The organism is Rhodopseudomonas palustris, from assembly GCF_003591005.1.
Taxonomy (GTDB): domain Bacteria; phylum Pseudomonadota; class Alphaproteobacteria; order Rhizobiales; family Xanthobacteraceae; genus Rhodopseudomonas; species Rhodopseudomonas palustris_K.
Genome location: NZ_QYYD01000031.1, coordinates 1 through 57,408 on the forward strand (window position 1 = coordinate 1; position 57,408 = coordinate 57,408).

Here is a 57,408-nt window from a genome sequence, read left to right on the forward strand (position 1 = left end):
ACTTGCCCCCCCAACCAAAAAAAAACAAACCCCCCCGCCCCGGGCCCCCCCCCTTCGTTGGGGTGCCCCCCCCCAAACCCATCCGGGGGGCTGGGGGGGGCGGGGGGGGGTTCCGCGGCCCAAAACCCACGCTACAAGGCAACGCTGAATTTACGCGCTGCGCGCCAGCGCGCCGTCGATCATCGCCACCGCATTCGATAGGCCATACACCGCCACGAACGAGCCGAAGCGCGGGCCTTTCTCCTGGCCGAGCAGCACCTGGTACAACATGTTGAACCAGTCGAGCGAGACGCCCGGCTTGCCGTCCTTGGCGGCCTTCTTGTGGTCGAGGAACGGCTCGCGGCGGCCGATCTCGTAAACGACGTCCTGGATCGCCTCGGCGGTCGCGTCCGTCGGCAATTGCGACAGCGCATCGCGCAGGTCCTGCAGCGCCGCGCGCTCCTGCTCGGTCGGCTCGCGGAAGACTTTGGTCGGCGCCACGAAGTCGCGATAGTAATTGATCGCGTAGCCGACCATGGCGTCGAGCTTCGGATGGCTCTGCGGCGTCACGCCCGGCCGGTAGCGGCCGATGAAGCCCCACAGCGTCTCGGCATTCTCGGCGTTCGACGACGACACCAGCGTCAGCAGCAGCTGGAACGTCACCGGCATGTCGGCCTTCGGCGGCTTGCCGGCGTGGATGTGCCACACCGGGTTGGCGAGCTGCTGCTTGGCGTCCTGGCGGGTGAAGCCGTCGAGGAACTGCTGGTAATCGTCGACGTTGCGCGGGATGACGTCGAAATACAGCCGCTTCGCCGCCTTCGGCTCGCGATACATGAACAGCGACAGCGATTCCGGCGAGGCGTAGCGCAGCCACTCGTCGATGGTCAGGCCGTTGCCCTTCGACTTGGAAATCTTCTGGCCCTTGTCGTCGAGGAACAGCTCGTAGTTGAAGCCTTCCGGCGGCGTGCCGCCGATCGCCTGGCAGATCTTGCCCGACAGCTTCACCGAGTCGATCAGGTCCTTGCCGGCCATTTCGTAGTCGACCCCGAGGGCGGTCCAGCGCATCGCCCAGTCCGGCTTCCATTGCAGCTTGCAATGGCCGCCGGTGACCGGAACGGTGACGCGCTCCTTGGTCTCCGGATCGTCATAGGACACCGTGCCGGCCGCAACGTCATGCTCGACGATCGGCACCTGCAGCACCACGCCGGTGCGCGGACAGATCGGCAGGAATGGCGAGTAGCTGGCGGCGCGCTCCTCACGCAGCGACGGCAGCATGATCGCCATCACCTTGTCGAGCCGCGCCAGCACCTTCAGCAGCGTCGCGTCGAACCGGCCCGACTTGTAGTAATCGGTCGCCGAGGCGAATTCGTAGTCGAATCCGAAAGTGTCGAGGAAGGCGCGCAGCCGCGCATTGTTATGGGCGCCGAACGAGTCGTGGGTGCCGAACGGGTCCGGCACGCTGGTCAGCGACTTGCCGAGGTTCTGCTCGAGTAGCTCCTTGTTGGGTACGTTGTCCGGCACCTTGCGCAGGCCGTCCATGTCGTCCGAGAACGCCAGCAGCTTGGTCTTGATCTTGTCGCCCGTGAGCACGCGAAAGGCGTGGCGCACCATCGAGGTGCGGGCGACCTCGCCGAAAGTGCCGATATGCGGCAGGCCGGACGGGCCGTAGCCGGTCTCGAACAGCACTTCGTCCTTGGGCTGCTTCTTCAGCCGATTCACCAGCGCGCGCGCCTGCTCGAACGGCCAGGCGTTGGATTGTTCGGCGAGCGTGCGCAGATCGGACGCGCTGGGCAAATCGGTCGTGGTCATCAACGTCTCCAGCCGCCCGCAGGCGGGTCTTCAATTCAAACGTGGCGAGCTCAGAACGGGCTGACGGAGAAATAGCGCAGCCACAGGTCGGTATAGCGCCCCTTTTCCCAGAGGCGAAACAGCGCCCAGTTCAGCGACTGGCGCAGCAGGTCGTTGCCCTTGCGCACGGCGATGCCGACGCCCTCGCCGAAATACCGGCTTTCGGTGAACGGGCCGCCCGAGAAGGCGCAGCAATTCTCCGAATCCGTGCCGTTGATCCAGAACGCCAGCGAGATCGCGTCGCCGAAGATGAAGTCGACCTCGCCGCGCTTCAGCGCGCCGCGCAGCGCCTCGTCGTTCGGATAGGAATGCAGCTCGGCGTCGGTGAACATCGCCTTAAGATAGGCCTCGTGCGCCGAGCCGGCGATCGCCCCAACCTTCTTGCCCTCGAGATATTCCGGCCGGATCTCCGGCATCACCGCGTCCTTGCGGGCGACGAAGCGGCCGGGGGCGCGGTAGTACGGATCGGTGAAGTCGACCTTGGCGCGGGTCTGCGGCGTCACCGCCAGCGACGCGATGATGGCGTCGCCGCGGTTGCCGGCGAGCGCGTCGAGCAGCGTCTCGAACCGGCGCATCTGCACCGTGCAGGTGACCTTGATCTCTTCGCACAACGCCCGCGCCAGATCGACGTTGAAGCCGGCCGGATTGCCGTCCGGCCCGGTGAAGTTGAACGGCGGATAGTCTGTCTCGGTGAGGAAGCGGATCACGGTGAGGCGCGACAGGTCCGGCCGCTCCGGTCGCCGCCGCGGGTCCCAGAACCCCGGCACCGCATGAGCCGTCACGGCCGCCACCGCCTTGGCGTCCGCATCGGGCTCGGCCGCGCGCGCGTCATGAACCGGCACCAGCAGCGCAACCGCGAGAGCGCCGGCGGTCAGCGCCGCGCGCCAGCAGGCCGATCGGCCACCAAACCAGTTCACAATCCAAGGCTGCATCATCAGGGTCCGCACCGGCCGGTCTTATAGACCATCCGCTGCGCGACGCGAGCGTTTTGGCCAAGCGAGGGGCGGGCTAAGCCGCCTCGAACTGCAGCTTGGCCAGCCGGGCGTACAGTCCGCCGCGGGCGACCAGCTGGGCGTGGGTGCCCTGCTCGACGATGCGGCCGTGTTCCATGACCAGAATGCGATCGCAGGACAGCACGGTGGCGAGCCGATGGGCGATCACCAGCGTGGTGCGGTCGCGCATCAGGCCCTGCAGCGCGGTCTGCACCAGCGTCTCGCTCTCGGCATCGAGCGACGAGGTCGCCTCGTCGAGCAGCAGCAGCGGCGCGTCGCGCAGGATGGCCCGGGCGATGGCGATGCGCTGGCGCTGGCCGCCGGACAGCATCACGCCGCGTTCGCCGAGCTTGGTGTCGAAGCCCTCGGGCAGGCGCTGGATGAACTCGGTGGCGTGGGCCTGCTGGGCAGCGCGCTCGACCTCCGCGTCGCTGGCCTCGTCGCGGCCGAACCGGATATTGTCGCGGGCCGAGGCGGCGAATACCACCGAGTCCTGCGGCACCAGCGCCATGCGCTCGCGCACCGCCTGCGGGTCGGCATCTGTGATCGGCACGCCGTCGAGCGAAATCTTCCCCGCGACCGGATCGTAGAACCGCAGCAGCAGATGGAACAGCGTGCTCTTGCCGGCGCCGGAGGGGCCGACGATCGCGACCTTTTCGCCGGCCTTGATCGACAGCGACAGCCCGTTCAGCGCCAGATAGTCCGGCCGGGTCGGATAGGCGAAGCTGACATTGTCGAACGCGACGTCGCCGCGCACCGGCATCGGCAAGACGCGCGGCTTCGCGGGCGCGGCGATCTGCGGCTTGACCCGCAGGATCTCGAACAGCCGCTCGGCCGCCCCGGAGGCCGCGGATACTTCGCCCCAGACTTCGCTGAGCTGGCCGAGGCTGGACGCCGCGAACGCGGCGTAGAGAATGAACTGGCCGAGCCGGCCGGGCGTCATCGTGCCGTTGGCGACGTCGTGCGAGCCGACCCAGAGGATGGCCACAACGCTGGCGAACACGATGAAGATGATGATGGCGGTGAGGATCGCCCGGGCCTGGGTCGAGCTGCGCGCCGCCTCGTAGGAGTGCTCGACCTCGACGCCGAACCTCGCGTTGGCGAGCTTCTCGTTGGTATAGGCCTGCACGGTGCGCATCGAGCCGACGAGTTCGGACGCGAAGGCGGTGGCGTCGGCGAGCGTATCCTGAGCGTTGCGCGACAATCGCCGCACCCAGCGCCCGAACGCCACCAGCGGGATCACGATCAGCGGAATCGCCGCGACCACGAAGCCGGAGAGACGCGGGCTCGTGATCACCATCATCGAGATCGCGCCGACGAACAGCAGGATGTTGCGCAGCGCGATCGACACCGAGGCGCCGACCGCGGATTTGATCTGTGTGGTGTCGGCTGTCAGCCGCGAGATCAGTTCGCCGCTGCGCGCGGTGTCGAAGAACGCCGGCGATAGCGCGGTGAGATGGCGGAACACGTCGCGGCGGACGTCGGCGACGATCCGTTCGCCGATCGTCATCACCAGATAATAGCGCGCAGCGCTGGCAATCGCGAGCACCGCAACCACCCCGAGCATCACCGAGAAGTAGCTGTTGATCAGCTCGATGCCTTCCTGGCTGAAGCCGAAGTCGATCAGCCGCCGCACCGCCAGCGGCACCACCAGCGTGGTCACCGCCGCGACGATCAGCGCCACCAGGGCCAGCAGCGCCCGGCCCCGATAGCGCGCCACATAGGGCGCCAGCGCCAGCAGCGGTCGCAGCCGGCCGCGCCTGGCGACCGCCGCGATGTCTTCGACCTGGCTGACATCCGCATCGGCGCGCAGAGTGCCGGTGCGCGGGCCGACATTTTCGGTCGCCGCGATCGCATCCAGCGACAAGGCGATCGGAGAGGCCTCGGGTTCAGAAGTCTGCCGTTTGCTTGCTGTGGTCATTAGAACTGCCGCGTTATTCTAGAGGCCTTCCAACCCTCACATAGGCAGCAACGGGCGCGACTGGCAAATCCGGTACATTGCGGTATCGGGGTGAAGGATACGCGAAACCTTGTCTTAGCGGCGCCGCTGCGATATAGAGCCCGCCAATTCGCCCCGAAATCATCGAGCTGAGGCGCCGGCGCGCGCAAGGATGTCCCATGAAGACCGAAATTCACCCGGATTATCATAACATTACGGTCGTGATGACCGACGGCACCGAATATCAGACGCGTTCGACCTGGGGCAAGGAAGGCGACAAGCTGAACCTCGACATCGACCCCAAGTCGCACCCGGCCTGGACCGGCGGCACCCAGCAGGTGCTCGATCGCGGCGGCCGCGTCTCGCGCTTCCAGAAGAAGTTCTCGGGCTTCCTCAAGAAAGATTGATGGTTCGGCGGCTGCATTGGCCCCGGAAACGCAAATGCCCCGCAACTGCGGGGCGTTTTTCGTTTAGGTGGGGTATCGAGTTTAAAATCAGCGTTCGAACGCCGCCTTCAGCATATTGAGCTGCGGCACCAGCGGGTTGCCGATCGGGGCCCGCTCCGAGGGCGGCGGCAGGTGCATCGAGGCGTCCAGCCGGCGGATCCTCGCCTGCAGGTTCATCGACCGGGCGATCAGCGACTGCAGCTGCTCCGGCAGCCGCTCCAGCGTATCGGACGCCCCGGGATCGGCGGCCGACAGCTTGACCTTGGATTTTTCGCGGTTGGCCTGGATCAGCGTCATCTCGCCTTCCTTCACGGCCCGGTGCAGCAGCAGCCAGGACGCCAGCTGCATCAGCCGCGTGGTCAGCCGCATGCTCTCGGTCGCATAGGTCAGGCTGACGGAGCGCTCGAGCGTCTTGGCCTCGGCGCGGCCGTCGCCGTCCAGATAGGCCGCGGTCTCCTCGACCAGGTCCATTCCTTCGCGAAACAGCGCACTGAACGCGGCCGAATTGGTCAGCCTTTCGCTCAGCACGACGAGCGGGGCTTCGCTTTGCGAAACTTCCGACATGGTTAACGCCTCACGCTATTGATTAACGGTCGGCTTCTTGGCGCCGACTTATGATGAACAAATCATTGCGCGCGCGAAGCCGGGAGTCCAGCGCGCGCGCTTGCGACGGTTAACGCGGCTTATGGCGAAAAGATCGAACCCGGCGTGACCGTCGGACGACGCGGTGAACAAAGCACAAAAAAGAGCCGCCGTTTCCGGCGGCTTTAAAGTTGATAACAGGGAGGCGTCAAAACAGAGTGGACAGGAGCCACTCGGTCCAAAGATGGACGACCCAAGTAATAAGCGAGAAAGCTTAATCGCTCGTAAATGAGTGATCCGCTTAACGATTTGTTTGCCATACCCCGCCGGCCCCGGCGCTGATCGAGGCGCGTCGGCGCGGCGCGGTCAGGTCTTGAAGAACCGGTCCGCGGCCGCGCGGGTCGCACGCTTCATGGTCATCGCGGCTTCGAGCCGGCCGATCTCCTCCTTGAGCAGCGCGATGCGATGGTCAAGCTCCTCGACCGAAAGCAACGACAGGTCCTGTCCGATCTCGTGGCTGACTTTGACCTTCGGCTTGTCCTCGTCCTCGATCGCCATCGTCCCCTCCGCCGTTCGTGATCCGGTCCGGTTGCCAGCGCGGCCGGCGCTGTCTAATCAGGCTGTCTCATCGCATGACACCCCGTCACCCGCCAGCCAAGGACAAATCATGGAACCGGTCCCTTCGCAAATGACCGTGATCGGAATCAGCAAGCCGGGGGGACCCGAGGTGCTGCTGCCGGAGACCCGGGACGTTCCCAAGCCCGGCCCCGGTGAGATCCTGGTTAAGGTCGCGGCCGCAGGCGTCAACCGTCCCGATGTGGCACAGCGCTCCGGCAGCTATCCGCCGCCGCCTGGCGCCAGCGACCTGCCCGGCCTGGAGATCTCCGGCGAAGTGGTGGCGCTTGGTGAGGGTGCGACGAAACATAAGCTCGGCGACAAGGTGATGTCGCTGGTCGCGGGCGGCGGCTATGCCGAATACTGCATCGCCCAGGACGCCCAGGCGATGACGGTGCCGGCCGGCTTCTCGATGATCGAGGCCGGCGCCACCGCCGAAACGCTGATGACCGTCTGGCACAATGTGTTCGAGCGCGGCGCCCTGCAGCCCGGAGAGACCCTGCTGGTGCATGGGGGCTCGTCCGGCATCGGCACCATGGCGATCCAGCTCGCGGTCGCGCTCGGCTCCAAGGTCATCACCACGGTCGGCTCGCAGGACAAGGCCGACGCCTGCCTCAAGCTCGGCGCAACCCGCGCCATCAACTACAAGACCGAAGACTTCGTCGCCGCGGTGAAGGAAGCGACCGGCGGCAAGGGCGTCGAGGTGATCCTCGACATGGTCGGCGGCGATTACATCGAGCGCAACTACGAAGCCGCCGCGATGGACGGCCGCATCGTGCAGATCGCGTTTCTCGGGGGCGCCAAGACCACCGTCAACTTCACCAAACTGATGATCAAGCGGCTGCACCACACCGGCTCGACGCTGCGGCCGCGTAGCAACGCCGACAAGGCCGCGATGGTCGCGGCGATCGAGGCCAGGGTGCTGCCGCTGCTGGCGCAGGGCAAGATCAAGCCGCTGATCGACGGCACCTTCGCACTGCGGGATGCGGCCGAGGCGCATCGGCGGATGGAGACCAGCCAACATATTGGCAAAATTGTGTTGACGGTCTGAATCGGCCATTGGTTGTTGCGGCTATGTTTTCTCCGTCTTTCATGTCATTTATCCGTCTCGGAGACGCGCGGGGGCCGCGCTTCCAGATCGGTGCGAACGCGGAGAACTGACTTGCGTCTGATCAGATGCCTTGCGCTTCTGGCGCTGGGCTTGATGCTGATTGCGGGTGCCCCGCAGGCATATGCCCTCGACGCCGTCAGCGTCCGCAGCGACGCGCCGGCGATCGACCTCACTGGCGTCCTCGAACATCAGCGAAGCGACACCGACCGCATCCAGGTCTCGACCGCGCCGGGCAATGACGGCATCGTTCGCCGCATCGAAGTGCGCGCGCGCGAAGGCGGCCAGAACTGGGTGGTGTTCGCGCTCGCCAACAACACCGACGATCAGCTCGACCGCCTGATCGTCGCACCGCATTATCGCATGGTGGCATCCGGGCTGTTCTGGCCCGACCTCGGTCTGTCGCGCATCGCCACCATCACGCCGTCGACCGGCGACCGTCCGGAGCGTCAGGACTCCACCACAGCGGATATCTTCCGCGTGACACTCGATCCCGGCTCGGTGATCACCTTCGTGGCCGAACTACGCACCGACAAGCTGCCGCAGCTGTATCTGTGGGAGCCCGAAGCCTACAAGGACAAGGTCAACTCGTTCACCTTGTACCAGGGCATCGTGATCGGCATTTCCGGCCTGCTGGCGCTGGTGCTGACCATCCTGTTCGTCGTCAAGGGCAGCATCATGTTCCCCGCCGCGGCGGCGTTGGCCTGGGCTGTGCTGGTGTATATCGGCATTGATTTCGGGTTCTGGAGCAAGGTGTTCGACATGTCGTCGGGCGCCGAGCGGATCTGGCGCGCCTCCGGCGAAGCGATCCTGGCGGCGACGCTGCTGGTGTTCCTTTTCGCCTATCTCAATCTCAGCCGCTGGCACGTGCGCTACTCGCACATCACGCTGGGCTGGCTCGCCTTCCTCGGCTCGCTGGTGGCGCTGGCGCTGTTCGATCCCGCGGTCGCCTCGGGCATCGCCCGGATGTCGCTGGTGCTGATCGCCTTCGCGGGCTTCGCGCTGATCGTGTATCTGTCGACCCACGGCTTCGACCGCGCCGTGTTGCTGATCCCGACCTGGTTCCTGCTGGTGATCTGGGTGATCGCCTCGGGCATGGCGGTGGCGGGCTCGGTCACCAACGACATCGTCGGCCCGGCGCTGCTCGGCGGCCTGGTGCTGATCGTGATGCTGATCGGCTTCACGGTGATGCAGCACGCCTTCGCGGGCTCGGGCGCGACCGGCGGCGTGGTGTCGGACGTCGAGCGCCGCGCACTGGCACTGATCGGCTCCGGCGATCTGATTTGGGACTGGGACGTTTCCGCCGACAAGGTGTTCACCAGCCCTGAGACTGAGGCGCTGCTGGGATTGAAACGCGGCGCGCTGGAAGGCTCCGCCGCGACCTGGCTCGAAGTGCTGCATCCGCTCGATCAGGACCGGTTCCGCGCCGCGCTCGACTCGGTGCTGGACCAGCGCCGCGGCCGGCTGACCCAGCACTTCCGGCTGCGCACGCCGGACGGCCACTTCATGTGGTTCGCCCTGAAAGCCCGCCCGGTGGTCGGCAATGACGGCGAGGTCACCCGCGTGGTCGGCACGCTGACCGACGTCACCGAGAGCAAGAACGCCGAAGAGCGCATGCTGCACGACTCGGTGCACGACAACCTCACCGGCCTGCCCAACCGCAAACTGTTCATCGACCGGCTCGGCGCGGTGGCGAATTTCGCCAAGACCATGCCGAACTTGCGCCCGACCCTGATGGTGATCGACATCGACCGCTTCAAGCAGGTCAACGATTCTGTCGGCATCGCGGTCGGCGACTCGATCCTGCTGACGCTCGCTCGCCGCCTCACCCGCATCCTCAAGCCGCAGGACACGCTGGCGCGCATCGCCGGCGATCAGTTCGGCCTGATCCTGTTGTCCGAGCAGGACCCCGCAAAGATCACCGCCTTCGCCGAGACCATCCGCAAGACCATCAAGGCGCCGATCGCCTTCAACGACCGCGAGATCTTCCTCACCGCATCGATCGGCCTCGCGCTCTCCGATCCGCAGTCGCAGCTCTCCGACGAGATCATCAAGGACGCCGAGCTGGCGATGTATCACAGTAAGCGGATCGGCGGCGACCGCATCGACGTCTACAAGCCGGCGATGCGGGCGCGGAAGTCCGACCGCCTGACGCTGGAATCCGAACTGCGCCGCGCCATCGAGCGCAAGGAAATCTCCATCCTGTATCAGCCGATCGTGCGGCTGGAGGATCGCTCGGTCGCCGGCTTCGAGGCGCTGGCGCGCTGGGATCACCCCAAGCTCGGCCGGATGTCGCCGGTCGAATTCATCTCGATCGCCGAGGAAATCGGCCTGATCATCGAGCTCGGCACCTTCGTGATGGACGAGACCGCCAAGCAGCTGGCGATCTGGCAGCGCGCGATGCGCGCGCGCGAGCCGATCTTCGCCAGCGTCAACGTCTCGTCGCGGCAGCTCTTGCGCCACGATCTGATCCACGACGTCCGGACCGTGCTGTCGCGCTCCTCGGTGGCACGCGGCACGCTGAAGCTCGAACTCACCGAATCGCTGGTGATGGAGAATCCCGAGCACGCCGCGCAGATGCTGCAGCGGATTCGCGAACTCGGCTGCGGCCTGTCGCTGGACGATTTCGGCACCGGCCATTCGTCGCTGAGCTACCTGCAACGCTTCCCGTTCGACACCATCAAGATCGACCAGTCGTTCGTCCGCACCACCAGCCGCGGCACCCGCCCGGTGATCCTGAAGTCGATCATCGCGCTGGCGCACGACCTCGGCATGGACGTCGTCGCCGAAGGCGCCGAGACGGATTCGGATGCGGTCGAGCTGTATCAGCTCGGCTGCGAATACGCCCAAGGCTTCGCCTTCGGCGAACCGATGGACGCCGAAGCCGCAATGCGGCTCTTGACGGAAGAACGGCTGGAAGCGGCGAGCTGAGGCACGGCGCTACGCAATTAGCAGGCCGTTATTGCCGGGCTTGACCCGGCAATCCATCGTTCTTCGTAACAAGCATTTTTCGAAGAGCGCGCTACGCGCGCGATGGATGCGCGGGTCAAGCCCGCGCATGACGGCAGTTTGCGAGGTGAGCTTCCGGCTTTCCCAGCCGCAGCCACAGCCGTCATCTTCCGCGCAAGCGGAGGATCCAGTACGGCGGTGCGCTTGCACTGAATAACGAACGCTCTGGAATACTGGGTCGCCCGCTTTCGCGGGCGATGACGGATGTGTGTGTGAGCGCGAGCTTCGAGGCTAACTACGCGTGGCCAGCTTCGGCCGACAGCATCCCCGGCTCGATACCGAGCTTGTGCAGAGCGCGGTCGTATTTTTCTTCGATATCGCTGCCGAACACCAGATCGGCATCGGCGTCGCAATGCAGCCAGCCATTGTCCTGAATCTCGGTTTCGAGCTGGCCCGGCGCCCAGCCGGCATAGCCGAGCGCCAGGATGGCACGCTTCGGGCCGGAGCCGCTGGCGATGGCCTTCAGGATGTCCACCGTGGCGGTCAACGAAATGCCGTCATCGATCGGCAGGGTCGCATCCTTGATGAAGAAATCGCTGGAGTGCAGCACGAAGCCGCGGCCGGTTTCGACAGGGCCGCCGCGCAGCACCTTCATCGACTCGGCGTGATCCGGAAGCTTGATCTGATCGGGCTTCTCGACGATGTCGAGTTGCACCAGCAGTTCGGGAAAATCGATGCTGCCGGCTGGACGATTGACGATGATGCCCATGGCGCCTTCCGATGAATGCGCACAGATGTAGATCACCGAGCGGGCGAAGCGCTCGTCTTCCATCACCGGCATCGCGATCAGCAACTGGCCGTCGAGATAGCTCCCCTCCGTCGGCCGGGCTTCGCCGGATTTGGGCCTTTTGGACTTGGGTGCCATCAGGGGATCCTCGCGTTGCAGCATTATCCTGATATTGGGTGCCAATCCTGTCAATCAACCAGTCACGGCGGAGTGCCGATCGAATCACAGGCAATTCAGTGGTTCTCCGCCGTCCGCGTGCGTACATACGTCACATGATCACATTCGTTCCTGCTCGCGTTTCTGCCTGGTCGACGCTGTTTGCCGCATTTTTTGCGTTGCTTGCGGTAACCGCGGCGCGTGCCGATGACGCCTCGCCCTGGGTCAGCGAAAGCCACTCTGCGGTGCGGCTGGTCGCGGGATCGCGCAGCGGTGCGGTGTTGCTGGGTGGCATTGCTTTCCAGTTGCAGCCGGGCTGGAAAACCTACTGGCGCTCGCCGGGCGACTCTGGCGTACCGCCGCGGTTCGATTTTTCGAAATCCGACAACGTCGAAGCGGTAACGATCCTGTGGCCTGCCCCTACCGCATTTGCCGACGGCGCTGGCGGCACCTCGCTCGGCTACAAGTCGCACGTCGTGCTGCCGTTACGCATCGTGGCAAAGAACGCCGACAAGCCGGTGACGCTGCGCGCCGACATCAGCTACGCGGTCTGCGAGAAATTGTGCGTGCCGGTCGAGGCGATGACGGAACTGACTTTCACCAGCGTTGCCAGCACGCAGGACAGCGCGCTTGCGGCCGCGCTCGATACCGTGCCGGTGCCGGCCAATGTCGGCGACCCGAATCCGATCACGATCCGCGACGTGGTGATGCGCGGCGACACCGAGGTGTGGGTCGACGTGGTGGCGCCGCCGGCCCAGCAGGTCAGCCTGTTCGTCGAAGGGCCGACGCCCGACTGGGCGCTGCCGATCCCGAAACGGACCCCGAACGCCCCCGAGGGCGTGCAGCGCTTCACCTTCCCGCTCGAGGGCCTGCCGCCCGGCGCGCATGCCGAGGGCGCGGCGCTGAAGTTCACCCTGGTGAGCCCCGACAAATCCTACGAGTTCAACGTCAATTTGAACTGAGCCGGCGCGGCGGCCGGCGCTTCGCCAGCCGCTCCGCCAGAAACGCCGCCAGCGCTTCGACCCGCGCCGGCCGTGGCCCGCCCGGCGGCATCACCAGATGCACCGAGCTCTCGCGCTGGTGCCAGCCTTCCAGGATGACCTCGACGGCGCCGGACGTGATCGCGTCGCCGACAATGAACTCCGGCAGGTCGGCGATACCGAGCCCGGCGATCACCGCCGGCAGCAGCGCCTCGCCATTGTTGACGCGCAGCGGCCCTGACGGTCGCACCGCCGCCTGCTCACCCTGTGCATTGCGGTAGTGCCAGGCATTGGGCGTCGACAGATAGGCGTAGCCGAGGCAGCGGTGATCGGCGAGCTGCATCGGATGCGTCGGCCGCCCGTAACGCGCCAGATAGGACGCCGCCGCGACCGTGTAGCGCGGCATCGCGCACAGCCGCCGCGCCACCAGCGAGGAATCCGGCAGCGACGCGATCCGCACGCCGGCATCGAAGCCTTCGCCGATCAGGTCGACCATCTGGTCGGACAGATGCAGGTCGACCGAGACTTCCGGATAGGCGGTGAGGAAATCCGGCAGCAGCGGCGCCACGACGTTGACGCCGAACGTCATCGGCACCGCCAGCCGCACCAGCCCGCGCGGCGCCGCCGATTGCGCCAGCGCCTCGCTCTCCGCCGCCTCGCCGTCCGCCAGCAGCTGCGCGGCGCGCTCGGCGAGCCGCTGGCCGGCATCTGTCAGCGCGAGCCGACGCGAGGTGCGGTTGAACAGCCGCGCGCCGAGCCGCGCCTCCAGCCGCGTCACCGCCTTGGAGACGGTGGCTTTGGACATCGTCAGCTCCGCCGCCGCCGCCGCGAAGGAGCGCAGCTCGACCACCTTGGCGAAGATCGCCAGCGCTTCGAAGTCCGGCAGCTTAGTCATCGGAGCCCATTGGATCAATTTCAGAAACAATGAGTTTCAATCATTTCTATTTCTGAAACGCAAGCCGAAGCTTATTCAGAACCCAATCACTTCACCGGCGCCGCAGGCGGCGCCAAACCAGGGAGAATTCCCATGATTGAACTTCGTCCCTTCAACAAGCTCGGCGGCGCTGATCACGGCTGGCTCAAGGCCAAGCACCATTTCTCGTTCGCCAGCTATTACGACCCGAACAATATGGGCCACGGCGCCCTGCGGGTCTGGAACGACGACGAGATCGCGCCCGAGACCGGCTTCCCACCGCATCCGCATCGCGACATGGAGATCATCACCTATGTGCGCGACGGCGCCATCACCCACGAGGACTCGCTCGGCAACAAGGGCCGTACCGAGGCCGGCGACGTGCAGGTGATGAGCGCGGGCTCGGGGGTGCGTCACTCGGAATACAATCTGGAACCGGAGACTACCCGGATCTTCCAGATCTGGATCGAGCCGACGCAGACCGGCGGTCAGCCGACCTGGGGCTCCAAGCCGTTCCCGAAGTCGGATCGCTCCGGCAAGCTCGTGACCATCGCGTCCGGCGTCAAGGGTGACACCGATGCGCTGCCGATCCGCGCCGATGCGCGGGTGCTCGCCACCACACTGAAGGCCGGCGAGAGCGCCGTCTACGAGGCCGGCAAGGCCCGGCACCTCTATCTGGTGCCCGCGGTCGGCAGCGTCGAGGTCAACGGCGTCAAGGTCGAAGCCCGCGACGGCGCCGCGATCCGCGACGAAGCCAAGCTGACGATCACGGCCCTCGAAGACGCCGAGGTCGTGCTGGTCGACGCGGCGTAAGGCTGCAGTGTCGAACACAACGCGGCGCCGTGCATTGGCACGGCGTCGCCCCCGCACAGCCGTCATGCGCGGGCTTGACCCGCACATCCATCCTCTTCGTGAAAGCCTTTGCGAAGAGGATGGATGGCCGGGTCAAGCCCGGCCATGACGGCTGACTAACAACGCGATCACTTCCCCACTCATCACCAAGCAAACGGAGAGACTGCCATGGCGAAGGTTCTGGTTCTTTACTACTCGGCTTACGGCCACATCGAAGCGATGGCGAATGCGGTCGCCGAGGGCGCGCGCGAGGCGGGCGCTCAGGTCGACATCAAGCGCGTGCCCGAGCTGGTGCCGCCGGACGTCGCCAAGGCGTCGCACTACAAGCTCGACCAGGCCGCGCCGGTCGCGACCATCGACGACCTCGCCAATTACGACGCGATCATCGTCGGCACCGGCACGCGGTTCGGCCGCATGGCGTCGCAGATGGCCAACTTCCTCGACCAGGCCGGCGGCCTGTGGGCCAAGGGCGCGCTGAACGGCAAGGTCGGCGGCGCCTTCACCTCGACCGCGACCCAGCACGGCGGCCAGGAAACCACGCTGTTCTCGATCATCACCAACCTGCTGCATTTCGGCATGGTGGTGGTCGGCCTCAACTACGGCTTCCAGGGCCAGATGAAGCTCGACGAGGTGACCGGCGGCGCGCCCTACGGCGCCACCACGATCACCGGCGGCGACGGCTCGCGGCAGCCGAGCGCCAACGAACTCGCCGGCGCGAAGTATCAGGGCAAGGCGGTTGCGGAAACCGCCATCAAGCTGCACGGTTAAGTCCTAACCTGACCCGCAATCGATCGTGGGGCGCCATGCCGGCGCCTCGCGGCGGTCCCGCAGCGCAAGGAGCCGAGATGGCCGTTTCACCGCCCAAGATCGAAGCGTGGCCGGCTCTGCCCTATCCGGAGTGGCGCGCGACCAGCGAGACGCTGCATCTGTGGACCCAGATCGTCGGCAAGATCCGGCTCGCCACCACGCCGTGGCAAAATCATTCCTGGCACATCGGGCTGTATCTGACGACGCGCGGGCTGACGACATCGCCGATGCCGGACGGCTCGCGCACCTTTCAGATCGACTTCGACTTCATCGATCATGAACTGATCATCACCACCAGCGACGGCGACATCCGCCATCTGCCGCTGGCGCCGCAAAGCGTCGCCGACTTCTACGCCGCAGTGATGGCGACGCTCGGCGAACTCGGCATCCGCGTCAGCATCGACCAATGGCCGAACGAGTTGCCCTCGCCGACCCGTTTCTCCGAAGACCGCGAGCACGCCAGCTACGATCGCGACGCCGTAAGGCGGTTCTTTCAGGCGCTGGTGCAGATCGACCGTGTGTTCAAGCTTTTCCGCACCGGCTTTCTCGGCAAGACCAGCCCGGTGCACTTCTTCTGGGGCAGCTTCGATCTCGCGGTGACGCGGTTCTCGGGAAGGGACGCGCCGTTGCATCCAGGCGGAGTGCCGTATCTCGCCAACGAGGTGGCGCAGGAAGCCTATTCGCACGAAGTCAGCAGCGCGGGGTTCTGGCCCGGCGCCGGGCTCGACTATCCGGCGTTCTATTCCTACGCCTACCCTGCGCCGGACGGTTTTCGCGCCGCCAAGGTGCGGCCGGCGGAGGCGTTCTTCAGCGAGACGCTGGGCGAATTCCTGCTGCCCTACGACGCCGTCCGCTCTGCCGCCGACCCGGACCAGGCACTGCTCGACTTCCTGCAGAGCACCTACGAGGCAGCCGCCGATCTCGGCAAATGGGACCGCGCCGCACTCGACGCTCCGCTCGGCCGCGTTGCCGTGCCGCGCCGGTTGGGCTGAACGCACAGAACTGGTGATCTGCCTCCGCGGCTAAATCGCCGGTGGAAGCAACGACTTTCCCCGTTATTGCGAGCCAACGGGTCGGCGCGAAGCGCCGCCCGATGACAGGCTCCGCGAAGCAATCCAGCGTCGTGCACGGAGCTGGATTGCTTCGTCGCTTCGCTCCTCGCAATGACGGTGCCAAACCGCCCAATTGGCGCGCACTACGACCGCCTGACCGCATTTCATGCAGATGCATCTATTGCGCATGGCTGCTGTTCTGGCCGCAGACCTACTCGCCAGCGCGCTCAGGCTCTATTTCCACATTGCCCGCCGGAGATCGCATTATGCTCGAAATGTATTTCATGCTGCAGCTTGCCCGCAGCCCGCTTCAAGTCATGGCCAAGCGGCTGGTGTGTATCAGCCTCAACCTCGCTACCCACGGCCGCCGGCAGTGCCGCGGCTGTCCGACCGGGACTACGCCCGACGCGGACTGAAGCGCCAGGTGACGAGCAGAATGCCCAGCGTGAACGCAGCCGAGAACAGCGCGAAACGCGGCTCGGTGAGTACCAGGATGGCCGTTGCGGCCCAGCCAATCGACGAGAACGCCTCCGCGAAGGTCGCGAGCCGCGACGAGGTCTGACGGCGACGGAATTGGCTGCGCCGGCCTTGTACCCGAAACCACAGCTGAATCGCCGTCGCTGACGCCGCCGCCAGGGCACAGCCCACCGCCGTGACGATCGCCAACAGCGGCGACAGCACGGCGAGCGGCAGCAGCAGCGGCGCCACCACGACGCCAATTCCCATCAGCACCACCTCGATGCGAGCCCGCGTCACCGCGGAGCCCGGCAGCGGCGCGGTGTCGATCAGATCGGGCGCGTCCTCGCCCGAGATCGTCAGCCATGCCAGCCCGCCGGCGAGCTGCCCGGCCGCCATCACCACCACCGGCGCGACCAGCACCACGGCGGTCGAACTATCCGAGAAGCTGCGCCACAGCAGCAGCGCCGGCGGCAGCAGATAGAGCAGCTGCATCAGCGACTGCGACACCAGCCACGGGTCGCGCCGCAGCAGCATGAGTTCCTTGTGCCGCAGCGCCTGCTGCCGCGAGCCGCGGCGGAAGCGCGGGGCGCGTTGATGCGCGATCGTGGCGCTGGCGCCGGCCGCCGCGACCACCACGGCGCCGAGCCGCGGCGTCACCCAGATCATCACCAGCCCGAGCAACACGAGGCTGACGCTGAGCAGCGCGACCAGCGCCAGTACGTCGCCGAGCACGGCGCGCGCCGGCCACCACAACACGCTCGCCGCGCCTGGCGCCCAGCTCGCGGCGAGATCCGAGGTCAACACCGCAAAGCGCGACAGCGTGCCGGTCGACAGGATCGCGGCGACCTGCAGGCCGATGACGAAGCCGGCGCCGATCACCACCGAGACGATCTGCGCCGCCAGCCGCGTCCGCTTCGGACCGATCAGCTGGAACAGCAAGAGCGCCACGGCGATGGCGACCGCCGACGCCGAGATGCCGATCGCAGCGACGACGCCGAACGCGGTCAGCCAATGCGCGCCGCCGGCGAGCGCCAGCACGTCGATCACCGGCGCGGCGAACAACAGCGCCATCGCCGTGACGGTGAGCGCGATTGCCGCCATCCGCACCGAGAATACCCGCGCCAGCGGCACCGGCGACGACATGATCAGGTCGAGATCGGCGCGGCTGTAGAACACCCGCGTCACCGACTCGATCGCCTGCGACAGCATCAGCAGCCAGCTCAGCGCCAGCACTGCGGTGATCACCAGCAGGCTGGTGACGTCTGCATCGCGGGGAAGATGCGCGTAGCGGCCGACCAGCCCCCAGGCCGGCAGATGCAGCAGCGCCGCGATCACGATCAGCGCCAGCACCACGTTGCGCACGCGGCGGCGCCGGCCGGCGGTGAGCATGCCGAGGAAATCGCGCCAGGCGAGCCGCAGATCGTGCCGCGCGAAGCTGGCCAGCGTCGCCGTGGTCATGCCGGCACGGCCTCGCCGCCGACCAGCGCGACGAACATGTCCTCGAGGCTGGAATCGCCGCTGCCGATCCGGCTGCGCAATTCGCCGAGCGTGCCCTCGGCGACCAGCCGGCCGGCGACGATCACGCCGATACGATCGGCCATGCGCTCGGCGACTTCGAGGATGTGGGTCGTCATGATCACGGTGCAGCCGGCCTGCACGCGCGTCTGCAGAATCTCTTTGACGCGGCGCGCCGACACCGCGTCGAGGCCGGTGAGCGGTTCGTCGAGGATGATGAGTTGCGGCTCGTGCACCAGCGCGCCGGCCAGCGCCACCTTCTGGCGCATGCCCTTGGAGAAGCCTTCGCAGCGCTGGTGCTGATGCGCGGTGAGGTCGAGCTGGGCCAGTAATCGGACCGACGTTGTCTCGGCGCGATCCGGATCGCAGCCCCACAAGCCGGCGACGAAACTGAGATATTCCAGCGGCGTCAGCTTGTCGTAGATCATCGGCTCGTCCGACACCCAGGCGGTGACCTGCTTGGCGGCGATCGGATCGGCCAGCGCATCGATGCCGAGCACGCGGATCGTTCCCGCGTCCGGCTGCAGCAGCCCCGCGACCATGCGCAGCGTCGTGGTCTTGCCGGCGCCGTTGGGGCCAAGCAGCGCATAGAACTCGCCGCGACGAACGGTGAGATCGAGGTGATCCACCGCGGGCCGGTCATAGCTCTTGGCGAGGCCGCGCAGTTCCAGCGCAAACCCGGTCGATCCGGTCATGACGTCCCCGTGACGCAAGGCTGTGTCGTTGCGCACAACAGGATGGAGGGCAGAAGTTTCGCCGCGATGAATCCGGCTGCCGAAACGACGACGGCCTCCCGTCTCAAGGAGGCCGTCGCGCATCGCGATGGTTAGCGGGCGGTTAGCAGCCCGGGCTGCCGCCGCTTACATCAGCTTGTCGAGCGTGATCGGCAGATCGCGGATGCGCTTGCCGGTAGCGTTGAAAACAGCGTTGGCGACCGCGGCGCCGACGCCGGTGATGCCGATCTCGCCGATGCCGCGGGCGCCCATCGGGGCGCGCGGATCGGGAATGTCGGTCCAGATCACGTCGATCTCCGGCACGTCGAGATGCACCGGGACGTGATACTCGGCGAGGCTCGGATTCATCACCCGGCCGCTGCGCTCGTCGAACTGCGTCTCCTCCATCAGCGCAAGGCCGAGGCCCATGATGATGCCGCCGCGGAACTGACTGGCCGCGGTCTTCGGATTGAGGATGCGGCCGCAATCATAGGAGCCGAGGAACCGCCGCACGCGGGTTTCGCCGGTGACGCTGTTCACACCGACTTCGCAGAACAGCGCGCCGAACGAATGCATCGACCAGTGCATGGTCTCGAGCGGCGCCGAGGCGCTGCCTTCAGCCGAGACATGATCGCGCCCCGCACGGGTGAGGATCGAGACGTAGCTCTCGTGCCGCGACGGATCGTCGAGCTTGGCGAGGCCGCCGTTCAGCGTGCCGACCTCGTCGGCGCTGAGGCCCGCAAGCGGCGAGTCGTTGCCGGCGAGCTTGAGCAGCTCGTTCAGCAGCACGCGGTGCGCGGCGATCACCGAGGCGCCGATCGACGCGGTCTGCTGCGAGCCGCCGGCCAGCACCACACCGGGGAACGTCGAGTCGCCGTAAGCAAACGTCACCTTGTCACGCGACAGGCCAAGTCGGTCGGCGACGACCTGCGTATGCGCCGTCGCGGTGCCCATCCCCATCTCGTGCGCGGCGATCTCGACCTTGGCGGCGCCGTCACGCGTCAGGGTGATCCGCGCCGCGCCGCCCGGCATGCGGTGATACGGATAGGTCGCGGTGGCGCAACCCATGCCGACGAGCCACTCGCCGTCGCGCACGCTGGCGGCCGTCGGGTTGCGCTGCGACCAGCCGAAACGCTCGGCGCCGCTTCGCCAGGCCTCGACGATGCGACGCGATGAGAACGGCGTGCCCTTCAGCGGATCCTCGCCCGGCTGATTGAGGATGCGCAGCTCGACCGGATCCATCCCCAGCGCTACCGCAATTTCATCGATCGCCGACTCCATCGCGAAAGTGCCGACGGATTCACCCGGCGCCCTCATGAAGGTGTTGGCGAGCATGTCGAGGTGAACGATCTCGACATCGAGCTTGATGTTCGGCGAGCCGTAGCTCGACATCGTCGGCAGAATGAACGGCTCTGGAAATGCATTCTGCTTCGAGGTCGCGACCGTGCCGGTGTGGATCAGCGACACGAAGCGGCCGCCCGGTTCGGCGCCGATGGCGAAGCGCTGCTCGGTGAGCGTGCGACCGCCGATCAGCCGGTACACGCCCTCGCGAGACAGCGCGATGCGCACCGGCCGGCCGGCGAGCTTCGACGCCGCGGCGCCGAGCACCTGATGCTGCCACAGGCATTTGCCGCCGAAGCCACCGCCGACGAACGGCGAGGTGACGTGGACCTGCTCCTCGGCAATGCCGAAGATATCGCCGAGCGACCAGGCGGTGTGCTGCACCGCCTGCGAGGCGTCGTGCACGATCAGCTTGTCGCCCTGCCACGTCACCGTGGCGGCGTGCGGCTCGATCGCGTTGTGATTGTGCCGCGGCGTGGTGTAGCGACCATCGACCCGCACCGGCGCGGCGGCGAGCGCCGGCTCGGCCTTGCCCTTCTCGGCCTTGAGCGGCTGGCCCATGAACAGGCCAGGCTCGGTGCCCTTCGCCTTGGCCGTGGCGAAGCTGGTCAGCGCCGGCTCGGCCTCGTAGGTCGCGCGGATCAGCGCGACGGCGTGATCGGCCTGCTCCTGTGTCTCCGCCAGCACCAGCGCGATCGGCTGGCCGTTCCAGTGGATGCGGTCGTCCTGCATGATCGGCAGATTGTCGCCGCCGCCGGCCTTCTCGGCGGTCATGAAAAGCGGCATCGGCTTCATGCGCGGCGCGTTGCGGTGAGTCATCACCAGCGCAACGCCGGGCGCGGCTTCCGCCGCGGCGGTGTCGAGCGTGGCGATCCGGCCTTTCGGCACGGTGCTGAACATCAGCGCGGCGTAGAGCATGCGGTCGAGCGCGAACTCCGCGGCGAACGGCGCGGCGCCGCGGACCTTCAGCGGGCCGTCGACGCGCGGGACGGAGGCGCCGATCGAGCCGTGCTTGGTGCGGATCAACGGATCCGGATCGCCGCCCGGCATCCAATTATCGGGAGCCAGCGCGACGGCCTTTTCCATGACATCCATCATGGCGCCGCGCACCGCTTGCTTGGCTTCGTTGACGATGCTCATCGGGCATCTCCTGCGAGTTCGCCGAGCACCGCGGTGATCGTGCGTTTGGCAAGTTCAATCTTGAAAGCGTTGTCGCGCAGCGGCACCGCATCGGCGAGTTCGGCCTCGGCCGCGGCACGGAACGCCTCTGCCGAAGCGGCACCGCCGCGCAGTGCCTGCTCGGCTTTCAGCGAGCGCCACGGCTTGTGGGCGACGCCGCCGAGCGCCAGCCGTACGTCCTTGACCTTGCCGCCCTCGAGTTCGAGCGCGGCGGCGACCGACAACAGTGCGAACGCGTAGCTCGAGCGGTCGCGGACCTTGCGATAGGTCGAGCGCGCCGCGATCGGGTGCGCCGGCAGTTCGATCGCGGTGATCAGTTCGCCGGGCTGCAGCGTGGTCTCTTGGTCAGGACGATCGCCCGGCAGGCGATGGAAGTCTGCGAACGGCAGCGTCCGCTTGCCGGCGCTACCTTCGAGATGCACCACCGCGTCGAGCGCGACGAGCGCCACGCACATGTCGGACGGATGCGTGGCGACGCAGGCTTTCGATGCACCGAGGATGGCGTGGTTGCGATTGAAGCCGTCGATGGCATCGCAGCCCTGCCCCGGGCTGCGCTTGTTACAGCGCGAGCCGGCGTCGTCGTAGAAGTACGTGCAGCGTGTCCGCTGCAGCAGATTGCCACCCACGGTCGCCATGTTGCGGATCTGTGCCGAGGCGCCCGCCAGGATGGCACGCGCCAGCAGCGGATAGCGCGTGCGCACGGTGCGGTGCTCGGCGAGCGCGGTGTTGCGCACCGCGGCGCCGATCAGCAGGCCGCCGTCGCCCCGTTCGGTGATCGCCGCCGGCAGGCCGGTGATATCGACCAGCGCGGTCGGACGCTCGAGCGTCTCGCGCATCAGGTCGACCAGATTGGTGCCGCCGCCGAGAAACTTGGCTTGCGCGGCGCCACCGAGCCGCACCGCTTCGGCGACGTCGCCGGCGCGTGAGTAATCGAAGGGAGTCATTCTGCGGCCTCCGCGTAGGTGTCGCGGATCGCCGCGATGATGCCGTTGTGAGCGCCGCAGCGGCACAAATTGCCGCTCATGCGTTCGCGGATTTCGTCATGGGTCGGGGCGACGTGGTCATCGCCGAGATCACGCGTCACGTGGCTCGGCACGCCGCGCTTCGACTCGGCCGCCATGCCGATCGCCGAACAGATCTGCCCCGGCGTGCAGTAGCCGCATTGGAAGCCGTCGTGCTCGATGAAGGCTTGTTGCAACGGATGCAGGCCCTGTTCGTTGGCCAGGCCTTCAATGGTGGTGACACTGCGGCCAGCGTGCTGCACAGCGAGCGACAGGCAGGACACGATGCGCTCGCCATCGACCAGCACCGTGCAGGCGCCACAGGCGCCCTGGTTGCAGCCCTTCTTGGTGCCATGCAATTGGAGCGTCTCGCGCAACAGGTCGAGCAGAGAGACGCGCGGGTCGGCGGGGACGGGGAAGTCGACCCCGTTGATGCAGATCGCCGCGGACGCGGCTGGTCGAACAGCGGTCATATGACCTCCTTCGGGACGGAGCTGAAGCAGAGACGCAAGCAACCGCGACCGCCGCATTGCTGCGCGGAACGGAAAATCGCTAACCGCTGAGCGGCTGCTTGGTTCGGGCGTTGGTTGGTTGGCAGCGATGCTGCGTAGCCCGGCAGGCATCGATATGAGATAACGAACCGGTAATGCTTTATACGGAACATCGTTCCGTTTATCAAGAGGTATTCTTGTGACCGACGAGCCGCCGCGTAAACCTGCCGCACGGGCTGCAGCCGGCACGCCGCGTCGGGTCCGCGCGGACGCCCGGCGCAACCTGCAGACCGTGCTGGACGCCGCGGTGGCGGTGTTTGCGGTTTCCGGGGTGGACGCGCCGGTGCGCGAGATCGCCGAGAAAGCCGGCGTCGGCGTCGGCACGCTGTATCGGCATTTCCCGCAGCGCTCGGACCTGATCGTCGCGGTGTTTCGCAACGGCGTCGACGCCTGCGCGGACGCGGCGGCGGAGCTGGCCGACAAGCATCCGCCGATCGAGGCGCTGTCGCGCTGGATGCAGCGCTATGTCGACTTCATCGCCACCAAGCGCGGCCTCGCCGCGGCGCTGTATTCCGGCAACCCGGCCTATGACAATTTGCCGGCGTATTTCGAGCAGCGACTGCTGCCGGCCCTGCAATCACTGCTGGACGCCGCCGCTGCGGCCGGCGCCGTGCGGCGCGACACCGACCCATATGATCTGCTCAGGGCCGTCGCGCAGCTGTGCACCCCAGGTCCCGGCGCCGACGCGGCGCATACCAGCCGCATGGTCGCGCTGCTGATCGACGGGCTGCGTTACGGCGCGGACGGCGGGGGATAGAAATTTCTCAAATAGCTAGAGAGGCTGTCTTGAGACCAGCGTCTCCAAGTTCTGATTCTGCCGCGTCCGCCGGCGCGCTGGCCAACGTCGAAGTTTGATTGGATCGAGGCCACGGCGAGCACGGCCTGCTCCTTCTCCCCGCGCGCGGGGAGAAGGGTGGCCGAGCGCGAGCTTGTTGAGCCATCAGGGTCACAAGGATAGCAGGCGCTCAGGTTTGCGGAGGCGCCCCCTCACCCGGATTGCTGCGCAATCCGACCTCTCCCCGCGCGCGGGGAGAGGTTTTCGCGCGGCGGCGTTGCTTCATCCAAAGCTGGGCGGCGCGTTCGACCGCGCCTGCCCAACGCAAACGGCCTCCCCAAAGGGAGGCCGTTGCCGTCTTATCTCATCGGTTATCTCAATCGTCGTCGTGCTCGATGATCACACGGCGGCGCGGCTCCTCGCGATATTGCCGGCGGACCACCACCGTCTCGTCGGGCTCACGCTCACGATAGACGCGGCGCTCGCGCACGTAGCGATCCTCGCGGTCGTAATACGGCCCAGGGGCGCTGCCGACGGTGACCCCGACCGGGCCGACGCCGATGCCGACGTCCTGGGCGCTGGCCGCCGTGACGGCGGCGGTGGAAAGCGCCGCCAGCGCGGCGGCGGTGATGGCAATCTGCTTGATCATGCTGTCGCTCCGTACGTTGAATGGCGATGTTGAGCCAATTCGTCGCAGGGCGCATCGTTCCGCGGCTGCAGAGACGGCGCGTACGGGCGATCTGATTGGGTGAGACTGGAAGACTGTACGGGATGGTGGGCGCGACAGGGATCGAACCTGTGACCCCCTCGATGTCAACGAGGTGCTCTCCCGCTGAGCTACGCGCCCTTAGTTCGTCTTCACGGGTGGCGTCCCTATATCGGCTCCGGGCCGGTCAGGCAAGGACACCAAAGCAGGATTTCGACGGCTATTTCACGCCGCCAGCATCTTGTTCACTTCGCTGACCAATTCGCGCAGGTGCACGGGCTTGGAGAGCACTTTGGCGTTCTTCGGAGCTTCCGAATCGGAATTCAGCGCGACAGCCGCAAAGCCGGTGATGAACATGATCTTGATGTCGGGATCGAGCTCCGAGGCGCGGCGCGCCAGCTCGATGCCGTCCATCTCGGGCATCACGATGTCGGTCAGCAGCATTTCGAACGGCTCCTCGCGCAGCCGCTGATAGGCCGACATGCCGTTGTCGAAAGAGGATACCTGGAACCCTGCGTTTTCCAACGCCTTGACCAGAAACCGGCGCATGTCGTTGTCGTCTTCGGCGAGGAGGATCTTGTGCATCATTGCTGGACTTCAAATCCGGTCGGAGAACTGTGATTCACTTAGACCGGCTGTTGGTAAATTTCGGGTGAAATTCTCGCGGTGTGGACGTCAGAAGGCAAGCGATTGGTGCAGGATGCGCCCATCGGGCAGGCAGCAGGCACGATCTTGTGCTCTCACAGTTAGGCCAAAGCTGGAATGATTTTGCTTGGCACACGGTAACATTGCCGACAATGTTGCCGTTCACGACAGGCGGTTGCAGAGCGGCGCGGGGACCAACAGACTTGACGAACGGCGGACGACGATGACCGGGTTCGACGGCGAGTTCTCGCCTCCGTTCGAGATTTGCGAACCGCAAACCTGGCGTGCGCCGATCATTTTCAATTCGCCGCATTCGGGATCGGTTTATCCGAACGCTTTTCTGAATGCCTCGCGGATCGATCTCGAAGCGCTGCAGCGCTCCGAAGATTCGTTCATGGACGAATTGATCGACCACCTCTCCGCCCGCGGCTTTCCGGTGGTGCGCGTCCACTTCCCGCGCTCGTTCATCGACGTCAATCGCGAGCCCTACGAGCTCGACCCGCGGATGTTCAATGGCCGGCTGCCGAGCTTCGCCAACACCCGGTCGATGCGGGTGGCCGGCGGCCTCGGCACCATCCCGCGCGTTGTCGGTGACGGCCAGGAGATCTATCGCGAGCGCATCGCCATCGACGATGCGCTGGGCCGAATCGAGACACTGTACAAGCCGTATCACCGCGCGTTGCGGAAGTTGATCAGCCAGGCCTACGACAGTTGGGGCGCGGTGCTGCTGGTCGATTGCCATTCGATGCCGTCGGTCGGCGTCGCGCGTGACGAGCCGCGGCGCCCCGACGTGGTGATCGGCGATCGCTATGGCACCAGCTGCGCGGCGCTGATCCCGAGCGTGATCGAGGAAACGATGGCCGCACGCGGCTATTCGGTCGGCCGCAACAAGCCCTATGCGGGCGGCTTCATCACCGAACATTACGGCAATCCGTCCCGCGGCCTGCACACGGTGCAGGTCGAACTCAACCGCGCCATCTATATGGACGAGCGGCTGCGCGAGCGAAGCGAACGATTTGGTAGGGTGGCCGAGGACTTTACTGTTCTGGCTGATGCGCTGGCCGCCATCCCGCTCAGCGATCTGGGCCCATTCCAGGCCGCCGCGGAATAGGCGCAGCCAATTTCGTGGACAATTAGTCTTAAAACCCTCACCTCCTTACCGTTGATTGAAATCAAAAATACAACTTTACCGCGCGATTTTGTGGTTGATTTAGTCAGTCTTTAACAGGGGTCGCCGCAAGTTCCGGTTGCGGAACTTATTCCGTGCACCACCCTTTGGAGAATAGTCGTGAAGAACCTGGTTCGGAAATTTCTGTCCGATGAGTCGGGGGCCACTGCCATCGAGTATGGCCTCATCGCAGCCGGTATTGCTCTGGCGATTATCGTTGTGGTTCAAAGCCTCGGCGGGACGTTGGCGGAGAAATTCACAAGTCTGAACACCCAGATCAAGGGTACGGCCGGCGGCGGTTCCGGCTCCGGCGGCTAGCCCGTCTCCGCGGGTGTCGGCGACCGCACCCTTCTGGTGAGCTCCATCCTAGCAGGGCGTTCTCACCCGCCGACACTTGCACGTCCCTGCGCCTGGACAGCAGGGACGGACCTCCCGGACAAGAAAAAGGGCCGCTTGCGATGGCAAGCGGCCCAAGTCTAGGGAGGAAACGCCCAAGGAGGGCAGCGATAGCGCGAGGCGCTACCGCACCGCAACAATATGCGGCCGCGACGCACAAAGCGCAAGTGTTTTTGCGCGTTTTTCCATGCAAAAAACGCATGTCAGGGCACCGCCAGCATGTGCGGGAGGACGGCATTTATTTGAGCCAAATCAATGAGATGGAATTGATTGTCTCAGTCTGCCTGCGACCAAATCACCCGAGTTCCGAGCCTTCACAGCCTCATCGGGACGGCAAAAAGCGAACTGAACGCAACGACCATGCGAAAAATGTGAACGCGACTTCGATGAATGGTTCAGCCTCTGGACCCCTTGCCGCGCTGTAGAATAAGCAGAGCGGACAAGCGGGGTTTCGGGCAAGCTAGGGCCTCGCGCAGTTTTTAACCCGCGCCGACAAGGATTGCCCGTGACCGTAATCGACTTCGCCGCCTTTATCGGACGTCTCGCAACCTCATCGGGCGACACCATCCTGCCGTTCTTCCGCACCTCGCTGACGATCGACAACAAGCTGCAGGGCCGCGATTTCGATCCGGTCACGGAAGCTGATCGGGCCGGCGAAGCGGTGATGCGCCGGCTGATCAAGGCGAGCTTCCCCCAGCACGGCATCGTCGGCGAAGAATTCGGCAACGAACGTGCGGACGCAGACTACGTCTGGGTGCTCGACCCGATCGACGGCACCAAATCCTTCATCGCCGGCTTCCCGGTGTGGGGCACGCTGATCGCGCTGCTGCACAAGGGCACGCCGGTGTTCGGCATGATGCACCAGCCGTTCATCGGCGAGCGGTTTTCCGGCGATAACGGCTCGGCGTCGTACAAAGGCCCGTCCGGCGAGCGCCGGCTGACGGTGCGGCGCTGCCCCGCGCTGAAGGACGCGACGCTGTTCACCACCTCGCCGCTTCTGATGAACGAGGCCGACCGCGCCATCTTCGAAAAAGTGCAGGCCGAAGCGCGGCTGACCCGGTTCGGTGGCGATTGCTACGCCTATTGCATGCTGGCGGCTGGTCAGCTCGATCTGGTGATCGAGACCGAGCTGAAGCCCTACGACATCGCCGCGCTCATCCCGATCGTCACCGGCGCCGGCGGCATCGTCACCACCTGGGACGGCAAGCCGGCGCAAAGCGGCGGCCGCATCATCGCGGCCGCCGACAAGCGCGTGCACGAAGCGGCGCTGAAGATCCTCAACGCCTGACGCTGCAGCCGCATCATCGCGGCAGCGCCAATCCCTCGACCATGGCGCGCAGCGCGGCCAGCCATCCGGCGCGATCGTCGCCCCGAGCCAGGGCCAGCGCCGCACGGTCGTAGGCCGCGCCGAACAGCTGCGCGGTTTGTTCGATCGGCACCCGCCTCAGCACGCCTGCATCGACCGCCGCCTGCAACCCGTCGCGCAACGTGCGAACGCCGTTGCGGCTGTCGATGGCATCGGCCTGCTCCTGCCCGAGCACGGCCGGCGCATCGACCAACAGCAGCCGCGTCCGGCCTGGCGCCGCCATCGCCTGCAGATAAGCCTCGCCGCCGGCAACCAACGCGGCGATCGGCGACCCGGCCGAAGGTGCCGCTTCGATCTCGGCCGCGACCTCCGCCGATTCGGCCTCGATCACGGCGCGGAACAGCGCCTGTTTGTCGGCGAAGTGGTGGTACAGCGCCCCACGCGTGACACCGGCAGCTTCGACCAGGTCCGGCGTGCTGGTGGCCGCGTAGCCGTGAACCACGAAGGCCTGCCGGGCCGCGGCGATCAATCCCGACCGGGTGGCGCTGGAGCGCTCAGGGTTGGTGCGTCGCTTCGTCACTCGCATACATACAGCCTGTATGTTATTAAACATACACAGCGTATCTTTGTTCGACCAGGGAGGGAAGCTATGCGCGCGACCAGCTATTATCCGGTGATCATGACCGACGACGTCCGGGGCACAGCCCGATTCTACGCCTCGCATTTCGGCTTCCGGGCGCTGTTCGACTCTGACTGGTACGTCCATCTGCAGTCCGCCGACGATCCGACCGTCAATCTTGCCGTGTTGGATGGAGCCCACCGCACCATTCCGGAGGCGGGGCGCGGCAAGGTTTCCGGACTGATCCTGAACTTCGAAGTCGAGGATCCGGACGCCGAGTACGCGCGGCTGCAGGCGGCGGGGCTGCCGATCCTGCTCGCGCTGCGCGACGAGGCGTTCGGCCAACGCCATTTCATCACCGCCGATCCGAACGGCGTGCTGATCGACATCATCAATCCGATCCCGCCGAGCGCGGACTACGCTGCGCAATACGTCGAAGGCGCCGCTGCAACGCAGGCATAAGCGCGGAGCCGGTTGTGCGTCGTCGCGCGATCGGTCAGGTTGCGCGCCGTGTCTGACCCGCTTCTGCTTCTCATCGCCGCCGTTTTTGCCTTCGCCGGCTTCATCAAGGGCGTCATCGGCCTTGGTCTGCCGACGGTGTCGATCGGCCTGCTCGCGGTGGTGATGCCGCCGGCGCATGCCATGGCGATCGTCATCGTGCCGGCCATCGTCACCAACATCTGGCAGACCTTCGCCGGCCCCTATCTGCGCGACATCCTGCGGCGGCTGTGGCCCTTGATGCTCGGCGCTGTCGTCGGCATCCGGCTCGGTTCCGGCCTGATGACCGGCCCCTATGCGCGCTACGGCACGCTGGTGCTCGGCGGACTGCTGGTGATCTACGGCATCATCGGCCTCAGCCGGTTTCGCTTTCAGGTCGCGCCCGCGCAGGAGAAATGGATCGGCGGACCGGTCGGCCTCATCACCGGCGTGGTATCGGCCGCCACCGGCGTGCAGGTGATCCCGTCGATGCCGTTCATGCAGGCGATCGGCATGGAGAAGGACGAGCTGGTGCAGGCGCTCGGGGTGTTCTTCACCACCGCGACGCTGGCGCTCGCCTTCAACCTGACCGATGCCGGGCTGTTGTCGGTCGCCACCGCCCTGCCCGGCGCGATCGCGATGGCGGCCGCCTTCGCCGGCATGTTCGTCGGTCAGGCGGTGCGCACGCGGATGCATCCGGACTCCTTCCGTCGCTGGTTCCTGATCTCGATCATCGGGCTCGGCTGCTACCTCGCCGCCGAGACGCTGATCCGGATGTTCGGATGAGCGGGCGCGTACCAACCTGGCACGACCTGCGTCCCGACACCGCGGCCCAAAAAACGCTTTGTTAAGCTGATTGAAACCGCCGGAGCGCCTCCTGAGTACGGGGGCTCTGACGAGCAGACGGGATTCGATCACGCATGACGACATCAGGCAGCAAGCTGACGCGCATCGCCACAGGCATTTTCCTTGGAGCCGTGCTGCTGCCGGCCGCCGCGTCGGCGCAGAATCCGTTCGACGTGTTCAATCTGTTCGGCGGGGCCGGCAAGCCGTCGGCGCCCACCGCGCAACCGGCCAACATCACCACCCAGACCCCGGCCACGCCGAGCAGCAGCACCGCTCCGGAGTGGAGCGGCGAGGACGGTGGCTCGGGCCATCCGCTGATGACCGCCCAGGCGATCCGCCAGGCGGCCGCCAATTTCGACGGCTGCGTCGCGGCATTTTGGCCCGAAGCGTCGCGCCGCGGCATCTCGCGCGACAGCTTCGAGCGCTACACCGCCGGGCTTTCGCCGGACCTGCGGCTGATGGACCTGATGGATTCGCAGCCGGAATTCACCAAGGCGATCTGGGACTATCTCGATATCCTGGTGAACGACAACCGGCTCGCCCGCGGCCGCGAGATCCTGGCGCAGTACAAGCCGCAATTCGACGCCGCCGAGCGCGCCTACGGCGTCGACCGCTACATCATCGCGTCGATCTGGGGAATCGAGAGCAACTACTCGACCCAGATGGGCGACCGCTACGTGGTCAACTCGACCGCGACGCTGGCCTGCGTCGGCCGTCGTCAGGCGTACTTCAAGGACGAATTCCTCACCGCGCTGGAGATCCTGCATCGCGGCGATCTGCGTCCCGAGCAACTCAAAGGCTCGTGGGCCGGCGCATTCGGCCCGACCCAGTTCATGCCCACTGCGTTCAAACGCTTCGCCGTCGACGCCGACGGCGACGGCCGCCGCGACGTCGTCGACAACCCGGCCGATCTGATCGCCTCGACCGCCAACAACCTCAAGAAGGACGGCTGGCAGAGCGGCCAGACCTGGGGCTACGAAGTGGTGATGCCGCAGGGCTTCGACTACATGAAGGCCGACCGCAAGCAGATGCTGACGCTGGCGCAATGGGAGCAGCTCGGCATCAAGCGCCCGAACGGACAGCCTTTCCCACGCAGCGCCGACAAGGCCTATGTGCTGGCGCCGGCCGGCTCGGAAGGTCCCGGCTTCCTGATGCTCAACAACTTCCGCACCATCATGAAGTACAACCCGGCCGAAGCCTATGCGCTGGCGATCGGCCATTTCGCAGACCGCCTGCGCGGCGGCGCGCCCTTCGTGCAGCCCTGGCCGCGCCACGAACGCGTCCTCTCCCGCAGCGAACGCCTCGAACTGCAACAGCTGCTCGCCCAACGCGGCTACTACCGCGGCACGCCCGATGGCCAGTTCGGCAGCATGACGAGAGAAGCGCTACGCAATTTCCAGGCCTCGATCGGCACGCCGGCGGACGGGTTCGCGACCGGGGATATGCTGGAGAAACTGAGAGGACGTTGAAGACGCCGATCAGCGGCAGCCCGGAACTGCGGCTGACCTCAGAGCCGGACGTCCAGGCACCCTCGACCATCGGCCGTGCCCCTTGACGGCGGCGGCCGATCGCCGGCCTATGGCGGGCGATGACCTGCCCGGTTGCGGCCCGAATCCGCTAGTATAGGCAGACCTCCTGTTCCCGTTGCGAGCGCGGCCGAAGCGTATGTCCGACAAGCCGAAATCCCTGCTGGGCTTCCTGACCGCGCGCGGGCCGGCGCTGGCGATCTCTGGATTGCTGCTGCTCGGCGTGGCGGCGCCGGCGTCGGCGCAGTTCTTCGGCTTCGGCGGGCCGTCGCAGCCGCCGCCGCGCCCACCGCGCGGCGTCGGCAATGGCGGCGGATATTACAACGGCGGCGGCGGCGGATTCTTCGGCAACGAGGTATTCGCGCCGTTCCAGCACCAGGCGCCGCGCCGCTCCGCGCCGGTCCGCGAGGACTATTCCCGCGCGCCCGCGCCCGAGAAGCGCGAAGCCGCCGCCGAGCGCAACGTCGTGGTGCTGGGCGACGCGATGGCCGACTGGCTGGCTTACGGCCTCGAGCAGGCCTATGCGGAGCAGCCGGAGATGGGCGTGATCCGCAAGCACCGCACGGTGTCCGGGCTGCTGCGCTATCAGCCCAAGGGCGAGCCGTCCGACTGGATCGGCGCTGCCAAGGAAATTTTGGCCGGCGAGAACCCCGACGCCATCGTGGTGATGCTCGGCCTCAACGACCGCGCGCCGATCGCCGAGACCGCCGCCGACAAGAAAGCCGACGCCAAGCCGGATGCGGCCAAGCCGGATTCCACCAAGCCCGACGCAGCCAAGCCCGACGACAAGACCGCCGACAGCGACGCGGCCGATGACGACGAGGACGACGACGGCGCGCCGCAGATCATGGCGCCTGACAAATCCAAGCGCGGCAGCGGCGTCGCCCAGTTCCGCGACGCGCGCTGGGTCGAGCTCTACAACAAGAAGCTCGACGACATGATCGCGGTGCTCAAAGCCAAGGGCGTGCCGGTGCTGTGGGTCGGCCTGCCGGCGGTGCGCGGCACCAAATCGACCTCCGACGCGCAATTCCTCAACGCGCTGTATCGCGACGCCGCCGCCAAGGCCGGCATCACCTATGTCGACGTCTGGGACGGCTTCGTCGACGAAGGCGGCCGCTACATGCTGCAGGGCCCCGACTTCGAGGGCCAGACCCGCCGGCTGCGCTCGTATGACGGCGTGTATTTCACCAAGGCCGGCGCCCGCAAGCTGGCGCACTATGTCGAGCGCGAGATCGCGCGGCTGCTCGCCAGCCGCTCCGGCCCGATCGAACTGCCGACCGAGCCGGCGACGCCAGATACCACGCCCGCCAAGCCCGACGGCCCGCCGCCGCGGCCGGTCGCCGGCCCGATCGTGCCGCTGGTCGCTTCCGCAGTGTCGACCGACAAGCTGCTCGGCGGACCGGGGCCATCGCCGGTCGCGGTCGACGCGCTGGTGGCGCGCACGCTGGTGAAGGGCGAGCCGCTCGCCGCGCCGGCCGGCCGCGCCGACGACTTCGCCTGGCCGCGCCGCGAGATCGTGGTCGAGAAGGCGCAGGAGCCGCCGCCGCCCAAGGAGCCGCCGAAGAGCGCGGTGCCGATGGCCAGCGCGACGCCGAACAGCGCCGCGCCGACGCGCTCGGGCGGACAACAGCAGCAGGCCCAGCAGCAGCAGCGCCGCGTCGTCCGCTCCGCGCCGCCTCCGCCGCCGCCGGCCGCATCGGGCTTCTTCGGCTTCTCGCCGGGCCCGCAACAGCCCCAAGTCCGCCGCGCCCCGCCGCCGACCGCATCGGGATTCTTCTCGATCTTCCGGTGAACTCGTTCAGCGACTCGCCGCGCGTTGCGCGGCCAGTGCTGATCACCGCCTCTCCAGTGCAGGAAGCGGTTCGCACCTACGCCGTAGGATGGGTTGAGCGCAGCGAAACCCATCAACGCCTCGCCGCGAAGTGATGGGTTTCGCGTTGCTCAACCCATCCTACGCCGATGAGAGGTTCCGGGTTCGCGGAGCTGCGCTACGCGCCCCGGAACGACGGTGGGTGGGGCAAGAGGCTTCTACACTTACAAAATCAACCCGCCGTCCACCGCCAGCGTCTGGCCGAGCACGTAGCTCGACAGCGGCGAGGCGAGGAACAGCGCGACGCCGGCCATGTCTTCGGGGGTGCCGAGGCGCTTCATCGGGATGCCTTCGATGGCGCCGGCGAGGCGCTTCGGGTTTTCGGTCGTCACCTTGGTCATCTTGGTATCGACCAGGCCGGGCGCGATGCCGTTGACGCGGATGCCGTCCTCGGCCCAGGCCTGCGCCAGCGTCCGGGTCAGGCCGAACGCGCCGGTCTTCGACGCGTTGTAGGCCGGGTTGCCCTTGGTGGCATGGAACGCCGCGGTCGACGACACGATGATCAGCTTGCCGCCCGACGCCTTCAGCAGCGGATGGAATTTCGTCGCGCAGGCCATCAGGCTCATCAGGTTGACTTCCATCACGTGGCGGAAGCCGTCCATCTCGAACTCGCCGCGGCGATAGATCACCGCGCCCTGCGCCAGGATCAGCACGTCCAGCCGATCGATCGGCGGCGCGAAGGCTTCGACCGCCTGCGGCTTGCCGACGTCGAGCTGCACGTAACTCAGTCCGTCGAAGTGACTGCCGTCCGCCGCCGCGTAGTCGGCCGGCGACGCGCGCGTCCCGGTGACGCACACCTTGGCGCCGCGCGCCGCGAACGCCTGCGCGATGCCGTTGCCGATGCCGCTCGAGCCGCCGACGATCAGCACCTGCTTGCCGCCAAAATCGAGTTCGTTCATCGCGAACCTCCCGTTGTTGTCGTTGCCGCGGCTCTTGCGCCGGCCGCGTTTGACCTGTGTGTCGATCGATGCCAGCCTTGTCAATCGGAGCCGGGCCGCGCCACGCGCCCGAGTAATTCCGCAACAAGAAACAACCGGAGGAAACCGATGTCGTACAAACCCCTCAGCCGCTCCGTCAAAGGCCTGCGCGTGCTCGTCACTGGCGCGGCCAGCGGCATGGGCCGCGCCACTGCGCATGTGTTCGCCGACGAAGGCGCGCGCGTCGCCGTCACCGACGTCAAGCTCGACGCCGCGCAGCCGGTCGCCGACGCCATCACGGCGCGCGGCGGCGACGCGACCGCCTTCGCGCTCGACGTCGGCGACGCGCAGGCGATCAGGAGCGGCGTCGAAGCGATCGCGCAGACGCTCGGCGGGCTCGACATCGTTATCAACAACGCCGGCATCTCGGCCGCGCTGCCGATCGACGACGCCAACTACGAGGCGGTGTGGGAGCGCGCGCTGAACATCCTGCTCACCGCGCATCCACGCGTGATCCGCGCCGCGCTGCCTTACTTGCGCAAGTCAGCGAGCCCGCGCATCGTCAACATCGCCTCGACCGAAGCGCTCGGCGCCACGTCGCCGCACAGCCCGTATTCGGCCGCCAAAGCCGGCGTCACCGGGCTGACGCGTTCGCTCGCCGTCGAACTCGGCCCCGAAGGCATCACCGTCAACTGCATCTGCCCCGGCCCGATCACCACCGCCATGACCGACCGCATCAGCGCCGAGCACAAACAGAAATACGCAAGACGCCGCACCGCCCTGCACCGCTACGGCGACCCGGAAGAAGTCGCGCATATGACGCTCAGCCTGTGCCTGCCCGCGGCCTCGTTCATCACCGGCGCGGTGATCCCGGTCGACGGCGGCTTGATGGCGAGGAATGCGTGAGGGGATACGCGGGGGCGTGTTCCTCGCCCCATCCCCGTCGTTCCGGGGCGCAGAGCGCAGCTCTGCGAACCAGGAACCCCGAAGCGTTCTGCCCGCCTCAGATTCCGGGTTCACGCAGCTACGCTGCGTGCCCCGGAATGACTCGCGGAGAGTTTGTAGTTCGTAGGATGGGTTGAGCAGCGCGAAACCCATCGCGGCGCGGCGGGGCTTTGATGGGTTTCGCTGCGCTCAACCCATCCTGCGGCGTTGGGGCGGACCGGTCACAGCAGCAGAACCGTTCTACCGCATTTCCCGCCCACCGTCGTTCTGGGGCGCGTAGCGCAGCTACGCGAACCCGGAACCCCGAAGCGTTCTGCCGCCCTGAGATTCCGGGTTCACGCAGCTTCGCTGCGTGCCCCGGAATGACTCGCGGAAAGTTTGTAGTTCGTAGGATGGGTTGAGCAGCGCGAAACCCATCGCGGCGCGGCGGGGCTTTGATGGGTTTCGCTGCGCTCAACCCATCCTACGGAGTTGGGGCGGACCGGTCACAGCAGCAGAACCGTTCGACCGCATTTCCCACCCCCGTCGTTCCGGGGCGCGTAGCGCAGCTACGCGAACCCGGAACCCCGAAGCGTTCTGCCGCCCTGAGATTCCGGGCTCACGCAGCTTCGCTGCGTGCCCCGGAATGACTCGCGGAGAGTTTGTAAACCCGTGGATAGTTTGTACCTCGCAGCCTCGCCCCACCCCCAGCCGTCATCCCCGCGTAGGCGGGGATCTAGTATCCAGAGCGCCCGCCTTGCGCACGACATAGCAGCGACGCTCTGGCATCCCAGGTCGCCCGATCAAGTCGGACGAAGACGCATGAGCGGAGGGCGAGCGCAGCCTCACCCCATTCTCCGATCCATACTGTCAAACAGCCACGGCTAATCGCTCTCGCGGCTCGATGAGCCCGAGCTGTGCGCCCGTCGCTAATCACAGCGAGGGGCGGGGGCGCGCCGTGCGGCGCGAAGGGTGGATCTTGTCGCGAGGGCTTGCGATCCCTCGCGCAACGCCTCACGGCGCGCCCACCGCGGCGATCTTTGGGCCGAAGGACCGTTCTTCCGGGACACAGCGAGCTTGCGGGCTTTCCCCGGCCTCTACTGTACCCGTCCAGCCTCTGAAGCGGCGGCCGCTCGTAGTAGCGGCGGACGGCGACCCTCGGCCTCCCGGGCCACGTGGCTGCGAACCACGCAACGCAGGACGCCGCCCCTCCCCCCGCCTCAAGACGCCTCCGGAGGCGCCCCTCGATGGGAGAGGGTCGATAGGTTTTATATCCTATTTGTTCGAATGTCAAGCTCGATAAGCATGCCCTTTTAGGGACTGGCATGGACCTGCCTCACGGACCACACTTCGCTAGGTGGGCTCAACCCATCCTACGGCGTTGAGGCGGGCCGCCTCTTGGGCCCCACCCACCGTCGTTCCGGGGCGCGTAGCGCAGCTACGCGAACCTGGAACCTTGAAGCGTTCTGCCCGGCTGAGATTCTGGGTTCACGCAGCTTCGCTGCGTGCCCCGGAATGACTCGTGGATAGTTCGTGCTCGATTGCGGCGCTTTATCACCGGCCGTCCCGGCGCGTGTGGGGAAGGTGGCTTCGTAGGATGGGTTGAGCGGCGCGAAACCCATCGCGGCGCGACGGGGCTTTGATGGGTTTCGCTGCGCTCAACCCATCCTACGGCGTCGGGGCGGGCCGGTTACAGCAGCAGAGCCGTTCTACCGCGTTTCCCCACCCACCGTCGTTCCGGGGTGCGTAGCGCAGCTACGCGGACCCGGAACCTCGAAGCATTCTGCCCGGCTGAGATTCCGGGTTCACGCAGCTTCGCTGCGTGCCCCGGAATGACTCGCGGAGAGTTTGTAGTTCGTAGGATGGGTTGAGCAGCGCGAAACCCATCGCTTCGCGGCACGCGTTGATGGGTTTCGCTGCGCTCAACCCATCCTACGGCGTTGGGGCCGAACCGCTTACTTCGCCCCACCCACCGTCGTGCTCATCTGAGATTCCGGGTTCACGCAGCTTCGCTGCGTGCCCCGGAATGACTCGCGGAGAGTTTGTAGTTCGTAGGATGGGTTGAGCACGCTTTGATGGGTTTCGCTGCGCTCAACCCATCCTACGGCGCTGCGTTGCGCCGCCTACCTCGGCAGCGTCGTGCTTCCCATCAGAAACCGGTCGATCGCCTGCGCGGCGAGGCGCCCTTCCCGGATCGCCCAGACCACCAGTGACTGGCCACGGCGCATGTCGCCGGCGGTGAAGACTTTGTCGATCGAGGTGGCGAAGCGGTCGAGGTCGGCTTTGACGTTGCCGCGGCCGTCGAGTTCGACGCCGAGCTGGGAGAGGAGGCCGTCCTTGACCGGGGAGACGAAGCCCATCGCCAGCAGCACGAGGTCGGCTTCGATCACGAATTCGGTGCCGGGGATCGGCTGGAATTTGCTGTCGACGCGGACGCAGTTGAGCTTCTTGACCTGCCCGTTCTCGCCTTCGAACGACACCGTGTTGACGGCGAAGTCGCGCGCGGCGCCTTCGGCCTGGCTCGACGAGGTGCGCATCTTCATCGGCCAGTTCGGCCAGGTCAGGCCCTTGTCTTCCTTCTCGGGCGGCGCCGGCATGATCTCGATCTGGGTCACAGAGGTCGCGCCCTGACGGATCGAGGTGCCGATGCAGTCCGAGCCGGTGTCGCCGCCGCCGATCACCACCACGCGCTTGCCGGTGGCGAGGATCTCGGGCCTGTCGCCGAGCGGCTCGCCGGAGACGCGGCGGTTCTGCTGGGTGAGGAAGTCCATCGCGAAGTGCACGCCGGCAAGCTCGCGGCCCGGGATCGCCAAATCGCGCGGATATTCGGCGCCGCCGGTGAGCGCGACGGCGTCGTACTGCTTCAGGAGCTCGGCCGGATCGACCGCGCCCGGGGCGGTGCCGCCGACCGGGCTGTTGTAGTGGAAGGTGACGCCTTCGCCCTCCATCTGCGCGACGCGGCGGTCGATCAGATGCTTTTCCATCTTGAAGTCGGGGATGCCGTAGCGCAGCAGGCCGCCGGCCTTGGCGAGCTTCTCATAGACGTGGACGTCGTGGCCGGCGCGCGCCAGCTGCTGCGCGGCCGCGAGGCCGGCCGGGCCGGCGCCGATGATGGCGACGCTCTGGCCAGTCTTGAGCGAGGCGATCTCCGGCTTGACCCAGCCGTTGTCGAAGGCGCGGTCGACGATGGCGCATTCGATGGTTTTGATCGTGACCGGATTGTCGTCGATGTTCAGCGTGCAGGACGCCTCGCACGGCGCCGGGCAGATGCGGCCGGTGAACTCCGGGAAGTTGTTGGTCGAGTGCAGGTTGCGCGCCGCTTCCTGCCAGTTGTCGTTGTAGACGAGGTCGTTCCAGTCCGGGATCTGGTTGTTGACCGGACAGCCGGGCGTGCCCGGATGCGCCGAGCCGGTGCCGTGGCAATACGGAATGCCGCAATTCATGCAGCGCGCCGCCTGGTCGCGCAGGTCCTTGTCGCTGAGCGGGACGACGAACTCGTTGTAGTTCTTCACGCGCTCCGCCACCGGCGCATATGCCCGGTCGTGACGCTCGATTTCCAGAAATCCCGTGACCTTGCCCATCGAAACTGACGCCCCGAATTCTTGTCTTTGACTGTGTGTCGTGTGCCGCATTCCGCCGTCATTGCGAGGAGCGAAGCGACGAAGCAATCCAGCCCGGTGTGCGGAGCCTCTGGATTGCTTCGCTTCGCTCGCAATGACGAGGAAGCGCTGGTGAACTACGCCCCGATGGCGATTTTCGGCTCCTCGGCGGCGCGGCTTTTCAGCTCGCGCAAGGCACGGCGGTACTCGACCGGCATCACCTTGCGGAACTTCGGCAGCCACTCCGTCCAGTTCGCCAGGATCTCGGCGGCGCGCTTCGATCCGGCGTATTTGGCGTGGCGCGAGATCAGGACGTGCAGGCGCTCGATGTCGCTGCCGAGCAGGTCGGCGAACACGTCGACCCGGCCGTGCGCTTCGAGATCGCCAGACTGATGATAGGTGCCTTCGTTGATCATCTCTTCCGACAGCACCGGCTGCAGTTCGACCATCGCCATGTTGCACAGCTTGTCGAAGCTGCCGTCCTCGTCCAGCACATAGGCGACGCCGCCCGACATGCCGGCCGCGAAGTTGCGCCCGGTCTTGCCGAGCACGACGACGATGCCGCCGGTCATGTATTCGCAGCAATGATCGCCGGCGCCTTCGACCACCGCCACGGCACCGGAGTTGCGCACCGCGAAGCGCTCGCCGGCGACGCCGCGGAAGTAGCACTCACCCTCGATCGCGCCGTACATCACGGTGTTGCCGACGATGATCGACTGCTCTGGCACGATGCCGGAATTCGCCGGCGGCCGGACGATGATCTTGCCGCCGCTGAGGCCCTTGCCGACATAGTCGTTGCCTTCGCCTTCGAGATCGAAGGTGACGCCGCGCGCCAGCCAGGCGCCGAACGCCTGACCCGCGGTGCCTTTGAGGTGCACCTGGATGGTGTCGTGCGGCAGGCCGGCGTGGCCGTAGTGCTTGGCCACCACGCCCGACAGCATCGCGCCGGCGGAGCGGTTGGTGTTGTTGATCTCGGCCTCGAACTTCACCGGGGCGCCGCGGTCGATCGCCGGCTGCGCCTTGGCGATCAGCTCTCGGTCCAGCACCTTCTCGAGGTGATGGTCCTGCGTCTCCGAGTGATAGATGGTCTGACCCTTCTCGGCCTTCTGCTTGTAGAACAGCTTGGAGAAGTCGAGACCCTTGGCCTTCCGGTGCGCCACCAGCGCCTGCTGGTCGAGCATCTGCGACTGGCCGACCATCTCGTTGAAGCTGCGATAGCCGAGCGCGGCCATCAGCTCGCGCACTTCCTCGGCGACGAAGAAGAAGTAGTTGATGACGTGCTCGGGCTGGCCGGTGAAGCGCTTGCGCAGCACCGGGTCCTGCGTGGCGACGCCGACCGGGCAGGTGTTGAGATGGCACTTCCGCATCATGATGCAGCCGGCCGCGATCAGCGGCGCGGTGGCGAAGCCGAACTCGTCGGCGCCGAGCAGCGCGCCGATCACGACGTCGCGGCCGGTGCAGAAGCCGCCGTCGACCTGGACGACGATGCGCGAGCGCAGCCGCTCACGCACCAGCGTCTGATGCGTCTCGGCGAGGCCGATTTCCCACGGGCTGCCCGCGTGCTTGATCGAGGTCAGCGGCGAAGCGCCGGTGCCGCCCTCGAAGCCCGCGATGGTGACGTGGTCGGCGCGCGCCTTGGCGACGCCCGCCGCGACCGTGCCGACGCCGATTTCCGACACCAGCTTGACCGACACCGCGCTCGACGGATTGACGTTCTTCAGATCGTAGATCAGCTGCGCCAGATCCTCGATCGAGTAGATGTCGTGATGCGGCGGTGGCGAGATCAGGCCGACGCCGGGCGTCGAGTGGCGCACCGCGGCGATGGTCGCGTCGACCTTGTGGCCGGGCAGCTGACCGCCTTCGCCGGGCTTGGCACCCTGCGCCATCTTGATCTGCATCATGTCGGAGTTGGCGAGATACTCCGTGGTGACGCCGAACCGGCCCGAGGCGACCTGCTTGATCGCCGAGCGCATCGAGTCGCCATTGGCCATCGGCTTGAAGCGATCGGCTTCCTCGCCGCCTTCGCCGGTGTTCGACTTGCCGCCGATCCGGTTCATGGCGATCGCCAGCGTGGTGTGGGCTTCACGCGAGATCGAGCCGAAGCTCATCGCGCCGGTCGAGAACCGCTTGACGATGTCGGCCGCGGATTCGACTTCCTCGATCGGCACCGGCTTGCGGCCTTCGGCCTCGGCGGTCTTGATCTTGAACAGGCCGCGCAGCGTCAGCAGCCGCTCCTGCTGCTCGTTGAGGATGCGGGCGAACGCGCGGTAGCGCTCCTGCGAATTGCCGCGCACGGCGTGCTGCAGCGTCGCCACCGACTCGGCGGTCCAGGCATGGTCCTCGCCGCGCGACCGGAAGGCGTATTCGCCGCCGACGTCGAGCGCGCTCTTGTAGACCAGCGCCTCGCCGAACGCGTCGTGATGACGGCGCACGGTCTCTTCGGCGATCTGCGCGAGGCCGACGCCCTCGATCTGCGAATGCGTGCCGGCGAAATACTTGGCGATGAAGTCGTTGCGCAGGCCGACGGCGTCGAAGATCTGCGCGCCGCAATACGACTGGTAGGTCGAGATGCCCATCTTGGACATCACCTTCAGGAGGCCCTTGCCGATCGACTTGATGTAGCGCTTGACGATCTCGTAGTCGTCGAGCTTGGCCGGCAGCTTGTCCTTGAGCGAGATGATGGTCTCGAACGCCAGATACGGGTTGATGGCTTCGGCGCCGTAACCCGCCAAACAGGCGAAGTGATGCACTTCGCGCGGCTCGCCGGATTCGACGACGAGGCCCACCGAGGTGCGCAGGCCGACCCGGATCAGATGATGATGCACCGACGCGCAGGCGAGCAGCGACGGGATCGGAATGCGGTCGCTGCCGGTCGCGCGGTCGCTCAGGATGATGATGTTGACGCCGTCACGCACCGCGGATTCGGCGCGGGCGTTGAGCTCATCCAGCACCTGCTCCATGCCGGCCGCGCCGAGCCCGGCGTGGAAAGTCGTGTCGAGCGTGCGCGACTTGAAATGCGAGTCGCCGACCTCGGAGATCGAACGGATCTTCTCCAGGTCGCCGTCGGTCAGGATCGGCTGACGCACTTCGAGCCGCTTGGTGCCGGCGGCGCCGAGCGTATCGAACAGGTTCGGCCGTGGCCCGATGATCGACACCAGGCTCATCACCAGCTCCTCGCGGATCGGATCGATCGGCGGGTTGGTGACCTGGGCGAAGTTCTGCTTGAAGTAGGTGAACAGCGGCTTCGGCTTGTCCGACAGCGCCGACAGCGGGGTGTCGTTGCCCATCGAGCCCGAGGCCTCCTCGCCGGTCGACGCCATCGGCGTCATCAGGATCGAGATATCCTCCTGCGTGTAGCCGAACGCCTGCTGCCGATCGAGCAGCGGCAGGTTGGAGCGCTGGCCCTTGACCGGCGCGTCCGGCAGTTCTTCGAGCACGATCTGGGTATGGCGCAGCCAGTCCGCATAAGGCTGGCTGGCGGACAGTTGTGCCTTGATCTCATCGTCCGGAATGAGGCGGCCCTGCTCGAGATCGACCAGCAGCATCTTGCCCGGCTGCAACCGCCACTTGGTGACGATCTGGTCCTCCGGGATCTTCAGCACGCCCATTTCGGACGCCATCACGATGCGGTCGTCCTTGGTGACCAGATAGCGCGCCGGACGCAGGCCGTTGCGGTCCAGCGTCGCGCCGATCTGGCGGCCGTCGGTGAAGGCCAGCGCGGCGGGGCCGTCCCACGGCTCCATCAGCGCGGCGTGATATTCGTAGAAGGCGCGGCGCTGCTCGTCCATCAGCGGGTTGCCGGCCCACGCTTCCGGAATCATCATCATCACCGCGTGCGGCAGCGAGTAGCCGCCGCGCACCAAAAATTCGAGCGCGTTGTCGAAGCAGGCGGTGTCGGACTGGCCTTCATAGGAAATAGGCCACAGCCGGCTGATGTCCTTGCCGTACAGCTTGGAGTGCACCGAGGCCTGGCGCGCCGCCATCCAATTGACGTTGCCGCGCAGCGTGTTGATCTCGCCGTTGTGCGCGACCATGCGGTACGGATGCGCCAGCGACCAGGTCGGGAAGGTGTTGGTCGAGAACCGCTGATGCACCAGCGCCAGCGCGGACTCGAAATCCTCCTCGGCGAGATCCGGGTAGTACTTGCCGAGCTGATCGGCCAGGAACATGCCCTTGTAGATCACGGTGCGGCACGACAGCGACACCGGATAGTAACCGGCAAGGCCGCGCTCGCGGCGCTGATAGATCGCGTTCGAGATCGACTTGCGCAGCACATAGAGCTGGCGCTCGAACTCGTCCTCCGACTTGGTCAGCGGACCGCGGCCGACGAACACCTGCATGTTGGCGGGCTCGGTCGGCTTGACGGTCTCGCCGAGCGACGAGTTGTCGGTCGGCACTTCGCGCCAGCCGAGCAGCGTCAGGCCCTCGGCCTTGATCTGGTCGGCGACGATGCTCTTGATCACCTTCCGCCATGACGAGTCGCGCGGCATGAACAGCGCGCCGACGGCGTATTCACCCGGCGCCGGCAGCGAGAAGCCGAGTTCGGCCGCCTTGCGGCTGAAGAAGGCGTGCGGGATCTGCACCAGAATACCAGCGCCGTCACCGGCGCGCGGATCGGCGCCGACGGCGCCGCGGTGTTCGAGATTGCACAGGATGCGGATCGCGTCGGACACGATCTGATGCGACTTGACGCCCTTGATATTGGCGATGAAGCCGACGCCGCAGGCGTCCTTTTCGCGCGACAGGTCGTACAGACCCTCGGCTTCCGGGCGCCAAGTGTGCTCGCGAGCGTGCTCGCGCGCAGGCGTTTTCAAGGCCGGGTCCGCCGTCAGCGCAGTGGCAGCCATGTTCTCGCGCTCAACCTCAGACCCGCTCATTTTCGTCCTCATTCATCCTGGCAAGGATTCGTCCAGCAGCGGCACACTTCGGGCGTCCGCGGCACCCTCCGGGCCACCGCTCGCCGCCGCGAGCCACGATTTTTAGTATTCAGACCCCGGTGTCCATATCGCCCATAGGACAAGGCAGGAGTCTCGCGCGACGTCAAACGCCGCTGTTCACGCTGCAAGGCCCGTGTGGGGCTACCACCATAATTGAGACAGTGATGCTGTCCTAGCAAGACCTTGTCAAATTTTTGTCTAGCACACAAGCGCGCGCGAGTCCTGCTTTGGAAGCTGTCGAAGCGCAATTCCCGCCCCGGATTTACGCCGAAACCGCCCCGATCCGGCCCAAGCCAAGCCCAATTCAGCCCTGAGGCTCCCGGCGTCCGGAAGCGGGCACGGGGAATGGGCCAGAACGGCAGGAGCAGGACATGCGTATGACGGGGTGGATGATTTCTGGATGGGCGATGGCCGGCGCGCTGGCCGCCGCAGTGACGGCGGCCGGGGCGCAGCCGCTGCCGCGCATCGCCGGGGCGCCGGGCGTGACCCATGTGTCCGACATCGACGAGCCCTATGCGGCGCTGCCGCAGCCGCGGCTGCGCCGTGTGCTGCCGGACGAGGACTATGCGCCGGAGGTACTGTCGCCGCGCGAGATCGCCGATCTGGCGCGCGACGCCGGCTTCGAGCCGCTCGGCGTGCCGTATCAGCGCGGGCTGGTCTACACGCTGTCGGCGCTCAACCCGGACGGCGACGACGGCCGGCTGGTGGTCGACGCCCGCAGCGGCCGGATCCTGCGGTTCATGCCGGCCTGGCAGATGGGCGACACAATGGAGACCGTGACGGTCGCGAGCTACGGCCGGATCCAGGGGCTGCCGCGCTTCATCGAGCGCAACCCGCCGCGGCCACCGCGCGCGGTCGGCCGCCTCGCCAGCCGCACCCCGACGACGCCGCTGCCGCGCCCGTCGCCGCAGCAATCCACCAAGGGCCCCTCGCCCGCCGCCGCCAGCACCGCCGCCACCGCGGTGGCGCCCGCGAAGGACACCGCGAAGCCGGCGACCGATGCGGCCAAGGTCGAGCCGGGGACGGCCAAACCCGATGCCGCGCCGAAGCAGGAAGCCGCGGTGACCCAAAAGCCCGCCGCCGCGCCGGCGCCCGCCCAGGCCGAAGCCAAGCCGGCCCCGGCCGGACCGACCGTGCAGCCGACCGAACCGATGCCGCCGGTGCAGGGGCTGGAGTAGCAGTCAAGCGGGCCTGGCAGTCGAACCACCATCATGGCCGGGCTCGTCCCGGCCACGATGGACCCGCCGAACAAGCGACGTGGCTTCGGAGCCGTTGGTCCGTGAGCGGTGTGGCTCGGCTCACTCCGGCCTTGGCATGTCGAACATCGCGTCCGGGCGGATCTCGAAGTAATCGCCGCGGCGGCCGGCGCGGACGATGGGGCGCGCGAGCGCGGTCTGATAGACGCCGTCCTGGATCAGCCGCTTGTCGATATGCACCGCGACGACCTCGCCGATCGTCAGCCAGGCCTGCGCCTTGGTGCCGTCGGCGCCCTTCAGCTGAATGATCTCGGACAATTTGCATTCGAACGACACCGGGCTCTCGCCGACGCGCGGTGGCTTGACCTTGGTGCTCGGCAGCTTGGTGAGCTTGCCGAGGTCGAATTCGTCGACCTCCTGCGGCACGGTCGCCGAGGTGGCGTTCATCGCCTGCGCCAGCTCCATCGTCACCAGATTCCAGACGAACTCGCCGGTTTCCTGGATGTTGGCGACGGTGTCCTTCCAGGTCGTCGACGAGAACCCGATCAGCGGCGGCTTATAGTTGAAGGCGTTGAAAAAGCTGTACGGCGCCAGATTGACGTGGCCGGCGGCGCTGCAGGACGAGATCCAGCCGATCGGCCGCGGCGCGATGATGGCGTTGAACGGGTCGTGCTTGAGGCCGTGGCCGTTGGCCGGCTCGTAGGAATGCAGATCGGTCACGCGGAGGTCCTGGGTTAGGAGGCGGCCGCCGCGGGCGAGGCGCCGAGGCTGCGCAGGATGAAGTCGATCATCTGGTCGAGCGTCGGACCATCCTTGTTGATGGTCTGGGCGATCATCTGAGGGTGGAAGAATCGCATCATCGCCGTGCAGGTGCAACCCGCTGCGACCTGAACATCCGGAACCTCGAACTCGCCGCTGGCCGCCCCCTGGCTCACGACCTGAGTGATGGCGCCGACGATCTGCTGCATGTGCAGCACGCAGACGTCCCAGTTCTCCTCCATCGCGACGGCGACCATCTCGTGCAGCTTCTCATTGCCGACATAGCGCTCGCGATTCATCCGGTGCACGGTCGACAGCAGCTTGCGCAGCCGTTCATTGGCCGGTCCGGCCTCGGCCGCAATGCCGGCCGCGGCCTGCTCGACCTCGCCCATCAGCTGCCGTGCCACGCCGGAATGGATCGCCTTCTTGGAGTCGAAGAAGCGATACACGTTCGCCGGGCTCATCTGCAGCACCTTGGCGATATCGGCCACCGTGGTCTTCTGGTAGCCGATCTGGCGAAACAGCCGCTCCGCCACCACAAGGATGCGGTGACGCATGTCGGCTTCGGTATTCTCGGAAATCACGCTCATGAGGGCCGCAATGTCGAATTATTCGGCGGCGTCGGCAAGCGGAAAGGCGCGCGGCGCAGAGTTGTCCTGCTGCGGCGCCGCAAGCTTTCCGCCGCGTTCGTCGAGGCTTTTCCGGAACCACAGCGCATACAGCCCCGGCAGATAGAACAGGGTCAGGAAGGTCGCGACGAACAGCCCGCCCATGATGGTGATGGCCATCGGCCCCCAGAACGCGGAGCGCGACAGCGGGATCATCGCCAGGATCGCAGCCAGCGCGGTCAGCACCACCGGCCGGGCGCGGCGCACCGTCGCCTCGACGATCGCGTCGCGCCGGGTCGAGCCCTGCGCCACGTCGGTCTCGATCTGATCGACCAGGATCACGGCGTTGCGCATGATCATGCCGGCCAGCGCGATCAGACCGAGCAGCGCCACGAAGCCGAACGGCGCGCCGGCGACATTGAGGCCGAGCGAAGCGCCGACGATGCCGAGCGGCGCGGTGAGAAACACCAGCAGCAGCCGCGGGAAGCTCTGCAGCTGGATCATCAGCAGCGTCAGCATCACGATGACCATCACCGGAAACAGGATGAAGATCGAGGCGTTGCCTTTGGCGGATTCCTCGATCGCGCCGCCGGTTTCGATCCGGTAGGCCGGCTGCAGGCTGTCGCGGATCTCTTTGAGCTGCGGCCAGATCGCATTGGTCACGTCCGGCGCCTGCACGCCGTCGACGACGTCGGCCCGCACCGTGATCGCCATGTCGCGATTGCGCCGCCACAGGATCGGCTCTTCGTGCGCGTACTCGACCTTGGCGACTTGCGCCAGCGGCACCGCGACGCCGCCTCGCGTCGTGATGGTGAGTTCGCCGATACGGCCGAGGTCGAGCCGTTCGGCCGGCACCGCGCGCGCCACCACGGCGATCTTCTCGACGCCGTCGCGCACCGTGGTCACCGGCGCCCCGGAGATCAGCATCGCCAGCGCCTGCGAGACGTCCTGCGGCGTCAGCCCGAGCGCGCGGGCGCGGTCCTGATCGACCACCAGCTTGAGATACGGCGACTGCTCGTTCCAATCGAGATGCGGATCGACCACATTCGGATTACGCTTGACCACGTCGCGGACCTGATAGGCGATCTCGCGCACCTTGGTGGTATCAGGCCCGATCACGCGGAACTGCACCGGGAAGCCGACCGGCGGTCCGAAGTTGAAGCGGTCGACGCGGACGCGAGCTTCCGACAGCCGCCCGTCATGCGCCGCCGCTTCGATCCGCGCCTTGATGCGCTCGCGCGCTTCGACGTCCTTGGCGACGATCACGATCTCGGCGAAGGATTCGGTCGGCAGTTGCGGGTTGAGGCCCATCCAGAATCGCGGCGAGCCCTTGCCGACATAGGCCGTGTAGGTGGCGATGTCGGCGTCGTCCTTGAGCAGCGTCTCGGCTTCCTTGACGCTCTTCATGGTGACGCCAAACGCGGTGCCTTCCGGCAGGCGTAGTTGCAGAAACAGTTCGGGCCGTTCTGACAACGGAAAGAACTGCTGCTGCACATGGCCGAAGCCGACGATCGAGGCGGCAAAGATGCCGACCGTGGCCAGCACCACCGTGCCGCGCCAGCGCACGCACCACGCCACGCCGGCGCGCAGCGCCCGATAGATCCGGGTGTGATACACGGCCTCGGGATCGTGGCCCTTCTTGCCGGCGAAGTCGGGGAGCAGCTTGACGCCGATATAGGGCGTGAAGATCACCGCCACGAACCACGAGGCGATCAGCGCGATCGCCACGATCCAGAAGATGCCGCCGGCATATTCCCCAACCGAGGAGTTGGCGAGGCCGATCGGCAAAAAGCCCACGGCAGTGACCAGCGTGCCGGTCAGCATCGGGAACGCCGTCGATTCCCAGGCGAACGACGCCGCCCTGGCGCGGTCCCAGCCCTGCTCCATCTTCACCACCATCATCTCCACCGCGATGATGGCGTCGTCGACCAAGAGGCCGAGCGCGATGATCAGCGCGCCCAATGTGATGCGGTGCAGGTCGAGCGACATCGCGTTCATGACGATGAAGACGATCGCCAGCACCAGCGGCACCGACAGCGCCACCACGATGCCGGTGCGCCAGCCGAGCGCCAGGAACGACACGAACAGCACGATCACCAGCGCCTCGACGAAGGAGCGCATGAATTCGCCGACCGCGTGCTTCACCACCAGCGGCTGATCGGCGATCTGCTCGACCTCGATGCCCTGCGGCACGTCGCCCATGAACTCCGCGGTCGCGGCTTTGACCTGCTCGCCGAGGTCGAGAATGTTGGCGCCCTTGGCGGTGACCACGCCGATGCCGATCGCCGCCTTGCCCTTCTGCCGCACCATGTAGTCGGTCGGGTCGACATAGCCGTGCGACACCGTGGCGATGTCACCGAGCCGGAACACCCGGCCGTTACTTTCCACCGGCGTCTCCGCCACCGCCTTGACGCCGTCGATCGCGCCGGTGACGCGCAGCGGCACCCGCTGCGACGAGGTCTCCACCGTGCCGGCCGGCGTCACCGCGTTCTGCTTGGCGAGCGAGTCAAACAGCGCCTGCGGCGTCAGGCCGAGCGTCGCCAGCTTGGCGTGCGAGAACTCGACATAGATCTTCTCGTCCTGGGTGCCGTAGATATTCACCTTGGTGACGTTGGCGACCTTTAACAGACGCTGGCGCAGGCCTTCGGCGGCCTTCTTGAGCTGCGCGTAGTTCGCGCCGTCGCCGGTCATCATATAGAGGATCGAGTCGACGTCGCCGTATTCGTCGTTGATGGTCGGGCCGATCAGATTGTTCGGCAGCTGCGGCGCGACGTCCCAAAGCTTCTTGCGCAGCAGATAGAACAGATGCGGCACTTCGGCGGGCGGCGTCGAATCGCGGAAGGTGACCTGCATGGCGGCGAACGACGCCTTCGAATAGGTCTGCACCTTTTCGAAATAAGGCAGCTCCTGCAGCTTCTTCTCGATCGGATCGGCGACCTGCGCCTGCATTTCCGCCGCGGTCGCGCCGGGCCAGATCACCGACACCACCGCGACCTTGACGGTGAAGGACGGATCCTCGGCGCGGCCGAGCCGCAGATACGCGTAGATGCCGGAGATACTCAGCGCGCAGATCAGAAACAGGATCAGCGCCGGATGCGAGACGGACCAGGCCGACAGGTTGAACCAGCGCATCGCCGCCTCCGCTCAGAATGCGAGCGACGACACGACCCGGACCTTTTCGGCCGGATCGAGCTTCTGCACCCCAAGCACCACGACCTTGGCGCCGTCGGCAACGCCGTCGCTGATCAGGACATGCTCGGTCTCGTAGGCTTTGACGGTGACCGGCTTCAGCGTCACCTGTCCGGTGTTCTCCACCACATAGACCGACGGGGTGCCACCCTGGTTGAACAGCGCCGCCAGCGGCAGCCGGGCAACCCGGTCGGTGGCGGCATCGGCCAGCGTCAGGGTCGCCGTCATCCCGAGCGCCACGCCGTCGTCGGCGTCGGGCAGCGAGAACTTCGCCAGATAGGTGCGGGTCGCGGGGTCGGCCATTGGGGCGATCTCCCGCAACTTCGCGACATGATTCTTGCCCGGCTCCGACCACAGGCTGACGCGCGCCTCGCCCTGTTTGGCGCGGCTGACCAGCGTTTCCGGAATCGCCACGACGGCTTCCTTCTCGCCGAACCGCGCGACGCGAAACGCCGCCTGACCGGCCGCCACCACCTGACCGGCATCGATCAGCGCCGAGGTCACCACGCCGCGCGTATCGGCATTCAGCGTCGCGTAGGACAGCGCGTTGCGGGTCAGTTCCACCGAGCGTTCGGCCCGCGCAAACCGCGCCCGGGCCTCGTCAGCAGCCGCCCGAGCCTGATCCATTTGCGCTTCGGTCGACCAGCCCTTGCCGCGCAATTCCTTGGCGCGGTTCTCAGAGGCGAACGCCTGCGCCAGCACGCCTTTGGCGGCGCTATGTTCGGCCTCGGCCTGCTCGGCCTGCAACTTCAGATCGGTTTGATCGAGCAGCGCCAGCGGCTGCCCGACATCGATGGTCTGGCCGACTTCCACCAACCGTTTGGCCACCTTGCCGGCGATGCGAAAGCCGAGGTCGGTCTCGACCCGCGGCCGGATCGTCCCGACGAAGCTGCGCTCCGGCGCCGCCGACGCATAGCGCAGCGTCTCCACCAATACCGGCCGCTGCGGCTGCTGCTTCTGAACCTGCTTGTCGTCACACCCTGCCAGACTGAGCGCCACCGCCGCCAGCGCCAAGCCAATCAACAGCCGAAAGACCCCGTCGAACATCGGATGTGTCAGCATCACAAGACCCTCGCTGCTCTACGAGAGGATCTTGCGATGAGATATGACGAATGTCAATAATCGTCAGAAATCATGGAGCAACTTCGTTCCGCGCTATGCTGTCGCACCATCGTAGGCCCTCTGCAGCACCTCGCCGTCGAGTTTCACCATCTGCATCATCGCCCGCATGGCCCGTTCAGCGCCGGCCCGATCAGGCCCGGCGAACAGTTTCGGCAGGATGGACGGGACGATCTGCCAGGACAGGCCGTAGCGATCGCGCAGCCAGCCACACTGGTCTGGCTCGCCGCCCTCGAGCAACGCGTCCCAGAGCCGGTCGACTTCGGCCTGGGTCTCGCAGTCGATCATAAACGACACCGCATGGGTGAAATCCGGCCGCGATCCGCCATTCAAGGCCAGATAGCTCTGGCCCGCGAGAGTGAACTGCACCAGCAGGATCGAGCCCGCCGGGCCGGACGGCGTGTCCACCACGCTGCGTTGAACAGCATCGATCCGGGAGTCGGGTAGCAGCGAGACGTAGAACCGCGCCGCCTCTTCGGCTTCGCTGGCGAACCACAGGCAGGGGGTGATCTTCGACATGGCACAGCTCCGCTGAGGGTAACGAGCCGAGGACGAAGCAGCGGGGCCGATTCCGACACCGCACCCGGCCTGCCGGATCAGCTCGCCAGCTTGAAGCTGCCTTCGCAGTGCCGGCGCACATCGACCAGCGCCCGCGCCAGATGTACGGCTTGCACCTTGAGCGCTTCGGCCGAGACGATCGACGAGCCGATCTCGATCGCTCGCGCGATCTCGGCGATCGTGGCGAAGCCGAGCGTCGCGGCGCCGCCTTTCATCGAATGCGCCTCGATTGCCAGCAGGTCGCGATCGATCGGATCGCCGAATTGTCGGAACAGTGCGATCCGCCGCTCCGTCTCGCTGAGGAACAGCGACACCATCTCGGTGACCTGCTCACGGCCGATCTCCTCGGTCAGCTCGGTCAGCACGTTGAGGTCGACCGGCGCAGACGGCGCGGACGGCGGCCCCGCCGCGGCCGGGCCATTGCCGCCACGCAGCGCGCGGAGCACCGCCGCCACCAGAGCCGGCTTGCGCAGCGGCTTGGCGAGAAAGTCGGTCATGCCGGCGTCGCGGCAAGCCTTGACGTCGTCGGGAAACGCATTGGCGGTCAGCGCAATGATCGGCAACCGGGCGAGCGTCCCGCCGCGGCTGCGGATGGCGCGGGTCGCCGACAGACCGTCCATGGTCGGCATCCGCACGTCCATCAGCACGACATCGAACTCTTCGGCGTCCAGCGCCCGCAACGCCTCGGCTCCGTCGGCGACGACCCGCGTATCGGCGGCGAATTCGTGCAGCATCTTCAACACCACCATCTGGTTGGTGGCGTCGTCTTCGGCGATCAGCACCCGCAGCGGATGGCCGAGCATTGCGATCCGTGTGCGCAGATCGTCACTTCCGACGCGATCGAGCCGGTAGTCGGAGATCAGCGCATCGCTCCACGGCAGGTCGAGATTGAAACGGAAGGTCGAACCCTCGCCGGGCCGCGAGGTCACGTCGATGTTGCCGCCCATCTGCTCGACGATCCGGCGGCTGATCGCGAGCCCGAGACCGGTGCCGCCGAAGCGGCGATTGATCGACAGATCGGCTTGCGCAAAATCGGTGAACAGCGACCCGACCCGCTCCGGCGCGATGCCGATGCCGGTGTCGGTGACCTGCCACTCCACCGTCGCATAGGCATCGTCACGCCGCACGCAGGTCAGCACGATGCTGACGCCGCCGTGCTCGGTGAACTTCACGGCGTTGAAGGCGAGGTTGAGCAGCACCTGGCGAATGCGCTGTACGTCGCCGGTGAGCGCCGGCGGCAGACGCGGATCGATGTCGATCTTCAGCGTCAGCCCCTTGGCCCGGGCATTCGGCTCCACGATCGCGCGCACCGCTTCGACCAGCATGACCGGCGAAAAGTTGACCTGTTCGAATTCGATGCGTCCGGCCTCGAGTTTCGACAGATCGAGAATGTCGTTGAGGATACGCAGCAGATTGTCGCCGGAGTCGCGGATTGTCGTGACCGCATGCTGTTGTTCCGCATCGAGCTTGGTTTCCAGCAGCGAGTTGGCAAGCCCGAGCACACCGTTCATCGGGGTGCGGATCTCGTGGCTCATCATCGCCAGGAAGCTGGACTTGGCGCGATTTTCCGCCTCGGCCTGTTCGGCGCGCCAGCGCTCGGTGACGTCGCGGCCGACGCCGCGATAGCCGGTGAACTCGCCGTCGTGATCGAACATCGGCCGCGCGGTCAGCGACCAGAGCCGCGGCGCGCCCCCGATCGTCACCTGCACCAGCACCTCGTGCATCGGTTCGCGCAGCGCCATGGTGGCGGCGACGGCGGGTGCACAGCGACCGTCGTCGGTACACAGCATCCCGAGCACGTCGGACAGCTGCGTGCCGCGGAGGAGGTTAGCGGGCAGGTGCGCGACCTCAGCGAAGCGATCCGGCACGTGGACGAGGCGGCCGAGCGAGTCGGTCTGCCACAGCCAGTCGCTGGCGTCGGCCTGGAAGTCCTTCAGCAGCAGCGAAATGATCTCGGTATTGCGCTTCAGCTCGAACTGCGAACGCAGATTGTCGAAGAACATCTCACCATGCCACATCAGATTGCGCGACATGAAGATCGCGTACAGCAACAGAAAAACGGCCGTGATCATGTAGCTCGCGCCGCTGCACAGCATCAGCGTGATCGCCGAACACAGCACCATCGCCCACGTATAGGCCAGCCCGGCACGCGGCACGGTGGACAGCGTGAACGCGCCGCCGGACATCATGCCGGTGACGAGACAGCCGAGGATCACCTGATCGGTCGGCTCGGCGCTCGGAAACAGCGCGATCGGCATCGCGCCCCAGATCAGCCCGAGGATCAGCGACTGCACGCTCATTCGGCGCGTTGCATTCGCCGACGCTTCGCGTGGCGGATCGTGCCGTTTGAGCAGCCACGCCCGCAGCGCCATGGCGGCGATGAAGGCCAGCGCGCCAAACCACGTCAGCAGGAACAGCTTACTACCACTGCTCCAAAACACCGCCACGACCAGCGCCGCATTGATGACGTTGATGGACATCGTCACCGGCACCAGCCGTATGACGCTGGCAATCTGCGCAGCGCGAATACCACGCATTTCGCGTTCGTCGACATCCACAATCGGGATCAACGTGCCGGCGCCGCGCCCGCCCAGCCAGAAATCGAGCCGCGCGCTCCAGTCTCGCCTGGGCACCTGCGCCGTCGTCATGACTTGCCGTAAACCCGACATATCGAAACGCTCTCTGGACCGGCCGCGTCGGCTTCGAATAGTACCGGCACCTTATCCTATAGCCCAGGCACCCGCAGCAGCACCAACGCGGGATAGCATGTCTCGTGAGACCGGGCTCGCATCACCAATCCTCAACATGCGACCGCGAGACTTCCGCGGCGTTAATCCGAAACGGGAAAGTCGGACGATGGCGGCGGCAGTTAATAATTGCCGAAAGATCGAAGCTGATCCCTGTCAGGTCAGATCCTCAGTGGCGGTACCCGCAAACCTTACTACCCGGCGTGCCAAGCCGCAGTTGCGCCGCATTCGGGACCGGATGTCGCGGTTGCAGATTTGTTCCGATATTTCAATACGATCACAAACAATCGGGGGCGGAACAAGACGATGGGCGGACGGTTATCACGGCGAAGCTCACCAAGTCCGGTGATGCTCATCAGGTAAGGAGAATTCCCAATGGGTAGCACGATGGACAAGATCAAGGGCGCGGCCAACGAAGCCATGGGTAAGGCCAAGCAGGGTATCGGCGAAGCCACCGGCTCCGAGAAGCTGCAGGGCGAAGGCGTGTTGCAGGAAACCAAGGGCAAGGGCCAGCAGGCTCTCGGCGACGCCAAGGACGCGGTGAAGGACACCGCAGACAAGGCTGCGGGCGCCGTCAATCGCAACCTCTGATTTCATCGCGTGCGACGGGGCATCGGCTCCGCTCACCGTGGAGAGACCGGCTTCGGCCGGTCTTTTTGCGTTCAGGCCTTGCGCAGACGGGACAAGGCGGCGGGATTGACCACGTTGCTGGGCTCGCCGGCTGCATAGGCGACGATCTGATCGAAAATATCGCTGAACTGCAGCTCGTATTCGTCCCGGGTGACGTAGCCGATGTGCGGTGTGGCGACGACATTCGGCAGCGTCAGCAGCGGGTCGTCCGGATCCCGCAGCGGTTCGGTGTCGAACACATCAACGGCCGCCATCCCGGGACGGCCTGCCCGCAGCGCATCGACCAGCGCACCATTCTCGATCAACCCGGCGCGGCTGGTATTGACCAGCAGAGCCCTCGGCTTCATGCGTGCCAGATCGTCACGCGTCACGATCCCGCGGGTCGCGTCGACCAACCGCAGATGCAGTGACAGCACGTCACTTTCCGCAAACAGCTCTTCTCGGCTGCCCGCGATCTGATAGCCGTCGGCCCGCGCCTGCGCCAGGTTCGGCTCCCGCGCCCACACCAACACCGACATGCCGAAGGCACGGCCATAGCCGGCGACGACGCTTCCGAGGCGGCCGTAGCCATAGATGCCGAGGGTCTTGTCGCGGAGGGTATGGCCGACGCCGATCTGCCAGGTGCCGGCTTGCAGCGCCGCCATCTGCTGCGGGATCTGGCGCATCGCCGCCAGCACCAATCCCCACGTCAACTCGGCCGCCGCATAGGACGGCGTATCGGCGTGCATGTTGGACGACACGATGATGCCGAGCCGCGTGCAGGCGTCGATGTCGATATGCGGATAGACGCTGCGCTGGCTGATCAGCTTCAGCTTCGGCAGCTTTTCGAGCAACGGCGCGCGGATCTGCGTGCGCTCGCGGATCAGCACCAAAGCCTCGACATCCTTGAGCCGCTCGGCGAGTGCGTCCGTCTCCTGCAGATGGTCGTTGTAGATGGTGACGTCGTGCCCGCTCAGCTTGGCAAAACACGGCAGCGTCCGCAGTGTGTCGAAGTAATCGTCGAGGATGGCGACTTTCACGCGGCGTAGTCCTTGTTTCTCCCCTCCCCCTTGCGGGGAGGGGGACCATGGCGGCTTCGTTTCAACGATGCCTCAGTACCCCAGCGCGCAGCCGTCCTTGCGGGGGTCGGAGCCGCCGGTCAGTGTGCCCTTGTCCCAGTCGATCCAGATGCCCTGCCCGCCGCCGTGCGGAGTGCCGACCGGGGCCACCTTGTGGCCGAGCGCCTTGAGGCCCTCGACCGTCGCGGCGGGAACGCCGTCTTCGAGCTGATACACGCCCTCGTAGTGCAGGCCGCGCGGCAGATCGATCGCCTCCTGGATGTCGAGGCCGTAATCGAGAACGTTGGTCAGCACATGGACCTGCCCGACCGGCTGATACTGTCCGCCCATCACGCCGAACGACATCCGCGCGCGGCCGCCTTCGGTGGCGAGCGCCGGGATGATGGTGTGCAGCGGGCGCTTCTTGGGCGCGATGCAGTTGGGATGACCGGGCTGCACCCGGAAGCCGGCGCCGCGGTTCTGCAGCAGGATGCCGGTCTTCTCAGAGATGATCGCCGAACCGAACGAATGCGCCACCGAGTTGATGAACGAGCAGACATTGCGCTCCTCGTCGACCACGGTGATGTACACGGTCGACGGATTCATCGGCGGCGCGACATGCGGCAGGTCGAGCAGCCTGTCGAGCGCGATCTTGCTGTGATGCTCCTCGGCGAACTCCTTGGCGAGAATGCGCACCACGTCGACGTCGACATGCGCCGGATCGCCGATGTGCTGCTCGCGCATCATGTAGGCGATACGCGCCGCCTCGGCCTCGAGGTGGAAGCGCTCGACGCTGAGCGGGCCGAATTTGGTGAGATCGAACCGGCTGAGGATGTTCAGCATCACCAGCATGGTGATGCCCGGGCCGTTCGGCGGGCACTGCCAGACGTCGAAACCCTTGTAGACGGTGCCGAGCGGCGCGGTGGTCTCGGTGCTGTGCTCGGCGAAATCCTCGAGCGTGTGCAGGCCGCCGAGCTTGCGCAGCGTCTCGACCATGTCTTCGGCCACCGCGCCCTTGTAGAACGCGTCGGGGCCGTTGTCGGCGATCAGCTTCAGCGTCGCCGCCAGTTCGGGCTGCTTGATGACGTCGCCGGTGACGGCGGCCTGGCCGTGCGGCAGCAGATAGCGCTCGGTGTTGGTGCCCTTTTTCAGCTTCTGGAAGCCGTTCTTCCAATCAAACGCGACGCGCGGCGCCACCACATAGCCTTCGGCGGCCGCCTTGATGGCGGGCTGCAGCAGCTTGTCGAACCCGAAGCGACCGTGATCGCGCAGGATGGTCGCCCAGGCGTCGATCGCGCCGGGAACCGTCACCGAATGCGGGCTCGTCAGCGGAATGGCATCGATGCCGTGCTCCAGGAACCACTCGGCCTTGGCGGCTGCCGGCGCGCGCCCCGACCCGTTGTAAGCCACGATCTTGCCGGTGCCCTTGGGCTGATACAGCGCAAAGCAATCGCCGCCGATGCCGGTGGACTGCGGCTCGATCACCGCCAGCAGCGCGGAGGCGGCGATCGCCGCGTCGGCGGCGGTGCCGCCGGCCTGCAGCACGTCGACCGCGGCGAGCGCCGCCTGCGGATGCGAGGTCGCCACCATGGCATTGCGGGCGTGGACCGTGGACCGGCCGGCGAAGTGGAAATTCCTCATGCGAACAGGCTCTTTGGTTCACCGCGCCGCGCTTCGGCGCCGGCCTAATTGACATATTCCGGCCGGCCTGAGCAATCCTCGGCGCGCTTGGGAAGCGCTCGGGATGATGCTGCATCACCGCGGGTTTCGCCGCGAAGCTGCGTTTGCTAGATCATCGCCGCGCCGAGGGGGCGCCTGTGCCGACGATCGGCACATCCTGCAACCACGGAGCGGCGCGATGACCGATCAACAATCTCTCGCCGCCCGCATCGAGGCGCTGGAAGTCCGCCTGACCTATCAGGACGAGACCATCGAGACGCTCAACCAGACCGTGACGGCACAGTGGAAGCAGATCGACGCTCTGACGCGGCAGGTGGCGGCACTGACCGAACGGCTCGAACAGGCCGAGACCAACGTCGCTCCGAGCAATGAGCGGCCACCGCATTATTGAGGCGTCTCTTCCGACGAAG

At 66.3% G+C, this 57,408-nt stretch carries 46 protein-coding genes and 1 tRNA gene; 20 read left to right on the plus strand and 27 right to left on the minus strand.

The window, feature by feature from the left end; genetic code table 11:
- Positions 1 to 150: 150 nt before the first annotated feature.
- The 3 genes from D4Q52_RS22765 to D4Q52_RS22775 form a co-directional block, all read right to left on the minus strand.
- Entirely contained in the window at positions 151 to 1,788 is a 1,638-nt protein-coding gene (locus D4Q52_RS22765) for a lysine--tRNA ligase (protein WP_119858867.1), read from the minus strand.
- A gap of 50 nt (positions 1,789 to 1,838) precedes the next feature.
- The gene (locus D4Q52_RS22770; protein ID WP_119858906.1) at positions 1,839 to 2,759 is read right to left on the minus strand and encodes a transporter substrate-binding domain-containing protein; all 921 of its coding nucleotides are present in this window, start codon (positions 2,757 to 2,759) and stop codon (positions 1,839 to 1,841) included.
- A 76-nt stretch (positions 2,760 to 2,835) separates the two neighbouring features.
- Complete coding sequence (locus D4Q52_RS22775) at positions 2,836 to 4,740, minus strand: ABC transporter ATP-binding protein/permease (protein ID WP_119858868.1); 1,905 nt, start codon at positions 4,738 to 4,740, stop codon at positions 2,836 to 2,838.
- 197 nt (positions 4,741 to 4,937) lie between these two features.
- Between D4Q52_RS22775 and rpmE the strand changes: the two genes are divergently transcribed.
- Complete coding sequence (gene rpmE, locus D4Q52_RS22780; protein ID WP_054163797.1) at positions 4,938 to 5,165, plus strand: 50S ribosomal protein L31; 228 nt, start codon at positions 4,938 to 4,940, stop codon at positions 5,163 to 5,165.
- Between the two features lie 87 nt (positions 5,166 to 5,252).
- Here the strand turns inward: rpmE and D4Q52_RS22785 are convergent, their stop codons facing one another.
- Both D4Q52_RS22785 and D4Q52_RS22790 read right to left on the minus strand, forming a co-directional pair.
- Positions 5,253 to 5,768, minus strand: a complete 516-nt coding sequence (locus D4Q52_RS22785; protein WP_119858869.1) for a DUF1465 family protein — start codon at positions 5,766 to 5,768, stop codon at positions 5,253 to 5,255.
- Between the two features lie 384 nt (positions 5,769 to 6,152).
- Complete coding sequence (locus D4Q52_RS22790) at positions 6,153 to 6,344, minus strand: DUF1192 domain-containing protein (protein WP_119858870.1); 192 nt, start codon at positions 6,342 to 6,344, stop codon at positions 6,153 to 6,155.
- A 109-nt stretch (positions 6,345 to 6,453) separates the two neighbouring features.
- Here D4Q52_RS22790 and D4Q52_RS22795 point away from each other — a divergent pair, with 109 nt between their 5' ends.
- Positions 6,454 to 7,452, plus strand: coding sequence for an NAD(P)H-quinone oxidoreductase (locus D4Q52_RS22795; protein WP_119858871.1), 999 nt, complete (start codon positions 6,454 to 6,456; stop codon positions 7,450 to 7,452).
- A gap of 111 nt (positions 7,453 to 7,563) precedes the next feature.
- A complete protein-coding gene (locus D4Q52_RS22800) occupies positions 7,564 to 10,440 on the plus strand; it encodes an EAL domain-containing protein (RefSeq protein ID WP_182915414.1) in 2,877 nt (958 codons plus the stop codon).
- A 313-nt stretch (positions 10,441 to 10,753) separates the two neighbouring features.
- On the opposite strand, the gene D4Q52_RS22805 is transcribed toward D4Q52_RS22800, so the two are convergent.
- Positions 10,754 to 11,383 carry a YqgE/AlgH family protein gene (locus tag D4Q52_RS22805; RefSeq protein WP_119858907.1) on the minus strand — a complete coding sequence of 210 codons (630 nt, stop codon included), beginning with the start codon at positions 11,381 to 11,383 and terminating at the stop codon, positions 10,754 to 10,756.
- A 134-nt stretch (positions 11,384 to 11,517) separates the two neighbouring features.
- Here D4Q52_RS22805 and D4Q52_RS22810 point away from each other — a divergent pair, with 134 nt between their 5' ends.
- Positions 11,518 to 12,363, plus strand: a complete 846-nt coding sequence (locus tag D4Q52_RS22810; protein ID WP_119858873.1) for a protein-disulfide reductase DsbD domain-containing protein — start codon at positions 11,518 to 11,520, stop codon at positions 12,361 to 12,363.
- Here D4Q52_RS22810 and D4Q52_RS22815 read toward each other — a convergent pair.
- A complete protein-coding gene (locus tag D4Q52_RS22815) occupies positions 12,350 to 13,276 on the minus strand; it encodes a LysR family transcriptional regulator (RefSeq protein WP_119858908.1) in 927 nt (308 codons plus the stop codon). The genes D4Q52_RS22810 and D4Q52_RS22815 overlap by 14 nt on opposite strands.
- Before the next feature lie 132 nt (positions 13,277 to 13,408).
- Here D4Q52_RS22815 and D4Q52_RS22820 point away from each other — a divergent pair, with 132 nt between their 5' ends.
- The 4 genes from D4Q52_RS22820 to D4Q52_RS26585 all read left to right on the plus strand — a co-directional run bounded on the left by D4Q52_RS22820 (position 13,409) and on the right by D4Q52_RS26585 (position 16,421).
- Complete coding sequence (locus tag D4Q52_RS22820) at positions 13,409 to 14,107, plus strand: pirin family protein (protein WP_119858874.1); 699 nt, start codon at positions 13,409 to 13,411, stop codon at positions 14,105 to 14,107.
- A 207-nt stretch (positions 14,108 to 14,314) separates the two neighbouring features.
- Entirely contained in the window at positions 14,315 to 14,914 is a 600-nt protein-coding gene (gene wrbA, locus D4Q52_RS22825; protein ID WP_119858875.1) for an NAD(P)H:quinone oxidoreductase, read from the plus strand.
- Between the two features lie 77 nt (positions 14,915 to 14,991).
- A complete protein-coding gene (locus D4Q52_RS22830; RefSeq protein ID WP_119858909.1) occupies positions 14,992 to 15,945 on the plus strand; it encodes a DUF5996 family protein in 954 nt (317 codons plus the stop codon).
- A 326-nt stretch (positions 15,946 to 16,271) separates the two neighbouring features.
- The gene (locus tag D4Q52_RS26585; RefSeq protein ID WP_182915415.1) at positions 16,272 to 16,421 is read left to right on the plus strand and encodes a hypothetical protein; all 150 of its coding nucleotides are present in this window, start codon (positions 16,272 to 16,274) and stop codon (positions 16,419 to 16,421) included.
- On the opposite strand, the gene D4Q52_RS22835 is transcribed toward D4Q52_RS26585, so the two are convergent.
- From D4Q52_RS22835 to D4Q52_RS22855, 5 genes are all read right to left on the minus strand, one after another.
- Positions 16,402 to 17,922: a permease gene (locus D4Q52_RS22835; RefSeq protein ID WP_119858876.1), complete on the minus strand. Its 1,521-nt coding sequence runs from the start codon at positions 17,920 to 17,922 to the stop codon at positions 16,402 to 16,404. The genes D4Q52_RS26585 and D4Q52_RS22835 overlap by 20 nt on opposite strands.
- Positions 17,919 to 18,674: an ABC transporter ATP-binding protein gene (locus tag D4Q52_RS22840; RefSeq protein WP_119858877.1), complete on the minus strand. Its 756-nt coding sequence runs from the start codon at positions 18,672 to 18,674 to the stop codon at positions 17,919 to 17,921. Before D4Q52_RS22840 ends, D4Q52_RS22835 begins: the two co-directional genes overlap by 4 nt.
- 165 nt (positions 18,675 to 18,839) lie before the next feature.
- Positions 18,840 to 21,128 carry a xanthine dehydrogenase family protein molybdopterin-binding subunit gene (locus D4Q52_RS22845; RefSeq protein WP_210210163.1) on the minus strand — a complete coding sequence of 763 codons (2,289 nt, stop codon included), beginning with the start codon at positions 21,126 to 21,128 and terminating at the stop codon, positions 18,840 to 18,842.
- A gap of 41 nt (positions 21,129 to 21,169) precedes the next feature.
- Positions 21,170 to 22,156: an FAD binding domain-containing protein gene (locus D4Q52_RS22850; RefSeq protein ID WP_119858879.1), complete on the minus strand. Its 987-nt coding sequence runs from the start codon at positions 22,154 to 22,156 to the stop codon at positions 21,170 to 21,172.
- On the minus strand, positions 22,153 to 22,686 hold the full coding sequence (locus tag D4Q52_RS22855) for a (2Fe-2S)-binding protein (RefSeq protein WP_119858880.1): 534 nt from the start codon (positions 22,684 to 22,686) through the stop codon (positions 22,153 to 22,155). Before D4Q52_RS22855 ends, D4Q52_RS22850 begins: the two co-directional genes overlap by 4 nt.
- Before the next feature lie 217 nt (positions 22,687 to 22,903).
- Here D4Q52_RS22855 and D4Q52_RS22860 point away from each other — a divergent pair, with 217 nt between their 5' ends.
- Positions 22,904 to 23,521, plus strand: coding sequence for a TetR/AcrR family transcriptional regulator (locus D4Q52_RS22860; protein ID WP_119858881.1), 618 nt, complete (start codon positions 22,904 to 22,906; stop codon positions 23,519 to 23,521).
- 394 nt (positions 23,522 to 23,915) lie between these two features.
- Here the strand turns inward: D4Q52_RS22860 and D4Q52_RS22865 are convergent, their stop codons facing one another.
- The 3 genes from D4Q52_RS22865 to cpdR form a co-directional block, all read right to left on the minus strand.
- Positions 23,916 to 24,188, minus strand: coding sequence for a hypothetical protein (locus D4Q52_RS22865; RefSeq protein ID WP_119858882.1), 273 nt, complete (start codon positions 24,186 to 24,188; stop codon positions 23,916 to 23,918).
- Positions 24,189 to 24,311: 123 nt separating this feature from the next.
- Positions 24,312 to 24,386, minus strand: a tRNA-Val gene (locus tag D4Q52_RS22870).
- Positions 24,387 to 24,470: 84 nt separating this feature from the next.
- A complete protein-coding gene (gene cpdR / locus D4Q52_RS22875; RefSeq protein WP_011443381.1) occupies positions 24,471 to 24,830 on the minus strand; it encodes a cell cycle two-component system response regulator CpdR in 360 nt (119 codons plus the stop codon).
- A 283-nt stretch (positions 24,831 to 25,113) separates the two neighbouring features.
- Here cpdR and D4Q52_RS22880 point away from each other — a divergent pair, with 283 nt between their 5' ends.
- The 3 genes from D4Q52_RS22880 to hisN all read left to right on the plus strand — a co-directional run bounded on the left by D4Q52_RS22880 (position 25,114) and on the right by hisN (position 27,742).
- Positions 25,114 to 26,001 (plus strand): N-formylglutamate amidohydrolase, encoded by an 888-nt coding sequence (locus tag D4Q52_RS22880; RefSeq protein WP_119858883.1) that lies wholly within the window; start codon positions 25,114 to 25,116, stop codon positions 25,999 to 26,001.
- A gap of 177 nt (positions 26,002 to 26,178) precedes the next feature.
- Positions 26,179 to 26,376: a Flp family type IVb pilin gene (locus D4Q52_RS22885; protein WP_119858884.1), complete on the plus strand. Its 198-nt coding sequence runs from the start codon at positions 26,179 to 26,181 to the stop codon at positions 26,374 to 26,376.
- A gap of 583 nt (positions 26,377 to 26,959) precedes the next feature.
- Positions 26,960 to 27,742 (plus strand): histidinol-phosphatase, encoded by a 783-nt coding sequence (hisN, locus tag D4Q52_RS22890; protein ID WP_119858885.1) that lies wholly within the window; start codon positions 26,960 to 26,962, stop codon positions 27,740 to 27,742.
- 13 nt (positions 27,743 to 27,755) lie between these two features.
- Here the strand turns inward: hisN and D4Q52_RS22895 are convergent, their stop codons facing one another.
- Positions 27,756 to 28,346, minus strand: a complete 591-nt coding sequence (locus D4Q52_RS22895) for a TetR/AcrR family transcriptional regulator (RefSeq protein WP_119858886.1) — start codon at positions 28,344 to 28,346, stop codon at positions 27,756 to 27,758.
- A 63-nt stretch (positions 28,347 to 28,409) separates the two neighbouring features.
- Here D4Q52_RS22895 and D4Q52_RS22900 point away from each other — a divergent pair, with 63 nt between their 5' ends.
- From D4Q52_RS22900 to D4Q52_RS22915, 4 genes are all read left to right on the plus strand, one after another.
- Positions 28,410 to 28,841, plus strand: coding sequence for a VOC family protein (locus D4Q52_RS22900; protein WP_119858887.1), 432 nt, complete (start codon positions 28,410 to 28,412; stop codon positions 28,839 to 28,841).
- A 48-nt stretch (positions 28,842 to 28,889) separates the two neighbouring features.
- Positions 28,890 to 29,642, plus strand: a complete 753-nt coding sequence (locus tag D4Q52_RS22905) for a sulfite exporter TauE/SafE family protein (RefSeq protein WP_182915416.1) — start codon at positions 28,890 to 28,892, stop codon at positions 29,640 to 29,642.
- Positions 29,643 to 29,776: 134 nt separating this feature from the next.
- Positions 29,777 to 31,171 carry a lytic murein transglycosylase gene (locus D4Q52_RS22910; RefSeq protein WP_119858889.1) on the plus strand — a complete coding sequence of 465 codons (1,395 nt, stop codon included), beginning with the start codon at positions 29,777 to 29,779 and terminating at the stop codon, positions 31,169 to 31,171.
- A gap of 196 nt (positions 31,172 to 31,367) precedes the next feature.
- Positions 31,368 to 33,020 (plus strand): SGNH/GDSL hydrolase family protein, encoded by a 1,653-nt coding sequence (locus tag D4Q52_RS22915; protein WP_119858890.1) that lies wholly within the window; start codon positions 31,368 to 31,370, stop codon positions 33,018 to 33,020.
- A 242-nt stretch (positions 33,021 to 33,262) separates the two neighbouring features.
- Here the strand turns inward: D4Q52_RS22915 and D4Q52_RS22920 are convergent, their stop codons facing one another.
- Positions 33,263 to 33,997: an SDR family NAD(P)-dependent oxidoreductase gene (locus D4Q52_RS22920; protein ID WP_119858910.1), complete on the minus strand. Its 735-nt coding sequence runs from the start codon at positions 33,995 to 33,997 to the stop codon at positions 33,263 to 33,265.
- A gap of 147 nt (positions 33,998 to 34,144) precedes the next feature.
- Between D4Q52_RS22920 and D4Q52_RS22925 the strand changes: the two genes are divergently transcribed.
- The gene (locus tag D4Q52_RS22925; RefSeq protein WP_119858891.1) at positions 34,145 to 34,921 is read left to right on the plus strand and encodes an SDR family NAD(P)-dependent oxidoreductase; all 777 of its coding nucleotides are present in this window, start codon (positions 34,145 to 34,147) and stop codon (positions 34,919 to 34,921) included.
- Positions 34,922 to 37,062: 2,141 nt separating this feature from the next.
- Here D4Q52_RS22925 and D4Q52_RS22930 read toward each other — a convergent pair.
- Complete coding sequence (locus D4Q52_RS22930) at positions 37,063 to 38,520, minus strand: glutamate synthase subunit beta (protein ID WP_119858892.1); 1,458 nt, start codon at positions 38,518 to 38,520, stop codon at positions 37,063 to 37,065.
- Positions 38,521 to 38,675: 155 nt separating this feature from the next.
- Positions 38,676 to 43,415: a glutamate synthase large subunit gene (gene gltB, locus D4Q52_RS22935; protein ID WP_119858893.1), complete on the minus strand. Its 4,740-nt coding sequence runs from the start codon at positions 43,413 to 43,415 to the stop codon at positions 38,676 to 38,678.
- Positions 43,416 to 43,846: 431 nt separating this feature from the next.
- On the opposite strand from gltB, the gene D4Q52_RS22940 reads away from it, so the two are divergent.
- Entirely contained in the window at positions 43,847 to 44,653 is an 807-nt protein-coding gene (locus D4Q52_RS22940; protein ID WP_119858894.1) for a hypothetical protein, read from the plus strand.
- A gap of 120 nt (positions 44,654 to 44,773) precedes the next feature.
- On the opposite strand, the gene D4Q52_RS22945 is transcribed toward D4Q52_RS22940, so the two are convergent.
- From D4Q52_RS22945 to D4Q52_RS22970, 6 genes are all read right to left on the minus strand, one after another.
- Complete coding sequence (locus D4Q52_RS22945; protein ID WP_119858895.1) at positions 44,774 to 45,391, minus strand: flavin reductase family protein; 618 nt, start codon at positions 45,389 to 45,391, stop codon at positions 44,774 to 44,776.
- A gap of 14 nt (positions 45,392 to 45,405) precedes the next feature.
- The gene (locus D4Q52_RS22950) at positions 45,406 to 46,020 is read right to left on the minus strand and encodes a TetR family transcriptional regulator (RefSeq protein WP_119858896.1); all 615 of its coding nucleotides are present in this window, start codon (positions 46,018 to 46,020) and stop codon (positions 45,406 to 45,408) included.
- A gap of 18 nt (positions 46,021 to 46,038) precedes the next feature.
- Complete coding sequence (locus D4Q52_RS22955; RefSeq protein ID WP_119858897.1) at positions 46,039 to 49,170, minus strand: efflux RND transporter permease subunit; 3,132 nt, start codon at positions 49,168 to 49,170, stop codon at positions 46,039 to 46,041.
- Positions 49,171 to 49,182: 12 nt separating this feature from the next.
- Positions 49,183 to 50,289 carry an efflux RND transporter periplasmic adaptor subunit gene (locus D4Q52_RS22960; protein ID WP_119858898.1) on the minus strand — a complete coding sequence of 369 codons (1,107 nt, stop codon included), beginning with the start codon at positions 50,287 to 50,289 and terminating at the stop codon, positions 49,183 to 49,185.
- A 93-nt stretch (positions 50,290 to 50,382) separates the two neighbouring features.
- Positions 50,383 to 50,865, minus strand: a complete 483-nt coding sequence (locus tag D4Q52_RS22965) for a VOC family protein (RefSeq protein ID WP_119858899.1) — start codon at positions 50,863 to 50,865, stop codon at positions 50,383 to 50,385.
- A gap of 77 nt (positions 50,866 to 50,942) precedes the next feature.
- Positions 50,943 to 53,573, minus strand: coding sequence for an ATP-binding protein (locus tag D4Q52_RS22970; protein ID WP_119858900.1), 2,631 nt, complete (start codon positions 53,571 to 53,573; stop codon positions 50,943 to 50,945).
- A gap of 453 nt (positions 53,574 to 54,026) precedes the next feature.
- Between D4Q52_RS22970 and D4Q52_RS22975 the strand changes: the two genes are divergently transcribed.
- Positions 54,027 to 54,242: a CsbD family protein gene (locus D4Q52_RS22975; RefSeq protein ID WP_119858901.1), complete on the plus strand. Its 216-nt coding sequence runs from the start codon at positions 54,027 to 54,029 to the stop codon at positions 54,240 to 54,242.
- A gap of 71 nt (positions 54,243 to 54,313) precedes the next feature.
- Here D4Q52_RS22975 and D4Q52_RS22980 read toward each other — a convergent pair whose 3' ends face one another.
- Both D4Q52_RS22980 and ggt read right to left on the minus strand, forming a co-directional pair.
- The gene (locus D4Q52_RS22980; protein ID WP_119858902.1) at positions 54,314 to 55,300 is read right to left on the minus strand and encodes a D-2-hydroxyacid dehydrogenase family protein; all 987 of its coding nucleotides are present in this window, start codon (positions 55,298 to 55,300) and stop codon (positions 54,314 to 54,316) included.
- Between the two features lie 72 nt (positions 55,301 to 55,372).
- Complete coding sequence (gene ggt, locus D4Q52_RS22985; protein ID WP_119858903.1) at positions 55,373 to 56,959, minus strand: gamma-glutamyltransferase; 1,587 nt, start codon at positions 56,957 to 56,959, stop codon at positions 55,373 to 55,375.
- A gap of 217 nt (positions 56,960 to 57,176) precedes the next feature.
- Between ggt and D4Q52_RS22990 the strand changes: the two genes are divergently transcribed.
- Complete coding sequence (locus D4Q52_RS22990; protein WP_119858904.1) at positions 57,177 to 57,389, plus strand: SlyX family protein; 213 nt, start codon at positions 57,177 to 57,179, stop codon at positions 57,387 to 57,389.
- Positions 57,390 to 57,408: the final 19 nt, after the last annotated feature.

What these genes read in the sequence shown, in the direction of transcription:
- D4Q52_RS22765 (WP_119858867.1), bottom strand. Translation starts at nt 1,788, where the DNA reads ATGACCACGACCGATTTGCCCAGCGCGTCCGATCTGCGCACGCTCGCC.
- D4Q52_RS22770 (WP_119858906.1), bottom strand. Translation starts at nt 2,759, where the DNA reads ATGCAGCCTTGGATTGTGAACTGGTTTGGTGGCCGATCGGCCTGCTGG.
- D4Q52_RS22775 (WP_119858868.1), bottom strand. Translation starts at nt 4,740, where the DNA reads ATGACCACAGCAAGCAAACGGCAGACTTCTGAACCCGAGGCCTCTCCG.
- rpmE (WP_054163797.1), top strand. Translation starts at nt 4,938, where the DNA reads ATGAAGACCGAAATTCACCCGGATTATCATAACATTACGGTCGTGATG.
- D4Q52_RS22785 (WP_119858869.1), bottom strand. Translation starts at nt 5,768, where the DNA reads ATGTCGGAAGTTTCGCAAAGCGAAGCCCCGCTCGTCGTGCTGAGCGAA.
- D4Q52_RS22790 (WP_119858870.1), bottom strand. Translation starts at nt 6,344, where the DNA reads ATGGCGATCGAGGACGAGGACAAGCCGAAGGTCAAAGTCAGCCACGAG.
- D4Q52_RS22795 (WP_119858871.1), top strand. Translation starts at nt 6,454, where the DNA reads ATGGAACCGGTCCCTTCGCAAATGACCGTGATCGGAATCAGCAAGCCG.
- D4Q52_RS22805 (WP_119858907.1), bottom strand. Translation starts at nt 11,383, where the DNA reads ATGGCACCCAAGTCCAAAAGGCCCAAATCCGGCGAAGCCCGGCCGACG.
- D4Q52_RS22810 (WP_119858873.1), top strand. Translation starts at nt 11,518, where the DNA reads ATGATCACATTCGTTCCTGCTCGCGTTTCTGCCTGGTCGACGCTGTTT.
- D4Q52_RS22815 (WP_119858908.1), bottom strand. Translation starts at nt 13,276, where the DNA reads ATGACTAAGCTGCCGGACTTCGAAGCGCTGGCGATCTTCGCCAAGGTG.
- D4Q52_RS22820 (WP_119858874.1), top strand. Translation starts at nt 13,409, where the DNA reads ATGATTGAACTTCGTCCCTTCAACAAGCTCGGCGGCGCTGATCACGGC.
- wrbA (WP_119858875.1), top strand. Translation starts at nt 14,315, where the DNA reads ATGGCGAAGGTTCTGGTTCTTTACTACTCGGCTTACGGCCACATCGAA.
- D4Q52_RS22830 (WP_119858909.1), top strand. Translation starts at nt 14,992, where the DNA reads ATGGCCGTTTCACCGCCCAAGATCGAAGCGTGGCCGGCTCTGCCCTAT.
- D4Q52_RS26585 (WP_182915415.1), top strand. Translation starts at nt 16,272, where the DNA reads ATGCTCGAAATGTATTTCATGCTGCAGCTTGCCCGCAGCCCGCTTCAA.
- D4Q52_RS22835 (WP_119858876.1), bottom strand. Translation starts at nt 17,922, where the DNA reads ATGACCACGGCGACGCTGGCCAGCTTCGCGCGGCACGATCTGCGGCTC.
- D4Q52_RS22840 (WP_119858877.1), bottom strand. Translation starts at nt 18,674, where the DNA reads ATGACCGGATCGACCGGGTTTGCGCTGGAACTGCGCGGCCTCGCCAAG.
- D4Q52_RS22845 (WP_210210163.1), bottom strand. Translation starts at nt 21,128, where the DNA reads ATGGATGTCATGGAAAAGGCCGTCGCGCTGGCTCCCGATAATTGGATG.
- D4Q52_RS22850 (WP_119858879.1), bottom strand. Translation starts at nt 22,156, where the DNA reads ATGACTCCCTTCGATTACTCACGCGCCGGCGACGTCGCCGAAGCGGTG.
- D4Q52_RS22855 (WP_119858880.1), bottom strand. Translation starts at nt 22,686, where the DNA reads ATGACCGCTGTTCGACCAGCCGCGTCCGCGGCGATCTGCATCAACGGG.
- D4Q52_RS22865 (WP_119858882.1), bottom strand. Translation starts at nt 24,188, where the DNA reads ATGATCAAGCAGATTGCCATCACCGCCGCCGCGCTGGCGGCGCTTTCC.
- cpdR (WP_011443381.1), bottom strand. Translation starts at nt 24,830, where the DNA reads ATGCACAAGATCCTCCTCGCCGAAGACGACAACGACATGCGCCGGTTT.
- D4Q52_RS22880 (WP_119858883.1), top strand. Translation starts at nt 25,114, where the DNA reads ATGACCGGGTTCGACGGCGAGTTCTCGCCTCCGTTCGAGATTTGCGAA.
- D4Q52_RS22895 (WP_119858886.1), bottom strand. Translation starts at nt 28,346, where the DNA reads ATGCGAGTGACGAAGCGACGCACCAACCCTGAGCGCTCCAGCGCCACC.
- D4Q52_RS22900 (WP_119858887.1), top strand. Translation starts at nt 28,410, where the DNA reads ATGCGCGCGACCAGCTATTATCCGGTGATCATGACCGACGACGTCCGG.
- D4Q52_RS22910 (WP_119858889.1), top strand. Translation starts at nt 29,777, where the DNA reads ATGACGACATCAGGCAGCAAGCTGACGCGCATCGCCACAGGCATTTTC.
- D4Q52_RS22915 (WP_119858890.1), top strand. Translation starts at nt 31,368, where the DNA reads ATGTCCGACAAGCCGAAATCCCTGCTGGGCTTCCTGACCGCGCGCGGG.
- D4Q52_RS22920 (WP_119858910.1), bottom strand. Translation starts at nt 33,997, where the DNA reads ATGAACGAACTCGATTTTGGCGGCAAGCAGGTGCTGATCGTCGGCGGC.
- D4Q52_RS22925 (WP_119858891.1), top strand. Translation starts at nt 34,145, where the DNA reads ATGTCGTACAAACCCCTCAGCCGCTCCGTCAAAGGCCTGCGCGTGCTC.
- D4Q52_RS22930 (WP_119858892.1), bottom strand. Translation starts at nt 38,520, where the DNA reads ATGGGCAAGGTCACGGGATTTCTGGAAATCGAGCGTCACGACCGGGCA.
- gltB (WP_119858893.1), bottom strand. Translation starts at nt 43,415, where the DNA reads ATGAGCGGGTCTGAGGTTGAGCGCGAGAACATGGCTGCCACTGCGCTG.
- D4Q52_RS22940 (WP_119858894.1), top strand. Translation starts at nt 43,847, where the DNA reads ATGCGTATGACGGGGTGGATGATTTCTGGATGGGCGATGGCCGGCGCG.
- D4Q52_RS22950 (WP_119858896.1), bottom strand. Translation starts at nt 46,020, where the DNA reads ATGAGCGTGATTTCCGAGAATACCGAAGCCGACATGCGTCACCGCATC.
- D4Q52_RS22955 (WP_119858897.1), bottom strand. Translation starts at nt 49,170, where the DNA reads ATGCGCTGGTTCAACCTGTCGGCCTGGTCCGTCTCGCATCCGGCGCTG.
- D4Q52_RS22960 (WP_119858898.1), bottom strand. Translation starts at nt 50,289, where the DNA reads ATGCTGACACATCCGATGTTCGACGGGGTCTTTCGGCTGTTGATTGGC.
- D4Q52_RS22965 (WP_119858899.1), bottom strand. Translation starts at nt 50,865, where the DNA reads ATGTCGAAGATCACCCCCTGCCTGTGGTTCGCCAGCGAAGCCGAAGAG.
- D4Q52_RS22970 (WP_119858900.1), bottom strand. Translation starts at nt 53,573, where the DNA reads ATGTCGGGTTTACGGCAAGTCATGACGACGGCGCAGGTGCCCAGGCGA.
- D4Q52_RS22975 (WP_119858901.1), top strand. Translation starts at nt 54,027, where the DNA reads ATGGGTAGCACGATGGACAAGATCAAGGGCGCGGCCAACGAAGCCATG.
- ggt (WP_119858903.1), bottom strand. Translation starts at nt 56,959, where the DNA reads ATGAGGAATTTCCACTTCGCCGGCCGGTCCACGGTCCACGCCCGCAAT.
- D4Q52_RS22990 (WP_119858904.1), top strand. Translation starts at nt 57,177, where the DNA reads ATGACCGATCAACAATCTCTCGCCGCCCGCATCGAGGCGCTGGAAGTC.